Annotated in this window: 55 protein-coding genes and 1 pseudogene (1 of these 56 running past the window's edge); 18 read left to right on the plus strand and 38 right to left on the minus strand. The window is 38.1% G+C overall.

What is annotated here, in order from left to right:
* Positions 1-502 precede the first annotated feature (502 nt).
* Positions 503-1,465, plus strand: coding sequence for a transposase (locus P20480_RS11355; protein WP_008128804.1), 963 nt, complete (start codon positions 503-505; stop codon positions 1,463-1,465).
* Between the two features lie 56 nt (positions 1,466-1,521).
* A complete protein-coding gene (locus P20480_RS11350) occupies positions 1,522-2,268 on the plus strand; it encodes a substrate-binding periplasmic protein (protein ID WP_238530290.1) in 747 nt (248 codons plus the stop codon).
* A gap of 239 nt (positions 2,269-2,507) precedes the next feature.
* Here the strand turns inward: P20480_RS11350 and P20480_RS11345 are convergent, their stop codons facing one another.
* Together P20480_RS11345 and P20480_RS11340 are read right to left on the minus strand one after the other, a co-directional pair.
* Positions 2,508-3,656, minus strand: coding sequence for a hypothetical protein (locus P20480_RS11345; RefSeq protein ID WP_008128806.1), 1,149 nt, complete (start codon positions 3,654-3,656; stop codon positions 2,508-2,510).
* Between the two features lie 348 nt (positions 3,657-4,004).
* On the minus strand, positions 4,005-4,250 hold the full coding sequence (locus tag P20480_RS11340) for a DUF4235 domain-containing protein (protein WP_008128807.1): 246 nt from the start codon (positions 4,248-4,250) through the stop codon (positions 4,005-4,007).
* Between the two features lie 286 nt (positions 4,251-4,536).
* Here P20480_RS11340 and P20480_RS11335 point away from each other — a divergent pair, with 286 nt between their 5' ends.
* The gene (locus tag P20480_RS11335; protein ID WP_008128808.1) at positions 4,537-5,370 is read left to right on the plus strand and encodes a mechanosensitive ion channel family protein; all 834 of its coding nucleotides are present in this window, start codon (positions 4,537-4,539) and stop codon (positions 5,368-5,370) included.
* Positions 5,371-5,533: 163 nt separating this feature from the next.
* On the opposite strand, the gene P20480_RS11330 is transcribed toward P20480_RS11335, so the two are convergent.
* The 4 genes from P20480_RS11330 to P20480_RS11315 form a co-directional block, all read right to left on the minus strand.
* Positions 5,534-5,749 carry a helix-turn-helix domain-containing protein gene (locus tag P20480_RS11330; protein ID WP_008128810.1) on the minus strand — a complete coding sequence of 72 codons (216 nt, stop codon included), beginning with the start codon at positions 5,747-5,749 and terminating at the stop codon, positions 5,534-5,536.
* A complete protein-coding gene (locus P20480_RS11325) occupies positions 5,749-6,288 on the minus strand; it encodes a DUF2975 domain-containing protein (protein WP_008128811.1) in 540 nt (179 codons plus the stop codon). Before P20480_RS11325 ends, P20480_RS11330 begins: the two co-directional genes overlap by 1 nt.
* A 14-nt stretch (positions 6,289-6,302) precedes the next feature.
* A complete protein-coding gene (locus tag P20480_RS11320) occupies positions 6,303-7,154 on the minus strand; it encodes an alpha/beta hydrolase (protein WP_008128812.1) in 852 nt (283 codons plus the stop codon).
* Positions 7,155-7,331: 177 nt separating this feature from the next.
* Positions 7,332-7,808, minus strand: a complete 477-nt coding sequence (locus tag P20480_RS11315) for a YqhA family protein (RefSeq protein ID WP_008128813.1) — start codon at positions 7,806-7,808, stop codon at positions 7,332-7,334.
* Between the two features lie 98 nt (positions 7,809-7,906).
* Here P20480_RS11315 and P20480_RS11310 point away from each other — a divergent pair.
* Positions 7,907-8,495, plus strand: a pseudogene (locus P20480_RS11310) (acyl carrier protein phosphodiesterase).
* 51 nt (positions 8,496-8,546) lie between these two features.
* Here the strand turns inward: P20480_RS11310 and P20480_RS11305 are convergent.
* A complete protein-coding gene (locus tag P20480_RS11305; protein ID WP_008128815.1) occupies positions 8,547-8,855 on the minus strand; it encodes a hypothetical protein in 309 nt (102 codons plus the stop codon).
* 364 nt (positions 8,856-9,219) lie between these two features.
* On the opposite strand from P20480_RS11305, the gene P20480_RS11300 reads away from it, so the two are divergent.
* Both P20480_RS11300 and kynU read left to right on the plus strand, forming a co-directional pair.
* Positions 9,220-10,062, plus strand: coding sequence for an alpha/beta hydrolase family protein (locus P20480_RS11300; protein ID WP_008128819.1), 843 nt, complete (start codon positions 9,220-9,222; stop codon positions 10,060-10,062).
* Positions 10,059-11,294: a kynureninase gene (gene kynU / locus P20480_RS11295; protein ID WP_008128821.1), complete on the plus strand. Its 1,236-nt coding sequence runs from the start codon at positions 10,059-10,061 to the stop codon at positions 11,292-11,294. The genes P20480_RS11300 and kynU overlap by 4 nt, the downstream gene beginning before the upstream one ends.
* Before the next feature lie 74 nt (positions 11,295-11,368).
* Here kynU and P20480_RS11290 read toward each other — a convergent pair whose 3' ends face one another.
* A complete protein-coding gene (locus P20480_RS11290; RefSeq protein WP_008128823.1) occupies positions 11,369-13,105 on the minus strand; it encodes a methyl-accepting chemotaxis protein in 1,737 nt (578 codons plus the stop codon).
* Between the two features lie 29 nt (positions 13,106-13,134).
* The gene (locus P20480_RS19805) at positions 13,135-13,356 is read right to left on the minus strand and encodes a hypothetical protein (RefSeq protein WP_008128824.1); all 222 of its coding nucleotides are present in this window, start codon (positions 13,354-13,356) and stop codon (positions 13,135-13,137) included.
* A gap of 282 nt (positions 13,357-13,638) precedes the next feature.
* Between P20480_RS19805 and P20480_RS11285 the strand changes: the two genes are divergently transcribed.
* Entirely contained in the window at positions 13,639-14,949 is a 1,311-nt protein-coding gene (locus P20480_RS11285; RefSeq protein ID WP_008128827.1) for a hypothetical protein, read from the plus strand.
* Between the two features lie 84 nt (positions 14,950-15,033).
* Here the strand turns inward: P20480_RS11285 and P20480_RS11280 are convergent, their stop codons facing one another.
* From P20480_RS11280 to P20480_RS11260, 7 genes are all read right to left on the minus strand, one after another.
* Positions 15,034-15,570 (minus strand): hypothetical protein, encoded by a 537-nt coding sequence (locus P20480_RS11280; RefSeq protein ID WP_008128829.1) that lies wholly within the window; start codon positions 15,568-15,570, stop codon positions 15,034-15,036.
* Positions 15,567-16,460: a hypothetical protein gene (locus P20480_RS11275; protein ID WP_238530291.1), complete on the minus strand. Its 894-nt coding sequence runs from the start codon at positions 16,458-16,460 to the stop codon at positions 15,567-15,569. The genes P20480_RS11280 and P20480_RS11275 overlap by 4 nt, the downstream gene beginning before the upstream one ends.
* A 79-nt stretch (positions 16,461-16,539) precedes the next feature.
* Positions 16,540-17,070 carry a transglycosylase SLT domain-containing protein gene (locus tag P20480_RS17950; RefSeq protein ID WP_083830879.1) on the minus strand — a complete coding sequence of 177 codons (531 nt, stop codon included), beginning with the start codon at positions 17,068-17,070 and terminating at the stop codon, positions 16,540-16,542.
* Positions 17,054-17,932 (minus strand): hypothetical protein, encoded by an 879-nt coding sequence (locus tag P20480_RS18990; RefSeq protein ID WP_008128836.1) that lies wholly within the window; start codon positions 17,930-17,932, stop codon positions 17,054-17,056. The genes P20480_RS17950 and P20480_RS18990 overlap by 17 nt, the downstream gene beginning before the upstream one ends.
* Before the next feature lie 12 nt (positions 17,933-17,944).
* The gene (locus tag P20480_RS11270) at positions 17,945-18,721 is read right to left on the minus strand and encodes an ETEC_3214 domain-containing protein (protein ID WP_008128838.1); all 777 of its coding nucleotides are present in this window, start codon (positions 18,719-18,721) and stop codon (positions 17,945-17,947) included.
* A 69-nt stretch (positions 18,722-18,790) separates the two neighbouring features.
* The gene (locus tag P20480_RS11265; RefSeq protein ID WP_008128840.1) at positions 18,791-19,366 is read right to left on the minus strand and encodes a hypothetical protein; all 576 of its coding nucleotides are present in this window, start codon (positions 19,364-19,366) and stop codon (positions 18,791-18,793) included.
* 285 nt (positions 19,367-19,651) lie between these two features.
* Complete coding sequence (locus tag P20480_RS11260) at positions 19,652-20,548, minus strand: LysR family transcriptional regulator (RefSeq protein ID WP_033025306.1); 897 nt, start codon at positions 20,546-20,548, stop codon at positions 19,652-19,654.
* A 133-nt stretch (positions 20,549-20,681) separates the two neighbouring features.
* On the opposite strand from P20480_RS11260, the gene P20480_RS19170 reads away from it, so the two are divergent.
* The gene (locus P20480_RS19170) at positions 20,682-20,828 is read left to right on the plus strand and encodes a zinc-binding dehydrogenase (protein ID WP_083830881.1); all 147 of its coding nucleotides are present in this window, start codon (positions 20,682-20,684) and stop codon (positions 20,826-20,828) included.
* Between the two features lie 105 nt (positions 20,829-20,933).
* Here P20480_RS19170 and P20480_RS11255 read toward each other — a convergent pair whose 3' ends face one another.
* The 11 genes from P20480_RS11255 to P20480_RS11210 form a co-directional block, all read right to left on the minus strand.
* Positions 20,934-23,114, minus strand: coding sequence for a GAF domain-containing hybrid sensor histidine kinase/response regulator (locus P20480_RS11255; RefSeq protein ID WP_008128844.1), 2,181 nt, complete (start codon positions 23,112-23,114; stop codon positions 20,934-20,936).
* Between the two features lie 364 nt (positions 23,115-23,478).
* Positions 23,479-24,033: a hypothetical protein gene (locus tag P20480_RS11250; protein WP_008128846.1), complete on the minus strand. Its 555-nt coding sequence runs from the start codon at positions 24,031-24,033 to the stop codon at positions 23,479-23,481.
* A gap of 5 nt (positions 24,034-24,038) precedes the next feature.
* On the minus strand, positions 24,039-24,524 hold the full coding sequence (locus P20480_RS11245) for an RNA polymerase sigma factor (RefSeq protein ID WP_008128847.1): 486 nt from the start codon (positions 24,522-24,524) through the stop codon (positions 24,039-24,041).
* A complete protein-coding gene (locus P20480_RS11240) occupies positions 24,524-25,237 on the minus strand; it encodes a hypothetical protein (protein ID WP_008128850.1) in 714 nt (237 codons plus the stop codon). Before P20480_RS11240 ends, P20480_RS11245 begins: the two co-directional genes overlap by 1 nt.
* A gap of 114 nt (positions 25,238-25,351) precedes the next feature.
* The gene (locus tag P20480_RS11235) at positions 25,352-26,143 is read right to left on the minus strand and encodes a hypothetical protein (RefSeq protein ID WP_008128852.1); all 792 of its coding nucleotides are present in this window, start codon (positions 26,141-26,143) and stop codon (positions 25,352-25,354) included.
* A gap of 163 nt (positions 26,144-26,306) precedes the next feature.
* A complete protein-coding gene (dps, locus tag P20480_RS11230; protein ID WP_006791810.1) occupies positions 26,307-26,822 on the minus strand; it encodes a DNA starvation/stationary phase protection protein Dps in 516 nt (171 codons plus the stop codon).
* A gap of 239 nt (positions 26,823-27,061) precedes the next feature.
* Positions 27,062-27,424, minus strand: a complete 363-nt coding sequence (locus P20480_RS17955) for a DUF2237 family protein (protein ID WP_033025309.1) — start codon at positions 27,422-27,424, stop codon at positions 27,062-27,064.
* Between the two features lie 187 nt (positions 27,425-27,611).
* Positions 27,612-28,391, minus strand: a complete 780-nt coding sequence (locus P20480_RS11225) for a DUF2189 domain-containing protein (RefSeq protein ID WP_006791813.1) — start codon at positions 28,389-28,391, stop codon at positions 27,612-27,614.
* Positions 28,392-28,616: 225 nt separating this feature from the next.
* Positions 28,617-29,378, minus strand: coding sequence for a DUF6515 family protein (locus tag P20480_RS11220; RefSeq protein WP_008128863.1), 762 nt, complete (start codon positions 29,376-29,378; stop codon positions 28,617-28,619).
* Between the two features lie 275 nt (positions 29,379-29,653).
* Positions 29,654-30,733, minus strand: a complete 1,080-nt coding sequence (locus tag P20480_RS11215; protein WP_008128866.1) for a methyl-accepting chemotaxis protein — start codon at positions 30,731-30,733, stop codon at positions 29,654-29,656.
* A gap of 227 nt (positions 30,734-30,960) precedes the next feature.
* A complete protein-coding gene (locus tag P20480_RS11210) occupies positions 30,961-32,844 on the minus strand; it encodes a propionyl-CoA synthetase (protein ID WP_008128868.1) in 1,884 nt (627 codons plus the stop codon).
* Between the two features lie 183 nt (positions 32,845-33,027).
* Between P20480_RS11210 and P20480_RS11205 the strand changes: the two genes are divergently transcribed.
* Positions 33,028-33,432, plus strand: a complete 405-nt coding sequence (locus P20480_RS11205) for a nucleotide triphosphate diphosphatase NUDT15 (protein WP_008128871.1) — start codon at positions 33,028-33,030, stop codon at positions 33,430-33,432.
* Here the strand turns inward: P20480_RS11205 and P20480_RS11200 are convergent.
* The 4 genes from P20480_RS11200 to P20480_RS11185 all read right to left on the minus strand — a co-directional run bounded on the left by P20480_RS11200 (position 33,422) and on the right by P20480_RS11185 (position 37,483).
* A complete protein-coding gene (locus tag P20480_RS11200) occupies positions 33,422-34,510 on the minus strand; it encodes a polysaccharide lyase family 7 protein (protein WP_008128874.1) in 1,089 nt (362 codons plus the stop codon). The two genes, P20480_RS11205 and P20480_RS11200, sit on opposite strands and share 11 nt — an antisense overlap.
* 104 nt (positions 34,511-34,614) lie before the next feature.
* Complete coding sequence (locus P20480_RS11195; RefSeq protein ID WP_033025313.1) at positions 34,615-35,571, minus strand: alpha/beta fold hydrolase; 957 nt, start codon at positions 35,569-35,571, stop codon at positions 34,615-34,617.
* 46 nt (positions 35,572-35,617) lie between these two features.
* Complete coding sequence (locus P20480_RS11190) at positions 35,618-36,412, minus strand: substrate-binding periplasmic protein (RefSeq protein ID WP_008128880.1); 795 nt, start codon at positions 36,410-36,412, stop codon at positions 35,618-35,620.
* Between the two features lie 69 nt (positions 36,413-36,481).
* Positions 36,482-37,483 (minus strand): AraC family transcriptional regulator, encoded by a 1,002-nt coding sequence (locus tag P20480_RS11185; protein ID WP_008128882.1) that lies wholly within the window; start codon positions 37,481-37,483, stop codon positions 36,482-36,484.
* Positions 37,484-37,577: 94 nt separating this feature from the next.
* Here P20480_RS11185 and P20480_RS11180 point away from each other — a divergent pair, with 94 nt between their 5' ends.
* Together P20480_RS11180 and P20480_RS11175 are read left to right on the plus strand one after the other, a co-directional pair.
* Positions 37,578-38,030, plus strand: coding sequence for an SRPBCC family protein (locus P20480_RS11180; protein WP_033025315.1), 453 nt, complete (start codon positions 37,578-37,580; stop codon positions 38,028-38,030).
* Positions 38,020-38,865 (plus strand): sterol desaturase family protein, encoded by an 846-nt coding sequence (locus tag P20480_RS11175; RefSeq protein ID WP_008128886.1) that lies wholly within the window; start codon positions 38,020-38,022, stop codon positions 38,863-38,865. The genes P20480_RS11180 and P20480_RS11175 overlap by 11 nt, the downstream gene beginning before the upstream one ends.
* A 42-nt stretch (positions 38,866-38,907) precedes the next feature.
* Here the strand turns inward: P20480_RS11175 and P20480_RS11170 are convergent, their stop codons facing one another.
* The 3 genes from P20480_RS11170 to P20480_RS11160 all read right to left on the minus strand — a co-directional run bounded on the left by P20480_RS11170 (position 38,908) and on the right by P20480_RS11160 (position 41,971).
* The gene (locus P20480_RS11170) at positions 38,908-41,097 is read right to left on the minus strand and encodes a fasciclin domain-containing protein (RefSeq protein ID WP_008128887.1); all 2,190 of its coding nucleotides are present in this window, start codon (positions 41,095-41,097) and stop codon (positions 38,908-38,910) included.
* 131 nt (positions 41,098-41,228) lie between these two features.
* A complete protein-coding gene (locus P20480_RS11165; RefSeq protein ID WP_008128889.1) occupies positions 41,229-41,606 on the minus strand; it encodes a hypothetical protein in 378 nt (125 codons plus the stop codon).
* Positions 41,597-41,971 carry a hypothetical protein gene (locus P20480_RS11160; RefSeq protein WP_008128891.1) on the minus strand — a complete coding sequence of 125 codons (375 nt, stop codon included), beginning with the start codon at positions 41,969-41,971 and terminating at the stop codon, positions 41,597-41,599. The genes P20480_RS11165 and P20480_RS11160 overlap by 10 nt, the downstream gene beginning before the upstream one ends.
* 195 nt (positions 41,972-42,166) lie before the next feature.
* Here P20480_RS11160 and P20480_RS11155 point away from each other — a divergent pair, with 195 nt between their 5' ends.
* Positions 42,167-42,586, plus strand: coding sequence for a VOC family protein (locus P20480_RS11155; RefSeq protein ID WP_006791832.1), 420 nt, complete (start codon positions 42,167-42,169; stop codon positions 42,584-42,586).
* Between the two features lie 52 nt (positions 42,587-42,638).
* On the opposite strand, the gene P20480_RS11150 is transcribed toward P20480_RS11155, so the two are convergent.
* Together P20480_RS11150 and P20480_RS11145 are read right to left on the minus strand one after the other, a co-directional pair.
* A complete protein-coding gene (locus tag P20480_RS11150) occupies positions 42,639-44,264 on the minus strand; it encodes a sensor domain-containing diguanylate cyclase (RefSeq protein WP_008128895.1) in 1,626 nt (541 codons plus the stop codon).
* A 51-nt stretch (positions 44,265-44,315) separates the two neighbouring features.
* Positions 44,316-45,200 (minus strand): AraC family transcriptional regulator, encoded by an 885-nt coding sequence (locus P20480_RS11145; RefSeq protein WP_008128897.1) that lies wholly within the window; start codon positions 45,198-45,200, stop codon positions 44,316-44,318.
* A 184-nt stretch (positions 45,201-45,384) separates the two neighbouring features.
* Between P20480_RS11145 and P20480_RS11140 the strand changes: the two genes are divergently transcribed.
* Positions 45,385-46,530: an iron-containing alcohol dehydrogenase gene (locus P20480_RS11140; RefSeq protein WP_008128900.1), complete on the plus strand. Its 1,146-nt coding sequence runs from the start codon at positions 45,385-45,387 to the stop codon at positions 46,528-46,530.
* Positions 46,531-46,601: 71 nt separating this feature from the next.
* On the opposite strand, the gene P20480_RS11135 is transcribed toward P20480_RS11140, so the two are convergent.
* A complete protein-coding gene (locus P20480_RS11135) occupies positions 46,602-49,703 on the minus strand; it encodes a beta-galactosidase (RefSeq protein ID WP_008128902.1) in 3,102 nt (1,033 codons plus the stop codon).
* A gap of 112 nt (positions 49,704-49,815) precedes the next feature.
* Between P20480_RS11135 and P20480_RS11130 the strand changes: the two genes are divergently transcribed.
* A complete protein-coding gene (locus P20480_RS11130; RefSeq protein ID WP_008128904.1) occupies positions 49,816-50,643 on the plus strand; it encodes a helix-turn-helix transcriptional regulator in 828 nt (275 codons plus the stop codon).
* 5 nt (positions 50,644-50,648) lie between these two features.
* On the opposite strand, the gene P20480_RS11125 is transcribed toward P20480_RS11130, so the two are convergent.
* Positions 50,649-51,884, minus strand: a complete 1,236-nt coding sequence (locus tag P20480_RS11125; RefSeq protein ID WP_008128906.1) for a TMEM143 family protein — start codon at positions 51,882-51,884, stop codon at positions 50,649-50,651.
* Positions 51,885-52,081: 197 nt separating this feature from the next.
* Between P20480_RS11125 and P20480_RS11120 the strand changes: the two genes are divergently transcribed.
* The 4 genes from P20480_RS11120 to P20480_RS11105 all read left to right on the plus strand — a co-directional run.
* Positions 52,082-52,666, plus strand: a complete 585-nt coding sequence (locus P20480_RS11120) for a YqaA family protein (protein WP_006791843.1) — start codon at positions 52,082-52,084, stop codon at positions 52,664-52,666.
* A 70-nt stretch (positions 52,667-52,736) separates the two neighbouring features.
* Positions 52,737-53,645, plus strand: coding sequence for a GGDEF domain-containing protein (locus P20480_RS11115; protein ID WP_033025318.1), 909 nt, complete (start codon positions 52,737-52,739; stop codon positions 53,643-53,645).
* 147 nt (positions 53,646-53,792) lie between these two features.
* On the plus strand, positions 53,793-55,154 hold the full coding sequence (locus P20480_RS11110; RefSeq protein WP_008128909.1) for a hypothetical protein: 1,362 nt from the start codon (positions 53,793-53,795) through the stop codon (positions 55,152-55,154).
* Positions 55,155-55,271: 117 nt separating this feature from the next.
* A protein-coding gene (locus P20480_RS11105; RefSeq protein WP_008128911.1) for a DUF2339 domain-containing protein crosses the window boundary here: on the plus strand, positions 55,272-57,671 show its 5' portion. Its footprint extends 267 nt past the window's final position; the window shows 2,400 of its 2,667 coding nt (coding positions 1-2,400); it begins with the start codon at positions 55,272-55,274; its stop codon lies beyond the right edge, outside the window.

Here is a 57,671-nt window from a genome sequence, read left to right on the forward strand (position 1 = left end):
AAAAGCCGTTGCAGTAATACAACGGCTTTTTTGTGTGTGTGTTTAGACCCTGTAGACGCACAGCTTACTGGCGTGTTGGGCGCAGCCCAAAAGGTGTTTAATTGTTGTTGGCGCATACTTTGTTTGCTTTTGGCTCATTGAGGGATTAGAAACCTAATTCAAGGTTTTGTCGCGCTGGCGACAGCAGCCAAAGAGGGGCTGCCGCTGGTCCCTCTCTGGACACTCTCAGCGCACCCGAGCATCACGCTATTTCCTTCTAATAATTAATTGATGTGAACCTAAGCGGCGAAGATAGGCCATCCATGGCCTAGTTTCGCCTTATCGCGCATCCATGCGCGATATTACTCATCAATTACTTATTTTCAGGGCGTGATGACGGGGGAGGGTGTTAAACGTGAGGTTGGTGTTTGGTCTTGGCATATAGGAAATCAAAGAGGTCAAGTCTTGACTTTAGACATCAAGAGTCTAGATTTATAGCTTACTGCTTATGGAGTGAATTGCTATGTCTAGGCCGCTGCGAATAGAGTATGAGAATGCGTTTTATCATGTGATGAATCGTGGAAGAGGGCACGAAAATACTTTTTTGAGCGATGACGACTTTAAGTATTTTTTATACTGTATTGAGCAAGCAAGCCTTCGGTTTAATATTGAAGTGCATTCGTATTGTTTGATGACCAATCATTACCATCTGCTAATAAAAACTCCCGATGCTAATTTAGGCAAGGCCATGAAGCATATTAATGGCCTTTACACTCAATACTTTAATCGAACACATAATACAGATGGTGCACTGTTTAGGGGCCGATACAAAGCCGTGTTGGTGGATGCTGATAACTATTTATCGCATGTTAGCCGGTATATTCATCGCAACCCAATTGAAACGAGCACCCCATTGGTAGATGACCTTGCTAAGTACAAATGGTCTAGCTATTCAGCTTTTATTAAAAGTGGTGCGACACCTAAATGGTTGGTTCGAGATTTTATATTTTCGCTGCAAGGTAAAAAGCGTAAGTATGCTGCGTACAAACAGTTTGTTGAATATGAATGTAATGAAGAAGTAAGCGCTTTTTATAGTGCTAAAAAGTTATTGTCGGTGCTAGGCAGTGATGACTTTGTTGAAAGCATTAAAGGCTATATTGCAACATCAAACAATGAAAGCAAGCTTGTTAGTAAAAGGCATTCAGCGAATGATGTAATTACCTACTTGGCTAACCACTTTAATGTTGAGGTAGATGATATAGTAATGGTTAAAAAGGGGCGAAAAGAAAAAAACTTACCCCGATGGTATGCTATTAAATTGTGCCAAGATTTAACGGGATTAAATTTGCAGGCATTAGCAGATGTTTTTAATGTTAAACACTATTCGGCCATATCAAAAGCTGTTGGTAGATTAAATGCATTAATTATTGAGAATAAGCAGGTTGAATTACAGTGGGAAGCGCTTCTAGGTTGTTTGATGTCTTAAGTCAAGATTTGACCCCTTAATGAGATCTTTAATAAGAGGTTACTATGGTTTGTAGGGTGCTTATTTTACTTTGCATTTTTTGCTTTAGCATTGGCTCGTTAAATGCCAGCGAAAAGGTTAAAACCATTACGTTTGCGGTTGGTCACGACCATGACAAAATGCTGATGGAGAATTACCCAATTTATCGTGCTAGTTGGCAATTTTTAAATCAAAGTTTAGCTAAATTAGGATATGAAGTAGACGCCATTATTTTACCATGGGCGAGAGCTAACTATTATACTCAGTTAGGAAAAGCTGATGGTTTATTTTTAGCTGCTAACCTGCCAGGACGAGAGCAATGGGCGGTTTTATCAAACCCAATTGGAATGGGAGTATTTGGTGCTTTTTATCATAAGGATAGAAAAGACGAACATGCTATTATTGCGGGTGTTCGTTTAGGTGTGCATGACAAAATATTAACTGGCTATAATACTTATGAGTTGTTAGAAGTTGCCACAGCTCAACAAGGGTTTAAACTGCTTTTTAACCAAAAAGTTGACCGCTTAATTATGTCAGAAAGTTATGGCAAGTATTTGTTGAGCACTGAGTTAATTGAATTTAAAAACGACATATTATTTGACTCTGATGTAATTGAAAAACGTTCAATTCATGTTGCATTTGCAAAAGACATTGCGAAAAGTTTGAAAGCTATGGCGGTAGTGAATAAAGCGATTGATTTAGGTATAAGCGATGGTACATACCATGACGTTATGACTAAAAATAAAGTACCTGAAAGTATGTTTTTGCCTAACCTTAATAAATAGTAATTATATTTTATATGTTTTTAAGAACGCCCCGTTGTGTCAGTTTTCTGCTGTTTAATGAGTGAAAATGTAATACTTGCCCTTAGTAACTCTATTTAACCCTCCTGCTGATGTAAGAGTTGATTTTGAAGCTAATAATAAATATTTTTCTATTTAACGATTCAAAAGCAATTTTTAACTAGTTATAAAAAGGGCAATAATATTGCCCTTTTTTACGCGCTTAAACTTATTTTGATAACTTATAGCGCGACTAAGCTTTGCTCTAGCATTGCCTTTATTTGGTTTACTATTTTAGCTTCTGTTTCGGGTTCGAATTGTTGTATACGTGGGGTATGAATATGCCCTGTAGGTATACTTGAATTAAGCGCATCACGAAGGCGAATACTTCGGTACGATATTTCGTTAGACAAGTATCCACCGCCGCCGCCATTAACCGCAATACTGTTTTTTAGCTCGCCGTACGAAGGCGCTTTATAGGTTTTTTCAAGCGTGGTGACTTCACGATTGTCGATAACTTTATAGGGGCCTTTGGCTTGTTGCATGTAACTTACAGGCAAGCTAAATTTTACAAACTCATTGCCCGGGAGTGGTCGGCCATTAAGTTTTGGGATTACTGGGCTTGTTTGCGTGCCGCCATACACAATATTGGCATTATCGGGGGCGGTTACACTGCGACGTTTACCCGGAAAGTGCTCTAAATCAAATTCTGTTCTGCCCATACTTACGGTGACTACCATGTCTACATTATTAAGTGCGTAGTAGGGGGCAAGTAGCGACTCTATTATTCCTTGATCGAAGTCTTCGTAGCGTACAGGCACCATAACGGTGTTAATTTCTGCGCTTATGCCGTTGTAATTAATAACTTGCCCGTCGAGTAATAACGCTGCAACACCTGAGGGGTTACTTTGGTTTATGTTTCTATCGAGTAAAAATGGGTCAAAGCCTGTAAGTAATATTTTTTTAGTGCTGCCTGATGAAAAAGCCAGATCGGTACGGCCTCTGCTGCCTTCCTCAAGTAGGGTTAGTAACGTATTGAGTTGAGCCTGCGTAATTGAAAATTTAGGCGGTGTTGTGCGTATTACTTTACTTGAAAGCAGGCGTGCCCAGTAGAGCTCTCGGTCGTCGTAGTTATTGGTATTTATTATGCGTTGCTTGGCGTTTTCCCACAGTTCAAAGCTAAAACGTTGTACTAATGTTTTTGCACTTTTAAAGTTGTTAAGCTCTTTAAATTGTTGCTCAAAACTTGATACTTGTGGGGTAAATGCTTTTAAAACATTGGGCATTGCTAATTGGGCTTTGTTGATACGCTGTTCTTCAACAGTTAAAGGATTACTTAAAGTAGCGAATGAAGAGGCAATTAAGCTGGTCGCTAATAATACTTTGATCATAATATTCCTAATATAAGGCTATTGTTTTATATGTAATTTACTATCCTACGATTGCTAATTTAGAGCAACCCATTAACGTTGAATCGACTGATATTTGCTTTTGTGATTAACTCACTTTGGTTATTGGATTTATAAAGCTAGCATTGAGTCTTTTTTATAAGAAAGTAATTGTGATGGTTACCTTTTACTCAGGTTATATAAATTATCTGGGTAATCGTACACAGTCTATTACAGGAATATAGTGAGCGTTCATACCTATATTGTTCAGGGTAATTATAGGCTGGTGGAGTGAGGGAGAAGTTAAACCTCTTGTAAACACTAACATTACAAGAGGCATTAATTTAAAACTTATTTGGATTGACGTTTGTCGAGAATATAACGAACTGCCATTCTTGCTACGCCGGCTCCAATGCCTGAAACTACCGCCCAAGTTACTGCTTCTTTAATATCTGTATTTTCGCTTGGCTTGTCTTTGGGGGCTGGTTCGTTGGTAACCTTTTCCCACGATTTTTGTAAAGTTTTCCTTGTTAGCATACCTGCAGAAGCTGCTGCCAAACCTATACCTATAGTCGTAATTAGTTGTTTATTACTCATAATGTTCTCCTTTTAATAACTATAAATAGACGTTATTTATGTTTAATTTTTAAAGTATGAACATGCGTAACAGCAATTTACGTTCCGAAAGGCAACATTGCCTATATTAAGTCGTGTTGAATATTGTTTATATAGTAAATACTTTTGCCCTATGAAAACTTGTTTTGTTAAATGTCATGCACCTACAGTCAAAAAATAATAATTTACTATTTTTGGTTAATGAAAAGTTAACAAAGTGGCTTTGTAATGACTGGGATAATTTACATTTCATGACACAGGAATAATAATGAATGATTTAATAAACGATATTGATGTTAATCAGTATCTACCCGCCGCACTTGAATGGTCTACTAATATTTTACTCGCAATTGTAATACTGCTAGTAGGTTTATGGTTTGCAGGAAAGGTTAGAAATTTAATTGTTGGCTTATGCCATAAATATACTCATTTAGATGATACGCTATTTCGCTTTTTAGGCAGTATGGCCCGTTACATTATTTTAGCGTTTGTGTTTATTGCAGTGTTAAATCGTTTTGGTGTACAAACGGCTTCAATTATTGCGTTATTAGGCGCTGCAGGTTTAGCAATTGGTTTAGCACTACAAGGTGCTATGTCTAACTTGGCTGCAGGTGTAATGCTATTAATATTTAGGCCTTATAAGGTAAATGATTTTATTGAAGCCGCAGGTCGTTTTGGTAAAGTAACAGAAGTGGATATGTTTACGACTATTTTGCAAACGTTCGACAATCAACAAGTTATTATTCCAAACAGCCAAATTTGGGGTGCACAAATTATTAACCACTCGCATCACCCTATTCGTGGCGTAGATATGCATTTTGGTGTGGCTTACGATGAAAATACAGATGCAGTGCGTAGAGTTATTGATAGCGTGTTAGACAGCCATCCACATATTTTAAAAGATCCGGCCCCATTTGTTGAAGTTGAAACACTTAACAATAGCTCTGTCGACTTTTTAGTTCACCCTTTTTGTAAAGGTGAGCACTACTTTGAAATTTTATATACTGTGCCAGAGCTAATTAAAAAAGCACTTGATGAAAACAATATTGAGATTCCATTCCCTCATCGTAAAGTTATATTAGTAAACGAAAACAAAGATTAGTTAACCAGTAAGCCAATTTTAAAGTGCTTTTTAAGTGTTGAGCCTGGCTTACATAATAACAGTTGATAAAAAATAAAAGCCACTTTGCTAATAAATTTAAACAAAGCGGCTTTTTTATTACTTATTAATAACAAACTCTAATAGCCACTCAGTTTGTTTAGGGCTATTGCACTTCTTCGTCAGTGAATCTAAGTATATCGCCCGGTTGGCAATTTAAATGCTTACAAATGGCATTTAACGTGGAAAACCTGACTGCTTTTGCTCGTCCTGCTTTGAGCACTGATAGGTTTTGTGCCGTTATGCCAATAGCGTGCGCAAGTTCACTTGATTTCATTTTTCGTTTAGCAAGCATTACATCTAAATCAATAATAATAGGCATTAAATAACTAATTCTTGGTCTTGTTGAAGTTTATGGGCTTGTTTCATTATCCATCCGATAACGTAAATAATTAACCCCGATATAAGGCCTATTATATCGGTATCGCTAATTGAAACTACACGCTTAAGCTCTACGTCATCAATAATATTAATGATACTGAAAATTAAGGCAGGGTATAAGGCGACTATAAAAAACTGTAAAACCATTACTGCGCCTAACCATGAAAAACATTGACTATTCTTAGGGCCAAAAATACTGCCATTTCGATACAAGCTAAAAAGGCGTATTAAAATCGCATTTACCAGCAGTAAGAATGCGACTTGAACAAGTCCCAAAAATATAACAGGGTTGTAATTATTGCTTTTAAGGTATGAGGCTGCCTGTTGCCATGAGCCACTTACTTCTAGACCAATCCACATTTTTGTACCACTTTCGCTGCTATAATTTAATAGCTCTGTATTGCTCATTAATACCATGGCACTGCTGACCAACGTTATTAAAAAACCAAAGGCTAATAAAGTTAAAATAAAATTACTCATATATGTGATCTTTTTCATTGTGGTACGTTATTTTTTGTTATTTGAGATAATAGTACAGCATATTTTGATTTTAATTCAGCCCCTTTTAATGCATTACCGTGATGCATCCCTTTTGCTATATATAACTGTTTTTGACTCGATATAGCCTCTTTGTAGAGCTCCTTGGCTAATGAAATAGGTGTTTGCATGTCATTTTCACCCGTCATTATTAGTAGTGGTGATTTATAATCTTGCACCATTTTTAAATTGTTGATGGTTGTTAACTGTTTTGAAAAGTTAATATTTATAAATGGCTTTGCATACCATGGTATACGTGCGCTGGTCATTTGCTTTACGTTTGTAATACTGCCTTCAAGCACCAGACCATCAACAGGGCGCTGTGTTGCAATGTAGCCTGCAATCATGCTGCCCAGCGAGTGACCATGTAAAACGATTGGTATATTGCTTTGTTGTTTAGCAAAGTCGTAAATATCTAGCGCATCTTGTTTCATATTTTTTATGTTAGGTATGCCACTACTTTGCCCATACCCGCGATAATCTAACATTAAGATATTTACTTGCTGCTCGATTAGAATAGTGGCGGGTCCAGCGCTGTTTCTCTGAATAGTAAATTCGTTACCACCAAAATACACAACAGTAGCTTTTGGGTTTGCAATACTTAAATACGTGCCGCGAAGTGTATTTCCATCATGTGCAGATATTTCGATAGGTGTTATTTGTACTGAATTATTGATGGCTGAAAGTGTGCTTAACGTTATGTTTTTATTTGGTTTAATAAAGTGGGACTCACTAATATTTATTGTTTTACATGCTGTTTGGCTAAGTATTAGTAGTATCAAGATGATTAAATGTAAGGAGTGTTTCATATTTAGATCCATTAAATTAAAACACTAAAATGGCATTTTTATTATTGATAATCAATGTTTAATTATCGTTATTCGATAATTAAATAGTGCAGCTTTTATGATGGGTGGAAATTTTGTTACTTGCCACAGTATTTATACACTTAATATTCTATGAAGCGTTTTTAACATTATTTATAGCTAGTCTTTCATTGAACGCCATGCAAATGTTGAGGCGGCTATAACAATTGCAATGGCTATTCCTAAGTACAGGGTTTCTATTGTGCCGCCAAATTCAACTGCATGTTCTAAAAATAGTATGACAAGAACAACTGAGCTTACTTGTACGAGGGTTATTTTTAGATCGTGAAAGTCTTTAATATTAAAAGCGGCTAAAAACTTACTTTCTTTTGATTTAGCAGGCGATATGAATAAGCGGTATAAGCTAATGGCAATTACTTGTAGGGTAATACCGATTAATAGTAAATCGAGAATTTTAAGTAGTTCAACTATGAGGGCTTTACCTGCTTTTGCAGAATCTGGTAGGTCGAGAATGGTTGAAACCACTATATTAAAAACAATATTAATACACGAAACATAAACAAGAAGCGATGATAATGCTGCGGTAATAACCGCGATGACAACTAAAAAACGACTGGTTTGGAATATATTTTCCATGCTGCTCAACTTTATAATTAGACGTAACTTATACGAAGCATAGTATATGTTAGATCCCTAAGTTACTATTTAAACAGAGTAACTAACGCGAGAATATATTGAATTATTTAGCCCACCTTTATTTTGCAAAGCCAACGGCTGATTCTCACTTTGGAAATTTATTGGGCGATTTTGGTGGCCATAGGCATGTGGCGCAACTGAGTGAGCCTGTAAAAAATGCGCTTAGTAATCACTATTTAGTTGATAAATTTACCGACTCTCACCCAATTGTTAAAGAAGCTAAACAGTATTTTTCACCAATGCGCAGGCGATTTGCAGGCGTTGCAATTGATGTGGTGTTTGACCACTTTTTAATTATGCATTGGCAACGGTTTAGTGATCAGCCCTTGAGTGATTTTAAACGTAACAGTTTTGGGCTTTTAAATCAGCGGTTAGCGCACATGCCGCCGCGTATGCAGCGGGTTGTTACTAGCATAACTAAACACGATTGGTTTAAAGATTACGAAACCATTAATGGTGTGGGGGCTGCGTTGGATAATATTGCTGATCGTATTCGTTTTGCCAACCAATTTACTGGCGCTGCTGAAGATATAAAGCGCCATTACAACCAATTAGATGCCGCTTTTTTTAGCGTTTTTTCCAGAATTAATAGCACATGTAAAAGAGTTTAACACTGAACGCACTTGAGCTTACTGTGCTTTGTTTGTAATTACAGGCAAAGGTTTTTGTTAATGCAGTTTAGTCGTCTGGGCCGTTTAAGGTAAATTTTAGGTGCTTTCGCATATCTTTTAAAATAACGCCTTTTTTAAGCATTGCGCCGCTTAATCGTTTTTGCCATTTTAATATGTCAGGCTCGGCGGCATCAAGGGCTTGCTGGTTTTCAAACTGAAAGCACATAAGTAACGAGCCTGGGAATAAGTGATACTCCACGTCAAACCAACATTGCAGCATACCGGGTAGTTCGGCTCGGCCTTGCTCTTCTATTTTATCGGCAACGTTAAGCACAAGCGCTTGTTGTTTTTCTTGCACTTTAGATAGTTTTTTCATTGTTGTGTTCCACTTGAGGGCATAATAATAGCCAGAGTGAGTCATTATACATAAGCTTTTAATGGCCAACACCTTAAAGCTAAGTTAATAATAATTTAGGTATAAATATAAGCTTAAACGCAGTAACTTTACTCGCTGCTTTTAGCATGGTTAACTTGGCGCTGCTTTTGTAAAGTGGGGTAAATACGCAAACAATGGTCATTAATTACGCCTGTTTTGTGTATAACAATAATAATTGCAGCCACTAAAGTGTTATTAATTAATGATTGAGTGACGTGATAACGCAAGTTAAACGTAACGCTATGGTAGCAGTTTTAATATGTATAAAGGCGTTGTTTTTAAAATTTAAAAAGGAAGTTGTGTTGTGAAAAATATGGTTGTTTTACTTTTAGGTATGTGGTTTTTAAGCGGGTGTACGACTACCAACAACATTGAGTTTCCTATTGTTGGAAACAATGTTGCTTACTCTAAAGTAGCGTCGCTTGGTTTTGTAAATGCTAATGAAAAAGTACCTTACGGGAGTGATGAATCACAATTTGCATTACTGTGGCGCGCCACGCAAGCTGAGCAAAGTACATCAAAGCCGTTAGTTGTATTGCTACATGGTGGCTGTTGGCTAAGTGCATACGATATAAAACACAGCTATGCATTAAGCACAGGCTTAGCACAAGCAGGATTTAATGTGTGGTCGGTGGAATATCGCCGCAGTGGTAAAAGCGGTGGTGGCTGGCCTGTAACTTTTGACGATATTAAAGCCGGTATTTTAGCATCCAGTGTCTACAACAGTGGCGAATTTAAATTGAATAATACAGTGGTTATTGGGCATTCGGCTGGTGGTCATTTAGCGTTACTAGCGGGTGGACAAATGAGTGAATTAAAAGGCGTCATTGGCCTTGCTCCCATTACCGATATTAAAGCCTATGCGGCAGGTACAAATAGCTGCCAAACAGTCACTAAAGATTTTATGCAAGGTATGCCAAGCGATAAACCTAAAGAATACACTCAGGCCAACCCAAGTGAGCAACCATTGCATCAACAAAGCATTATTTTACAAGGTGCGAATGACAGCATTGTTCCTGCGTATAATTTAGAACAGCTTAATCGACCAGTAGATTTACTCGAAGGGGTGGGGCATTTTGATTGGATACACCCAGGTTCTGCTGCTTTTAGCACCTTAGTTAAACATTTAAACGGAATCGATAAATGAATTTTGATGATATTGTAGCGCTTGATAAAGCTGATGTATTGGCAGGCAAGCGTGATGAATTTGATTTACCCGCAAACACTATTTATTTAGATGGTAACTCGCTAGGTGCTTTACCTAAAGCGGTTAAAACCAGAGTGGCGCAAGTAGTGAGCGAGCAGTGGGGGAGCCATTTAATTAGGAGCTGGAATGATCACCAATGGATTGATTTACCTACACAGGTTGGCGAAAAAATAGCGCCCATAATTGGTGCTGAAAAAGGCCAAGTCATTTGTTGTGATTCGATTTCAATAAACTTATTTAAGCTTTTAAGCAGCGCGCTTATGTTAAACACTGGCCGTAGTAAAGTGTTGTCGACACAAGATAATTTTCCGACCGATTTATACATGGTGCAAGGTTTAAGCGATTTATTAGGTACTGACTTATGTCAATTAAAACTAGTTGAAGAGCAATATATTGAACAAAACTTGACTGACGATATAGCGGTATTGTTACTTACCCAAGTTAACTTTAGAACTGGTAAGCTTTTGAATATGCAAAAACTTACTGAGCTTGCCCATAAAAAAGGTATTTTAGTAATATGGGATTTAGCACACAGTGCAGGTGCGTTGCCGGTTGAGCTGGATAAATGCAACGTTGATTTTGCAGTAGGCTGTGGCTACAAATATTTAAATGGTGGCCCTGGCTCACCTGCCTTTTTATACGTTGCCAAGCGCCACCAAAGTGCCGTTAAACAGCCATTGAGTGGTTGGATGGGGCATGCAAAGCCATTCGCGTTTGATGCTCAATACGAGTGTGCAGCAAGTATTAATCAGTATTTATGTGGTACGCCAAGTGTGATTGCTATGAGTGCGTTAGACGCTGCACTTGATGTGTGGGAAAGCGTAAAAATAAGCGATGTGAGGGCTAAGTCGATTGCTTTAGCCGATGTGTTTATTGCTTTAGTGCATTCGCATGCTAGCTTGGCTGACTTGCGCTTAAGCTCTACTGAGGATTCAATCCAACGCGGAAGCCAATTGGCTTTTTCGCATAACCACGCATTTGCTATTTGCCAAGCATTAATAGAAAAAGGTGTTATTGCTGATTTTAGAGCGCCTAATATTTTACGGTTTGGTTTTACGCCTTTGTATACCTCGTTTGAAGATGTGTGGAACGCGGTAAATACGTTAGTTGATGTAGTTACAACAAAGTTATACGCCGAGCCACGGTTTAACTTGGCGGGTAAGGTTACTTAATAAAGTGGGCTAATTGCTTTGGTTTATTTTGCTTAAGCAATTAGCCTCTAGCTGTATTACAAGGTTGCTATTAACTATTGAAACTTAAAGTTTTTCATTGTGTGTTGCAGGGTTTCAGTGTTGAGTCGCATTTCATTAAATATTTCTTCTTGCTTACGTGCTGCTTCAACTTCGTGGTTGGCGTATTCAAATACGCTTGCAGCATCCACTGCTATATTTGACGCAACTGCCGACTGTTGTTCTGCGGCTGATGACACGTTCATGGCTAAGTTTTCGAGTACTTTACTTTGTGCATGCACTTGCTCGGATACCGCTCTTGCTTGATCAAATCGTTCTAATGTGGCTTTTGATAATTTAGTACTTGCCACAATAGAGCTAACTACTTGGTCGCTGATAGATTGTAACTCGCCGAGCAAAGACGAAATTTTTTCTGATGATTCTTTACTGTTTCCGGCAAGGCTTCTTACTTCGTCGGCAACAACGGCAAACCCTCTACCATGCTCACCTGCTCTTGCTGCTTCAATAGCGGCATTGAGCGCTAGTAAATTAGTTTGCTCGGCAATGCTACTAATTGAATCTAAAATGGACGATATACTCGCTACCTGCTGATCCATTTTACTTACCACTTCTTCTACGTCAGACATCCCCGTTGCAAGCTCAGTAATTGAGCTTTGGCTGAGTTTGTTATCTTCTATCAACAGATTGGCTTGTTTGTTTAACTCGTCACTAGAGCTGAGAGTTTCAGAAGCTGAGCCTGCTATTTCGCGGCTTGTTGCGGCCATTTCTTCTATTGCGGTGGCTATATTACTCGCCATAGCCAATGTTTTGTTTGAATCATCAAGGACTGTTTTTGTTGCATTACTCATATCGTCACTGAGTTTTGAGCCCGAATTTATTGAGTGGTCGAGCCCTAATAGCAGGTCTTTAAAAGCGAAAATAGTATTGTGGATAGCATTTGATATTTCGCCGAGTTCATCTTTACTTTTGAGCCTTATATCTATTGTTAGGTCGCCTTTTTCGGCTTTAAGTAAGAGTGACGTTAGTTGGCTTAATTCCTTTTTGAGAGTACTTAATAAATGAAAGTTTAAGTATGCGATGATCACAAGTGTAACCAAAAAGTAGATAATAGTGAGTGTAAGCGTTGTATCGGCCGCTTCTTTTAGTTCAAGGCCATCTTTGTCAACAGTACTCCATTGGCTGTCTAGTACTTTTTTAATTTGAGTTATTTGTTGTGTTGCCATAGGAAACCACACTGAGGCTGCCGGCAAAGCTGTAAAGTTAGGCGATTCTGTATTGAGCAATGTGTTTGTTATTGCATTAATTTCACGTGAGTCAGTGCTTTGTATAATACTGTTAAAGCTTTGTAATTGTTGGCCTTGCAAATTAGCTATTAAATATTGGTTGAGCAAATCTATTTCTGAATTGTATAAGGCAATATTTTGCTGTGTAACACTCGTTAATTGCTTTTTAGCTAAAGTGCCATTTATTTTTCCCCTATTTTGGCCCAAACGTTCTTTGTATTGCGCGAGCAAAAAAGCAATATTTAGATCTTTAGATAATACCGGGTGCTTTATTTGGCTACTCAGGTTAGCCGCTATATCGAGTGCAATTTGATTTAATTTACTGTAAAACGCGAACGCACCAGGGGCTGCTTTATTATCAACTTGAGTGCGTAATGCCGCTTTTTTTGCATTGTGATCAAAAAGAATACTTAAATTTTTAGAGACCTTTGTAGAATTTTTAGTAAGTTGATCACTTACCGACTCTAAATGCTGTATTGAAGCATCTGCTTTTTGGCGTTGCGCGAGCACTTTGTTTTTAGCCTCGGCTGAACCACTTCCTAAAAGCCTGCAGTTAACCCTCGCTCTACAGCATGGTTATGTGCCACTTTTTCCAGTGCATCTAACAAGCTAATTAATGCAATATCTTGCTGCAGTGTCTGCGACTCCTGCCATTTATTCGCTATGTTTTGTATCAGCAATATAAAAATAAAAACCATTAATATGATTGATGTTAACAAAGAGAGTTGAATGATAGATAGTCGGCCAAGTAAGCGATTCATAGGGTTAGTCCTGTTGTGTATTTATCTCGGTATTTTGGCTAAACAAGGGTTAAGCAAATAAATAGCCATTAACTATTTAATACATAAAGCTTAGTGTAGTTTTTAATAAATTCACTTGAACAAGTGACTTAATTTAGTAAATGGTGTTATGTGTGAGGTACTTAATCGCGGCTTGTTTACAAATCATTGCAATTTTGTAAGCGTTTTGGTGGTGGCTATCTTGTTATTGCTTTTGCTAATTAGAGATAATGCTAGGTGAACCAATTTAACGGACTAATTAAAATGAATAAATTTATACTTACCCCGCTTGCTATTACACTTTCTTTAACGCTTAGCGCATGTGGTGGCTCTTCATCAGAAAGTAGCTCTGGCGGCTCGTCAAGCGGTGGCAACACTGCCCAACTTCAAACTATTGCTTTACAAACATTAACTCGCGAATGCGGGGCTGATTCTGCGTATCAAGCAGATGTTGTTTTTCATAATGATGATGGCGGTGCTATCGGTTCTGTTAAAACCGATGCAGAAGGTAAATTTTCAGGTGAGTTACCCTCAGGCACCAAGCATGTATCAGTATTAGGTGATGTGTTTGATGAAGAAGACGGTGGTTATAAGCAAATTATCACTGAGCTTGATATTGAAAATAGAACTAATTTAGGCACCTTTTATTTTAATGACTTCACAGGTGACTGTGGATGTACTGAATATAGTGTTGATACAACAGCGCTAAGTACGATTGCGTCTGATTACATAATATATCAATCACAAGGTAACGAAGTTTCGGGGTCTGTAAATGTTTGCCCGAATGATAATAAGCTTTATTTAACGGCGCTTTCTAGTTACTCAGTTGATGCAAAAGCTGCCGTTATTGATATACCGGTAAATTCATCAGTTATTACCCTAACAGATGAAGATTTTATTCATGACGGTGTTGAAGTTCCTGTTCAATTAGATATTGATGCTGATTATGCTAGTACTCGAGGTTATATAGAAGCTGATAATGCGTATAGGTTTGTTCAATATAGTGGTTCTGAAATATCAAACACGCTTTTTGTATTCCCAACAGTAACTGAGCATAATTTTTATGTGCAACTTGATTTTATGTCAGACCTTATGAATGTAGATGGTGTTGATGTTGAGTTTCAAAGCTATGCCCGAAGCGCAGTAGATACTAATGGTGATTATCAGCTGACCACACTTCCGATCGTTACTGACGATTTAGGGTTTAGTTTACTTCAATTTGCTGAAAACAATGATTCAAGTTTTGACTTTGGTAATGTTGACAATCGGTTTGCTCGCACAATATGGGGTTACAGCTTTTTAGTTGATGATTCTGCTGAAAGTCGATTTGATTGGACAATAAAAGCGGGCATAAGTGGTCAAATTCCAGATTTGTCTTTTGGTAGTGTGTTCCCTGAACCCACTGATGAGGTCATTTTAGAAGAGTTAACGGTATTACTTTATGGCTATGCTGGTAATGAAACCGATGCAAACAGTTATGCAAAACTTTTAGATACTATGTCTGAAGGTGGGCATTTAACTAAGCCAGAGTTTAGTAATTATGTATATACATTTGTAAGTGCTGAAATATATTAGTCATTGCGTTTGGTTTTGTATTAAAAAGGCCACACTTGTGGCCTTTTAAAAATAATGTTTTAGCTTTCGGTCGACGTAAAAAGTTTATTGGGTAAAATCAATATTCTCAATTAGGTGTACCGTAACATCAGCACTGCACGTTACTGTTAAGTTACTTGCTTTAGTTGGTAGTGTTTGGCATTGCAAGTTTTTTACTTGTGCAATTCCAGCTGTTTGTGCGACGGCCTTTTCAGAAAAATCCTGTCTTGAATAGCGTGTGTTACTTTTGTTTGAGTCAACATTAATAACAGTCGTATTAGTCTTCGATGTTGAAGCAATAACAACACCGTTTACTTCCTCTGTAGCTAGTTGAACTATTTCTTTTTTGGCGCGTTCTCTTAAGCTTTTTACAGTTTCCTCATCATTACCCATCACCGTGGTAGATCTGTTTAATGTTTTAACAATGGGGTTATTATTAATATCTTTTTTGTAATGTATTTTAAAGCTACCACTCGATTTTTCGGTTTGCTGAGGTTTTATTTTATTGCTTTCAGCTAAAGGAATAACGATGTCGTATTCATTATTTTTACTGGAAGCACACCCCGCTAAAAAAGTAATTAGGATTAGCGGTAATATTTTCATTTTAGGCCTCTTTGTTTTTTATGCGCATCACTTAATACTTTGTAGTCTTCCACCTCTTTTATTGAATCAAGAATATCAAAGTTTCTAGGATCAATAAGATTCGCTTTTGTCATTAAGTCATAAGCTTCTGTATGTTTGCCCTGCATTAATTTTATTAAACCTTGGTTGTGAAGGGCTATGGCTTGATCTTCAATTGAATTACTATTTTGAGCAACTTGTTCAAAAATACTAAAAGCTTGGCTTAAACGGTCTTTTTTTACATACTCTATACCTAAATCAATATTTTCATCTTCCCCATTTAGGTAATTAAGTTTTACTAAAGAACGATATGGGGAAACTTGTTTAACAACAAAGTCAGCCGCCTTTTCTATTAAAAAGTCAGCAACTTCAGAGTCGGTCCGGAGCTTATCTTTTGCTTTACTTCTATTTTCGCTTGAGCTTTTTTCTTTACTGTAAGTAAATGTTTCAGAAGCACTATTTAGTGTTTGCTGGCCATAAATAACGTAATAAGTTAGGGTTAAAGTTTGTTTAACCGATGCATGATAGCTGTACCACGTTTCTTTTTTTCCTTCATGCTTTTCACTCCATGAATTACGCTCTACTCGAGATGGTGAAATTTCACCAACCAGCTTATAGGGGGAATTGGCATGTACCTTTACATATCCATGACTCATTAATTTAGATTTTATTTTTGCCGAAAGCGCATTTCCCTTAATGTTATATTTATCGCCGTTAAAACCAACTACAGCAATATGATCAAGAGCAAGGCCTGACTTACTAGGCATATTCATTGTTGAATCAACTTCAACTTTTGAAGCGCAGCCAGTAAGTACAGCCAATAAACTAAAAAAGTATAATGAATGTGTGAATGTTTTTTTAATATTTAGCATCGCTTTTTCCATTTCCATGTTTAATGTGAAACTAACGCCTTTTTTGCTGGAAAGGCAATTAATCACCCGATAAGTAGTTTTAAATTTGCTCCATAGATTTATAAATAGGTTGACGCTCTAGCACCTTTTGTAAATACTTTTTTGTTTCTTCGTATGGAAGGTCTCTAATAAGCTTGTTATAGACCTCTTCAGGCGTCATTTTATTTATTATGTTAGAAGCTTTATTGATATTTCTTGAGTTATCGGTGTTAAAGGCTTTAGCTACGTTCCCTGCACCGGTGTTGTAAGCTGCAATCATGCAATAAAACCGACTTTGCTGATTACTTATTTTAGCCAAATAGCGTGTGTTTAAAAGGTGCATATATGCAACACCTGTTTCAATATTATTCTTTGGGTTGAATAAATACTCCTTGCTCATGATGTTCTTTTTCTTATGTAAAAAAAGATTAACATCAGCTCCTGCACTTATAGGCACAATCTGCATTAAACCAAAGGCGGGAATTGGAGATTCTGCTTGAGTATTAAAGTGACTTTCAGTATGGATAATCGAAAAAAGCAAACTCTCGGGCAACCGCCAACGCTTACTATGCTTACTAACGATTATTTTTATAGGGGGCTGCTTTTTTTATAAAACTGCTATGGGCAAGCGGTATGGTGTAGGTGGTAACTCGTTTGTTTTTTAGCTTTTCTCTTTGTTGCATCGCGTTAGCTTCTACTTGCGACGCTTTTAAGCTTTTTATACGCTGTGTTTTTTCTGATTCTATTTTTGCTATTTCTGCAGTCAATTTCTTTTTAGCGAGTAAATTTTCGCTATCTAGCTGAACAGGTGATGATACTTGTAAAGACATATCAAACACTTTTTCAACTTGTTGGCGAGCTTCAATAGTTTGCTTATTTATTTTATTAATTTCTTTTTCTATCAATGCTTCAGGCTGTGTAATCACTTCAACCTGCGTTTCAACGGGAGAGATATTTTCTATATTTTTTTTAAGTATCTTAAATGAAGTGCTATTTATTTTGCTCGCTACCACTTCATTAGCATTTAACGCACTTTTTAGAGCGTTACTGATATCTTTTGTAGAAACATGTTCTTGCTCGTTGTGCAAAATGCTAATACTTATCTGGTCATTCTCATAGTCAATAGTGGTTTTTGCTTTGTTATCAGGGCTATAGTAGGTCGTTTGACTAGAAAGCTGAGGATCTGTTTCACCCCACGTGTTAATGAGCTTGTCGCGTATATCATCAAGTTTTTTAAAATGTTTGCGTCTAAAATCTTGATATTCAGATAAGTAGGTTTCTTTCCAGTCGTTAAACTCTTTTAGTTCTTCTGCACTGCCTTCTTTTTCTAAAGCGGCCATTTCTTGCTCTAGCTGCTCAAATGGGTCATTTGTTTGTTGAGCTGAAACTTCCGTTACATTTAGCATTAAGGTGGTAAATAGTGGTACATATAAATTAAGTTTGAATAAACTCATAAAAAACCTTTATCAACTTTTTGTTAATGTTTGGTACTCAAATCGGGTGAGTAAAGATTCTGCAACAATTTTGCTCTCTAATTCACTGACTGCATAATAGTTGGGCTTTATTTTCGCTCGTAATGATTCAACTTCCTTTTTCAACTCATTAAGGTTATCTGAATAGGTAGCCAAAGAATCCATCGTGTTAATACTTGTTTTTATTGTTGCTAAATACTTCTCTGGTACTTTTACGGAGCCAGGAACTGCGGCGTAGCCAATAAACCCTTTGGATAAAGAAAGAAACATTTTTTCTTTACCAAGATTTTGAGATTCTAGATAATAAGTCAAGTTACGATTGTCAAAGCTGTATTCAAATTCACTTGAATTTTTCTCTAAAATTGTTGATTCGCCCAGTGGGCCCGAGAAAGGTATGACAGGAGAAAAATCTGAAATACGTGACACTACGGAGTAACCATTAATACGCTTGTCAGAGGTGATGACAGTAAAGATAAACTTTTTTCTAATGTAATAGTAAAACTCAACATCAATATCTATTCGTGACCTTTTTACTGCGTTAGGCTCCCCTAGAAATGTTTTGATGTAAGCGATGCTATTACCTATGTTAACTTTATCTATCTGCTTATACTGAACTTTATGTGTAAAGTTCTCTACGAACGCAGAGTAAGCACTTTTAAGAACATCTTTTGTATCACCCCACTGTCCAATAGAAATCAATATAGCGGCTATCATTAAGATAGAGCTTTGTACTTTTTTCCAGGTTGATGTTTGATTATTATTTTCTGTCATATTTTTACTTATAATAGAAAACTTCACGCATAGTAATTTGGTGAAGTTTTTTGACCGACAACTATGCAATTAATTGGTTAGTTTTTTTATTTCTTGATCTAGGTCGTTTTCGGCTTTTTTGGCTTTGAATTCTTGATACAAAAACTTTTCGTCAGCGGGGTTTATGGTTCGTTGACTTTGTTTAAGAATGTCATTGAATAAGGATTTTGTTTGATTTGGTTCAAGGGCTGTAAGTACACAAAAATGATCTTTTCCAGATATATTAACAATATCCGATTTTATTAGCCTAGAGCCCTGCAATTTTTGCTTGGTTAGTTGCTTTGAAACAGAGCTAAAGCTTGTACCAACAGTGGTATCATCATTTGCATCTGTACGATTGCTATATGTTTTTTCAAGCCCTTCAATACGTGTTTCTATTTGTTGTGCTAGCGCTAGACGACTGTTTGCTGTTGCGAGTTTTTTATCAATAGATAAGTTGCCTGAGAACTTCACACAATCTGTCGCGGCAATGCCTTCACTTACATGAGGGTTTAAAACCCAGTCAGGCAGATTTGAAACAGGTGTACTTGCGCTTTTTTCTGCAACTGTATTACAGCCAGCAATAACAACAACAACAGATGTTAATAATGTGCGGGATATTTTCATATAGTCACTAACCTTGTAGTTAATTTAGGTGGAAATTTAAGCAGACACTAATTGTATGTTTGTAGAATAGTTTTATTTGTGTAAAGGAGGGAATGAAAAACTGCATTATTTGATTGCCTCCATGCTTAAATCACTAGTTTTAAAGAATAAACCAAATTATTAATAATTAATATAGATTAGTGTTTTTAAATAATTTTTAATACGCACAGGTATTTAAATTCTTTAACAGAAACAACTTTATGTTTTTAAGTACTATACCTAGTTGAAAGTTTAAGAGCGTGCCACTTACGCCGTTTCCCAATATGGGATTTCGCCATAATACTTTATAAAAAAGTCGATAAATGCACGTACTTTTGGCGCGAGCAACCGGGAGCTTGGGTATACAGCCCAAATAGCGGCATTTGAATCCATGGGGTAATCTTTTAGTATTTGAACTAGGGTGCCTTCTTTTAATGCGTTGTGGGCGCACCAAATAGACGAAATAGTAATACCTGCATCATTAATACACGCATCCCTTATCGACTCTCCATTATCAATACGAATACTGCCTTTTACCTTAACTCTTTCAATGCCATTTGGCGTTTTAAAGCTCCAGTAGTCAATCCCAATTAATTTAATACAATTATGGTTGAGAAGATCCTGTGGTGTTTTTGGTTCTCCGTGTTCTGCTATGTAGCCTGGTGAGGCGCATATAATTCTATGGTCGCGAGCTAACTTTCTGGCTACGAGGGTTGAATCGTTAAGCTCGGCATTTCTGATAGCGATATCAAAACCACCTTCGACCATGTCTACAATACTATCGCTTTGTCTTAAATCCACTTTAAGCTCAGGGTGCTGATCAATAAAAGCTTTAAGTGCGGGCACTATATGCATACGACCAAATGAGGAAGGGGCTGCAACACGAATCGTGCCTTGGGGGGTAAAAGAGCCTGCGCCTACAGCTGCTTTTGCACTATTTATAGCATTTAATATTTCTTCAGCGTGAGGTAAAAACTCTCGGCCTTCTTCAGTTAAAGATACTCGCCTTGTTGTACGGTGAATTAGTTTTACACCAAGCGATTCCTCAAGCTTAATAATATGCATGCTAGCTACCGGCGGCGAAAGGCCAAGTTCCGCGCCTGCTGAACTAATATTGTGTGTAGAGGCGACTCGAACGAATAACTTTAGGTGTTCATTGTTCATTATTAAAGCCTATTATTAATTAAATTTTAAAACTAGCTGTTCATTTGAGTGTATTATCATGGGTATCTCTTGTAAATATACCGGCTGTTTAAACTAAACAAGGGGGGACCATAAATGTCAGCAGCATGGCGAAATACTAGCTAACCCTGCAACAATTATTGATGAAGGGCGCATATTGCCTGTGTTAGACAACATTGAATTTAATCTTGAGGATGCAGGTAAAACGCATGATGGCCTTGCTAGTGGTGAAGGTATGGGGAAAGTGGTTATTTCACTATAAATTGTCGTGTCGGCTTAAGCCGAGCACTTATTAAATGTGCCCGGCTTTTTTATTATTTATAGGCAAAATTACTCTATAAAGATTTACGGTTAAATAGTCATAAATTCAATTGAGATCTATTTGTTTTGATAAAAATAACGTAGTTAAGTCTGTTATTTTTATCAGGGCTTCTTTATCTGCGTGGGTCCATGATATTTTCGCTCCAATACTTTCGCAGCAAATCACGCCTAGTGCTTTATTATCTTTAAAATAAATGTAGTCAAGTAGTGAGTAAATATCGTATGGCTCAAAATAGCTTTTGGTAAAGCCTTTTGTAACTTCGTGATTTCTTGCATCGGGGGCATCAAGTATTTGGTGGCTTAGTATATAGTTAAAGTAATCTGGGTAGTCTTTTGCTGTTAATACTGAGTCAAGAATGACTTCATCGTTCTCATCAAGGCACATTAAGCAATTTATCTCAGAGTATTCTTCATTAAACAGCCATAAGCTGACTCTGTTGGCCGCAGGTATTAATCTTTTTAGTTCTCGGCATGTTTGTTTAAGTTTATGTTCTCTTTTAATGCTCGGATCACTAATTTTTATTGCTAAGTCTTTGAGGTTTTCGTTGTTTGGATTGTAAACATTAAGCAAGCTGTTCAAGCTATCTTTATTAAATGGCTTAGTTAAATAACCGTCCATGCCAATATTTAGGTAATGCTCAATATCTTGTTTCATTGTGTTGGCAGTCATGGCAATGATAGGTATTGATTTACCGTTTTTCCGTGCTCTTATGGCCTTAGTTGCTTCAACTCCATCCATTACTGGCATTTGAATATCCATAAAGATTAAATCAACGTGGTTGTTAACAAAGTAATCAACACACTCTTTACCGTTTTCAGCAAAAATCACTTGAGTGTTGTGCGCTTTTAACATTTTATTGACGACGATTTGATTTATTTTATTATCTTCCGCAACTAAAATTGCACAGCCTTGTAAATCAGTTACTTCTTTGTTTTTCTTTAGCAAACTATCTAAAATCGATGCTTCAAAGCTTTGTTGATAAATAAATGTAGAGCCTTCATTTTCTTGGCTGGTAAAACTGATTTTCCCACCCATTAAATGACTTAACTTATTACAAATGGAAAGGCCTAACCCTGTACCACCAAATTTACGAGAGGTAGATGAATCAGCTTGATGAAATTCTTTAAATAAGTTTGCTTGTGCTGCTTTATTTATCCCTATACCTGTATCTATGACCTTAAATGTTATGTTCTGTGTATTTAAAGAGTGACCTTTTAAGTTAATTATTAAATCAACGTGCCCAGCTTGAGTAAATTTAATTGCATTTGAGCATAGGTTATTTAATATTTGCGATATTCTTAGTGGGTCACCTTTTAATGTTTCAGCCACTTTTTTATCTATTGATACATTAAACTTTATACCTTTATCAGAGGCTTGTTTTTTTAGTGGCTCAATTACACCATTAACAACGTCTTTAAGGTTAAAGTCGATATGTTCAATATCTAATTTTCCAGCTTCTATTTTTGAAAAATCTAAAATATCATTCACTATATTGGATAAAATATTGGCTGAGTTTAGAATACTTTTTAGCGCAATATCTTTTTCACTATTACTGCTGTCAGATAAGCCAAATTCGGCCAAGTTTAAGATACCGTGAAGTGGTGTTCTTAGCTCATGCGACATATTAGCTAAAAATTTACCTTTTAAATTATTGGATGTATCTGCTTCAGCTTTTAGTTTTTCAAGCTCTTGAATATGAGTTTTTTGCTGTTCTAATGCTTTACTTAGTTCTCTGTTTTTTAGCCTTAACTCTAATTGGGCTATGACTTCTTTGCCTAAAATAGTTAACGCACTAATTTGTTTTTTAGTTAATTTTTTAGGTTTATCACTAATTACACATAAAGTACCAATTGTACTGCCTTGCGGTGTGATAAGGGGGGCACCTGCATAAAAGCGAATGTTAGGGTCGTTGGTTACTAATGGATTGTCATGAAAGCGCTCATCAAGCAATGCATTTTGTATTTCAAATACTTGGTCTTGCAAAATAGCATGGGAGCAAAACGCAATATCACGCTCTGTTTCAGTCGCTTCAATACCGTATTTTGATTTAAACCATTGTCTTTGCGGATCGACTAAACTTATAAGTGATATGGGGGTATCACATATATCTGAGGCAAGTTGAGTTAAGTCATCAAATACTTTTTCTGCTTCTGTATCTAATATTTCGTACTCATATAATGCTTTTAATCGAGATTGTTCATCCGCTGGAATTCGCGCTTTCTGCATAGTAATACCTAATGTTTATATTGCGTTACTATAGAAGTAAAGTGAACTGAATGACAACTTTTAACTACAAGTTACAATAAAGAGACAAATATTCGTTAGCTTTATTATAGACAGCCCGCCATTTACAAAAAGTTATTGATTTACATTAAGCTCAATAAAAATAAGTTGGAAGGTTAATTAATCAATTATAAAAATTTAACGGACCTTTATTGGGTATAGTAGCGGTAATCACTGTACCTTTGAAATTAAACCAACCAAACAATTATATATTGTTTATTTTAATGGATTTTAAATATCATTAGATATTTAATTTAGTTTACAGTTTTGGTGTAAACACCTTATTGAGTAGCTTAAGCTGGAAAATCTACTTTAAACTTTCAATTAGCTTTAGCTTACTTTCAAAATTTAGCTTTACATGAATGAAGCGAGCTAGTGTGGCAATTAGTACCAAAGTGCCAATACCTACTTGTGTGAGCCATATTGTTGTGTGGTTATACATTAAAATGCTCACGGCCGCAGTGATGCAAAGCGCAGCCCACAAAATAGAACAGCCTATAAGGTTTAAGCGCCAATAGTTTATTTGATTAATGAGCTGCTGCTTTTTAAAAAGTAGTAAACCATTAACATCTAGGGTGTATGTTTTTATTAGCTTTTTGCGCTGAATAAATGCCCATATTGAAAACCCAATTGGAAGCGGAGTTAAAATTGCATACAACACTTGCTCAGGAGTACTAGTTGCTTCAAAAATTAATGCATAGATACAAAATAAGCTAACAAATGCGCCTGCAACTAAGTCTAACCATGCTTTAATTGATTGTTTTTTTCTTGCCGATGTAATTTGGCTCAGTAGTGCGGCAGTATCCAGTTTTGGAGTCGCACTTTTATAGTCTTTTTGCCATTGTTCTAATAGTGGATCCATAATTATTATTGCTCCATTAGCTTTTGAAGTTGCACACGTGCGCGGCTAGCACGCTTGGCGACGTTCGCTTCGTTTATACCTAGCGTATGTGCTATTTCGGCTTGGTTAAAACCTTCTAATTGAAGAGAAATAACTAGCCTAAATTTTAATGGTAGTCGTCTCATTGCTGTCATTAAATCATACGTGTTATCGCTGTGTTGGTGAGAATTAGTACTAACCAAGTCAAGTAAAGGGTCGCTTAAATTATGACGATCTTGGCGACGTGTTTCTTTTAAAACATGATCGACAGCACGGTTGTGTGCGACCCTAGCAATAAAGGTCTTCATACTTGAATCGCCTCTAAAGTTTTCTACTGCATGCCAAACAGCTAACGATATATCTTGCAGTAGGTCCTCTCTAAGTGCTTGGTCTGCTTCATGTGTTGCAGCAATACGCGCCATTAAAGGTGCGTATTGCAATAGTATCTCATGAATATGATCCCTTTTTTCCACTAGTCTTCCTTGTTTTTGATAAATACACTTCTGTAAGCAATATAGCTTATACACGTGAGTATAGGACCCGTAATAATCGCACTTAATAAAAAAGTATAAGGAGCTAACAATAGACTTAAGAAAGAAATTAGCGCGATTAAACACATTGGTTTAAACGCATAGAAAAAAGCATTTAGGCTACTTTTTAATGCTTGAAGTACGTTTTTTTCACCAAGTAAAACACAATAGCTTGCAAAACTGACAGGCAGTGTAACAGGAATAATCGAGGCAAAAATAATACCTAGTTGCCATTGGGTAACTTCAGTAGGCTGCGAAAATAAAAATAAAAGTAAATTTATGCCATCATTTCCTAGTAAAAGCTTTGCTACAAATAACTGAATAAAAAAAGCAGATGCTAAAATTGCTGAAAGCGGAATCATGCTTAGCCAGTTTTTAGCTTTAAAAATCGACTTTAATGAAAATACTTTATGAGTGGCCAGATGGTGAATGACGATAACAGCGCTACTGCCTACAAAAGTGGCAGCCCATTTGGAGGCTAGCATGCCATAAGGGGCGGGTAGTATTTGAAAAATACCTTCAATAATTAAAGGAAGCAGTAAAAATAAAAAAAGTTTTACAGGTGCTTGCTTAAAAAGTGAAAAACCGTCTTGAAGCCATTGATTAGCTTTATTAGCGGGTAAACTATGTAGTGGGGTTACTGTTAATGTATTCATAATTACTCTCCTTTTGATTGTTATGTTATTAGTCGATAACAATGAGAATAATCTGACATTTTATTTTTAATTAAAGTAAAAAATTTAAAACACAAAAATAGATTTATAATTAGATTAGCTTACACCACAAGCAGGATATAAATTAAGCACTTCGGTAACTACTTGACCAAATAGAGCTTGTTCTTGCTTTGACAAATTAATAGTTGGGTCAAATTTCATGATATCGGCGGGTCGTGAAGTAATTATTTCTGAAAAAGTCATTGCTGTTAATACATTGCCTGCATAAGAGGCATGGTTGCCATCATCCATATGTAGTTTTGCATTTGGCATTAACACTAAAAGCCTGTTCCAAACAAGGCCAATAGGAGCTACGCAGCTAGGTTGTTTAGCGCTTATTGATAAATGTAAGTCGTATACACGCTGGCCTTCTTCAGGGTTGCCTCTTTGTGGGTGTTCAGGAAATAAAATAGGTGTGATATTTTGTGCCTTAGCTGATGAAATTAAATGCTCAGCGGCATCAGTAGGGTAAGTTGTTAAACCAGACTGAGAGTATTTTTGGCCTTGAAAAATGGCATGGCTTAGATTTTTGTTTTTAAGTTTGTCTACGTTTGCCCTATTACTCACAATATTATCTAAAAAAGGTCCCGACACTGTGGTTGTTTGAACTGGCTTATCTGGGTATTGGTTTTCGATTATATGCTCAATGATCCGCCCTAACTGACTGCTGTGACTATTGCCATAAATAATAATGTTGTAATTATCTTCGATATTGTTTTGTGTAATTGGAGTCGGACTTTCACTTGTATTTGATTGCGGAACTTTGGTATTACTGCTGCCTGAACCGCAGGCTGATAAAAAGATTAAAGAAAAAAGCCAAAATTGTTTAGGGGTATTAAAACTTATCATACTAATTTGTACCAATATTGAAAACTACTTACTGATACTAGTAGGTTAATTCTTATGCCACAAGTTCTTGCACGGCTCAAATACCTTAGTGATATTTTGTTTTATGATTTAAACAAAAAGCCCAGCAAAAATGCTGGGCTAAGGTACTTAGGTAATAAAGGTATTATTGCGTTAATTCACCAGTAGCTGACTCTATGTGTGCTCTTACAAACCACTGAAATTGCTCAAGATCGGCAAGTTGGCTTATTAACATATCTTCAGATACTGGATCTAAATCTGATACCGCTTCGATGGCTTTACGGTGATCGGCATTAATGCCGTTGTACACCTTATCTAACGCGCCTAAATGCTCGGTAACAAGTCCTTTACCTAATGAATATTCGTTCCATGTACGGCGGTCAACAATTGACTTAGGTGTCCCTACTGGTATGCCGCCTAAAGTGGCAATACGCTCGGCTATTGTATCTGTCATTTCGCGCACAGCCTCAACCTGAGGGTCTAGCATTTCATGCACACCTATAAAATTAGGACCAACAACATTCCAATGAATATGTTTTAGTGTTAATTGAAGATCTATAAGTGCAACCATGCGGTTATCTAAGGCTGCGATAGTTTTTTCAGCTGATTCGTTGCTCATACCTGGTGCAGTAAATTTAGCTTGCTTATTTGTATTGCTCATAACTTCTCCTACTTAACTATTTAATATTTTCACGTAGTCCTTTACGTAATAAATACGTGATAATTGTATGAAGCAATCAATATGCCGAAAGTTAAACTAAATAAAATTGTTTTAAATCAGTCGCTTGTGTTTTTGCTTTTGTTTGGTTTTTTATTAATATGAGGTGGTTATGAAAAGTCTGCATCTTTTTGTAAAATTTGCAGACCAAACAGATTTGCTGAAACTAAACTAGAATATTTTTAACGGGTGTATTCATGTGCCTTTAGTAATTCAAGCGGTATTACTTCAAGCGATTTTTTATTAGTGGCCTGCAAGATTACTGGCGGCGCAACGTTTGCTTGTTGCGCATGAAGCCATCTTATTGCGCATAAACACCATTTGTCGCCAGCTTTTAAGCCTTTAAAATCGTAAAGTGGATTGGGCGTTATGAGATCATTACCTTGTGACTTCGAAAACTGTAAAAATTCTTCGGTCATAATTGCACACACACTATGATTACCGCGATCAGAGTTTGGTACATAGCAAAAACCCTCGCGAGTATACCCGCCATTCCCACAGCATAATTGTAACCGGGTATCCAGAACGTTAAATTGATTTGCCATAAGGTGCCTTAAGTCATTATGTTTAATACAGTAAAATTACTTTATCAGGCGCTAAAAAGTATAGCTACTAAAGTGAGGATGTTTGATTATGACTTTTTAAAAAAATCGGGGCATTTAAATGAAGGGAGGAGGGGAAAAGTATTATTTGTGCCACAAACAAGTTTCACCAGATCGTGGCACAAGTTAACTATTCGTATTTTCTGGCTTTTTTAGTTTTGATTACTGCAATGTATGCGTGCCAGCTTGCATAGCTAAGTAGTGGCATAATCACAATAAACCCAACAGCCCCAGTTACAAAACCAAGCGCAACCATTAGGAAAATGCATATTGACCAAACAACCATTGGCGCAAAATTATTTTTAACGGCATTAATAGATGAGACGATAGCTGTCATTATGTCTACGCGTCTTTCCATCATAATTTGTGGTGTAAATGCAGACACTGAAAAAACAGACACGAGTAAAACGCCGCCTGCAATTGTACCAAGCGTTAAAAATGCTGACAGTTCTTCAAATGTTGGGTTAGCGTAGTTAGGGTATAAAGCATGAACAAGGGCGGCAATGCGCATCCACGCAATCATTATTACGAGTAATAATATTGCAAACCCCCACTCTCCAACTGGGTTTCTAAACATCGACTTTAGCGAATGCCTAAAAGTGGGTTTGTGGCCTTTTTCGAGTTCCCATGCTACGTCGTATAGGCCGGCTGCGAAAGCGGGTCCAATTAAAACAAACGCAACAGTGGCGGGTAAAATTACAAATACGCTTTGTGCAAAAAATGCAGAGTAGATAATAGCTGCAGGAATAATACTAAACACTAGGCCATAAATTACAGTAAGTAACGGGGCTCGGGTCATATCTTTAAACGCAAGTGCTAACCAGTGAAAAGCAGCGAACGTATCTACTTTGTTACACTCTATACAGCGAGCAAATTCGGTATTTTTTTCAATTGTTTTTGTTGTAGGCATAAGTGGAGCTCCTCTATAAAGCCTCTATTTAGGTTTAGGTCATAAACGCTTTATTTACAAATATTAAACAGACATACGGAGCTAAAATTAAAATTGTTCACTAAATAAACGTTTTATGTTTTTAGAAGGGGGGATTACAAAAGAAAATTTTATAGGAGGATTGCTGAAATCAATATTAATAAAGTACTACTTAACCTGTAGGCAGGTTAAGTAGTTAAATAATGCTCAGCCTAAGCTGATTGCTAGGTATTGTATCTCGTCACCATTTATTTGTGGCAAAAAGTAAATATCGTTGTATTTAAAATATTGCTGAGAGTTTATGGTAACTGGCTCAGCTGACGATGGTAGTTCATCGTAAACTTGCCCTAAGCTATAGTCGAAGACGTTGCCAATTTTAATAGCTTTGTTGCGCTGAATTATTGGCGCATCTACCACTTTATAGCCGCCGTTATCAGCAATATAAAAAACGTTCTGATAAGCATAATATGTGGTGTTTCGATGTTTCATACGCGAATAATGTCTAGGAAGTTTTTTAATGCGCAGTCCGCGAGGTGGCATCACAGCGTGATAGCCTTTTTTAGCTTTTCGGTAGTAAATGCCGTCATTAAAGCTAAATGAAATTCCATTAAACCAAATAGAGGTACTTCTTCTTGGCAAGTGCCTTATGTATCTATTTTCTTTGTAATAACGCGGCTTATACCTATTAGTTAGGTAGTTATATTTATGATTGTCGAAACGTAGTTGTTTACGCTTTTCTTGCTGCTTTTTTTGCTTGTTCTTTTCTTTTTTACGGTCTTGGCGCTTTTCTTTTTTATGCTCTATGCGTAGTTTTTTTTCATGGCGACGTTCATCGCGCTTATACTCAATGCGTTTAGGGTTTTCGTGCTTATAATTTTTATGAGCTTCTCGCTCGTTGGGCGCTGCAATTGCGGCGCTTGAAAGCGCGCTAATGGCAATTATACCCGATAGTAAAAATGTAAGTTTCATAGTGTGCCTCGTTTATGTTGTTACATAACTAGGCTTAGTATTAACCTCTGAAACTGAACATTAACTGACCTATTTAATGTTTGGACGTTCCTTTACATTGCTTTACGTAAGCTAAACAGTTTCTTACTTATTATTACAGTTTTAAACAGGGCGCTTTAAACAATCTATACATGTGATAAAAAAAGAGTGCAGGTTAAAATTAAAGACTAACTTATAAGCCAAGCTATTAAAATTTAAATCATTTTAATAGCTTGTTCATTAGTACTTAGCTGGGGCTAACAAATCTCATCGAGTAGATGCATCACACGCTCGCTGGCTGCTTCCATTTTATGAATATGCTTAATTGCAGATTCTTTATCGCCATTTTGAATTGAGTGCAGAGCCGCAACACCATTTTTATGCACTTCACTATGCGGGTTTTCTAATTGTTTAAATGCATTGGTGTGTTTAAATTCAGCAGACTGCTCTGAACTATACCACTGGCCTAATCGGCACATTGTATGGTCGCTAAAGTCATTAACTGACTTGTTGCTTTGGCCATTTGCTACTGCATAAATGTCACCTTTCCATACAACATGATCTAGTTTAACGGTTTGAATAAACGACAACGTAGCAGCCTGAGAAATCGTATTTTTCATGTTGTTACAAAAATCGATAATTGAAGTGTAATCGGTATTCAGTGCATCAAAATTATCACTTAGGTGCGAACTATTTTCTTTAATACCTTCTACTGATACCACTGTTTCATCTGTTTTGTTAATAATTTCTTTTACTAGGTCGGCCACTTCTTGCGCTGACTTATTCGTGTTTGTTGCTAGCACCCTTACTTCATCTGCTACAACACTAAAGCCTCGGCCAGCTTCACCCGCACGGGCAGCTTCAATAGCAGCGTTAAGTGCTAATAAATTTGTTTGATCTGATATTTTACTAATTGTTGAAACAAACGTACTGATTTTACCGGCCATGCTAGCTAGGCCTGAAATGTTTTCAGTCATGCTTCCCATTTTACTGGTCATTAAATCCATTTCTTTGACAATATGATTTAGCGAGCTATTTGATTTTTCGAGCAGGGTGTTTATCTTATCGCTTACTTTGTTTTCTTCATCAATTTTAGAGTAAGAGCCCAATACGGTTTGTCTTATATCTTCGATTTGAGCAACACCATTTATAGAGCTGGAAAGTAATGAGTGAGTGAAACTATGATCTTCATTATTATTTGGGTTATTTAACTCTTCAATTAGAGAAGTATTTTCATTGATAAGCGTTGTATTTTTATTACGTAAACTCTCAATTTCTTTTTTTAGTTGGTCATTTTCGTTTTTCAATATCGAGTAGGTTGAACTTAAAACAAACATATTTAGACCTTGATTTTTAAAAAATAATTTACATTTAGTTATCATTATAGAGGTAAAATTTTATTGAGCCTATATTTATAATCACTGTTTGTTATTAAAAAGTGACTAAGCGTTTACCTACATTCTCTTATTTGTTTCAGTTAACTCCTTTTTAACTCTCTATATACCCATGTCCTAATAAACAAAGCCACTTTTTATTAATTATAAAGTGGCTTTGTTTGGTTGGACTAACGCATAGTAAGTTGTTGGTTTATTTCTTCAAAAATACTCGCGTCGTCTATGGTTGAAGGTATTTGTAGTTCGTCGCCATCAATAAGTTGGCGTAAATTTTTACGTAGTATTTTTCCGGAACGAGTTTTAGGTAAGCGCTCTACGCTAACTATATTTTTTAAACACGCTATGGCGCCAATTTGATTGCGCACTGAGGCAACAAGTGCTTTTTCGACTTCTTCGCTTGACCCTGTAAAGTCATTTTTAAGTACAATCATGCCCATTGGGAGCTGGCCTTTTAGTGGGTCGTTAACACCAAATACAGCGCATTCGGCAACCGCAGGATGAGCCGCTACAATTTCTTCCATTTCGCCGGTAGAAAGTCTGTGGCCTGCAACATTTATAACGTCATCAGTGCGGCCCATTATGAACAAGTAGCCGTCTTCATCTATATATCCGCCATCGCCAGAGAGGTAGTAGCCCTCGTATTCACTTAAATAACTGGCTTTAAATCGGGCTGTGTCTTGCCAAATAGAGGGTAAGCATCCGGGTGGTAAAGGTAGTTTTATAACTACGGCCCCTTGTTCGTTAGCTGCGCATTCATTACCGTCCATGTCGAGTATACGAACATCAAACCCCGGTGTAGGTACGGTTGAACTGCCAGGTTTGGTTGTTAATGTTTCTATTCCTACTGGATTACACGCAATGGCCCAGCCTGTTTCGGTTTGCCACCAATGATCGAGTACCGGAAGTTGAGTTTTCTCTTTTAGCCAATTGTATGTGGGCGGATCGAGGCGTTCGCCTGCTAAAAATAATCGTTTTAAACTAGAGGTATTATATTTTTTAAAGCCTTCAGCATTAGGATCTTCTTTTTTGATTGCTCTAAATGCTGTGGGGGCACTAAATAAGGCGCTTACTTTATATTCTTCCACTACTCGCCAAAAAGCAGTGGCGTCGGGAGTGCGCACAGGTTTGCCCTCATATAATACGGTTGCACATCGGTACATTAATGGTGCATACACAATATAAGAGTGCCCAACTACCCAGCCAATATCTGAGGCGGCCCAAAATACCTCGCCTGGCTCCATACCGTAAACAGTTTTCATACTGTAGTTCATCGCTACGGCGTGCCCGCCATTTTCACGTACAACACCCTTTGGGGCGCCTGTTGTACCTGAAGTATATAAAATATAAAGTGGATCGTTGCCATTTAAAGGTGTTGGATCTGCCGCCTGTGCGGTTTGCATTGCGTGTGTCCAATCTATATCGCGTTCGTTGACCATATTGGCAGTAACTTGGTCGCGCTGATAAATAATACAGTGATCTATTTTATGATTGGCAAGCTCTATGGCGTCATCAATAAGTGGCTTGTATTCAATGATGCTATCGACCTCTACACCGCAAGAAGCGCTCAGTATGAGTTTAGGTTTTGCATCGTCTATACGAACGGCAAGTTCATGCGCTGCAAACCCACCAAATACCACGGAGTGTATAGCGCCTAAGCGAGCACAAGCTAACATACCAATAACAGCTTGTGGGATCATGGGCATGTAAATCACTACACGATCGCCTTTTTGTACACCAAGTGCTTTTATTACGCCTGCAAATTTAGCGACTTCTTTTTGTAGTTGATTGTAAGTATAAGTTTGCTTTGTATTGGTAACAGGCGAGTCGTAAATCAGCGCAGTTTGGTCACCAAAGCCTGCAATTACGTGTTGGTCGAGCGCTAGAAAGCTGGTATTTAATTGTCCATCACTAAACCAATGATAAAGGCCGTTTTTATCCTGCGTATATGCTTGGTTTGGTGTTTTGTACCAGGGGATGTTTTTACTTTGTTCTAGCCAAAACTGGGCTGGGTTTTGTTTAAAGCTCGTGTATTGCTGTTTATACAGGCCTGACATAATAGGCTCCTAAAACTAAATATGTATGAGAGACCTTACAAAAGGTAGGCTTTTTTATGTGCCTAGGCTATTCGACCTTGGTCGGCTAAAAGTTAATCACATGGTTAATACGCAGCAGCAGTGAGTTTGACAAATTAAGGCGCGCGGCTCAGCATGGCCTAATATTTGTAAGGAATTAATTGTATGAGTAACGACGTTAGAGTGGGTGTTGCCGTTATTATTATGCGACAAAACACTATTTTATTAGGTGAGCGAATTGGTGCGCATGGTGCAAATACATGGGCAACGCCGGGTGGACATTTAGAATTTGGCGAAAGCGTTGAGCAGTGTGCAATACGCGAGGTATTTGAGGAAACAGGGCTAAATATTAGTCAAATAACTAAGCTTGATTTTACTAACGATATTTTTAGTGCTGAAAAAAAACACTACATTACTTTGTACGTAAAAGCTGATTACGAAGGTGGTGAGCCTGTGCTAAACGAGCCAAATAAATGTATACAGTGGCGCTGGTGCGATATTAATAACTTACCTTCACCACTGTTTACATCACTTAAAAACTACTTAACTACAGCAACACTTACGGCTTAGTGGATGGGCTTAATATTAACTTTTTAAAGCTCACTTGTGCGTAGTCACCGTTTTGTTTGTCGAGTGCCCACTCGCCTGTGCCTAAACAGCCAGGGTACCAAATACCTTTAGACGATTTAGTACTACATTGGTTGTAAGCACCGGCCTTGAAATAATGCCAATCGGCAGCATAACCATGCGGGTGATCTTTGTCGTCCACTTTGCCGTAGGCATCAACATTGTTTCCTAAGTTAATTGAGTAGTTAACATCCTCTTTGCCTTTTGCGCTAAAGGTAAGGTGCATTACATTACCATGTACGTTTACGGTATAGCTAAAATCTTCACCAAGCGCTATACCTTCAACACCCGGATCATTAGGGTTTTCCCACGTGTTTCCCCACACTGGGTATGTAATATCAGTTCGGTTAGGATCTGTTTTTGGTAAGTTACGTTCGTAGTTCCAAAATACGGAGCCCATTTTATGGCCGGGCCATTTTTTGTAATAAATTTTAAGTGGTTCGTTACCCCAGCCAAAACCCAGTTTTGTATCTATTAGGGCTTGATCTTTACCTGCGTGAATTTGCCCTACCACCACAGAATAAGCGGCTTTTTTATTAGGATCGTTAGCGCGAAGCGCGACATGATCCACCTTTAGCGTGGCTTCCATTTTTCCGCCTACCGAGCCAAAGCGCTCCGATAGAGGGTGTACAGCTAGGGCAAAGTTATTCTTTGAATTTTTAGTTTTTATTTTGGTATTGGTGCCGCGGATCATTTGTCTTAGTTCACTGCGGGTATTAGTAGAATTGGCGCTGGTAAGCGCTTTATTTGGCGAGGTAAATACCATATAACCTTGATCATCAAGGTAGAAAAAATCAGGGTGCGCGTAAGTTTGAATTTCTTCAACATCAATTGTGTCTATTTTACCGTCGTTGTTTAAATCAACAGGTACGTTTATTTTCCATTGTGATAAATCAAACTTTGATGCAGGAACAGGTGTATTGCTATCAATAGGTGTGCTTGTATTTGCGCAGCCCATAAACAGCAACGGAGTAACAGCAGCCAGTGCTGTGAGTTTAAAAGTAGATGTTAGGTTTTTCATTGTTGTCTCTGTGTGATGATGTTAATGAAGGACAATATCGACCTTGATTAACGTTAATCTAACATACCAATTTAAAATATCAACATTACCAATTGCTGTGTTTTTTATTTTTTACTTTTATATTTGGTTATACCAATGTGGTTTTTAAGCTTTTTTTTAATGTATTTACGTTGTGCCTTTTTAATATGCTTTGTGAGCCATTTTGTCATTTTTGGCATGAGCTCTGGTGCAAAATTATGACCCATACCAGGCACTATTTTTAGTTTTGCCTTTTTTATTAGCATGGCCGTTTTTTTACCTTCATCCACACTAATGACTACATCATGACTACCATGAATGACCAATGTAGGTGTTTTAATTTTTCGAATTAAATGTTGCCTATCTTTACTGGCAGCCATTGCAATGAGCTGGCGTTTGTAGCCATTAGGGTTGTTTGAACGCTCAACTATTTGTGTTGCATGAAGCCGAAGGGCGGCTTCTGTTTGTGGGTAAGCTGGGCTGCCAATTAGTTGGTTTAGTTTAATGTTGTAATTAATTGCTTCATCACGGCTTGGTGTTTTTGGTTTTAATTTGGCAAGCTTAATAAATACGCCAATGCTTTTGGCACTCAGCCTTGGCAAGCTTGAACTTGACATAATAGCGGTTAAGCTCAGTACCTTTTTTTTATGTTGCGCCGCAATTAGCTGGGCAATCATTCCACCCATGGATGCGCCAACAAAATGGGCTTTTTTAATTTTAAGGGCGCTCATAAGCGCCAATACATCGTTTGCCATATCGTCGAGCAAATAAGGAGTTCGGCTTTGTATGGGAAGGCGCTTACTCAGCCAAGATTTCATTAAACTAGGAGAGGGGTAATGATCCAAATGAGTCGACAGTCCGCTATCACGGTTATCAAAACGGATAACTCTAAAGCCATTGTTAACCAAACCATAGTATAGTGAATCTGGCCATACGGTCATCTGAGCACCCAAACCCATTATTAGAATAACGGTAGGAGAGTGTTTATTGCCTTCATCTTGATAGTTAAGCGTTATACCGTGCGGTGTTTTAATTGTTCGCATAGCCAAGTTAGGTTATCAGCTTTACTAAAATTGTAGTGCGTATTTATTACAGTTTATTGGCAGTGGTAGGAAGCGGAAGTTTCCATTTGTTTAAAATTGCTTCGTACTCACCGTTTTGCTTAATTATTACAAGTGCTTGCGATATGGCGTTGGCTGTACTTTCTTCAAGCATTTTATTACTGGCAAAATAAAGCATTGAAGGAAAGTCATCTAAGTGAATGCGCTTGGTGATAAGGTTTGGATCTAAGCCCGACATTTTTAACTCGTTTTCTAATGTGAGTGTATTCATTAAGGCAAAGTCGATACGTTTTTTGTAAAGCATTTGCCAAAGTTGCTGGTAGTAGCTCACCAATACTAAATTTTTGTCTTCTTTAAAGCCCATTTGCTTTAAATACTTAGCACTTGAGTACCCGCGAATAGTGCCTATTTTATAAAACTTAGTGTGGTTTAAGTGTGTGGCTTGTGCTTTATTGCTTTTTAAGCTAACCACGTAAGCGTCGGTAAAATAAACACTGCCTAACCATTTAAAGTTATTTGTGCGCGTAGGAGTTTTTAATAAAGAAAGTAAAATAGTGTTTGGATTACTTTCAAGCTCGTGAAATGCGCGCGCCATGGGCATTATTTCAAATTTAGCGTTTAATGGTGTGATTTTTAAAACGGCTTTGGCTATATCAACAAGTGCGCCATCGGCTTGGCCATTCTCGTTTTTAAAGTGATAAGGGTGCAAATCTTCGGCAATAAAGTTTACTGTACTCATTGCATTTACCGCAGTACAAAACATAAATACAAAGGCGCTAATTACAACACGCAGGTACATAAAAAAGTCTTTTTTAGCCAACATTGGTTGAGTTTAAATAATATTGTCTGAAATATAAACTTAAATGTTTAATAAAAGTAAATCAAAGTAAAATTACCCCTTCTTCGTTTTAAAGTATTCTAGTGGGCTGCACGAATACCAGCGTTTAAAAGCACGATTAAAAGAGCTTTGATCTTTAAATCCGAGTAGCAATGCTAGCTGTGCTAAATTAGGTTTATTAGGCAGTTCGTTAATACGTCGCTTTCGCTCGTTTTCAAGCATGAGGGCAAACGTTGTACCGTGCAATTTTAAGTGCCGTTGCAAGGTGCGTGGTGTCATACTTAGGGCATTTGCAGTGCGTATTAACGTACAGTTTTGTAAATCGAGCTTTGCCATTAAAATTTGGCTGACATTTTCAGTTATATTTTGCTGGTTAGTAAAATGACTTAATTGCTGATCAGATACTTGCTTTAGTGCTAAATAAATAGCAGCGTTATCAGTTTTAAAGTTCAGGTTTAAATAGCTACTCGGAAAACAAATTTCGTTGTGTTTTGCATTGGTTAAAATTGGGCAATTAAACCATGTTGCTAGCGTATTTATTTGCGCTTGAGTAAAGTGATATTGAAAGCTAACTTGTGTCGGTGATAATTTGTTATTGAGTAATTGGCGTACAACACTCACCCAAGCTGTCATATTTCTTAATACTACTTGTTCATTACATTTAGCATGGGGAAACCAGCGGATAGTTGCCTGGCTTTTTTGTTGCTCAAATTGTGCTTGACCTATATTGGCCACTAAGCGGTCGTAATTTAAAAGCGCTTGTATAGCGTTGCCTAATCCGTTACTTGACTCGACTAAATATCCCAAAACGCCATAGTCAGCCGTACGAATATGCTGACCTAGTCTAAAGCCAAATAAAGGATCTTTAAGTGTATTTTGAGCATAATTAAGCAAGGCGTTATAGCTTTTTAGGCTTATGCGTGGTGATAGTTGTTGTTTTGTGCGATTACTAAATTCAGTAAAATTAATTGCCTTTAGAGCATCTTGATTATTTAAACCTTGGCTTTGTAAATAATCAAGAATACTAGAAAAGTAATGATCGGCAATGGTTTGCATTTGTCGCCTAAAGCTAAAAAATGATCGCGTATGAGCAAGTTTGCCACGTTAAATTTTATTATGCTAGAGGCCTTATTTTAAGTATTGGTCACTTATGGTTTCTATAAATTTAAAATGCACTTTATTTGCTCCGCCTGAGAAGGTGGCGGCTGTATTGCTGGAACATGCCTATTTAGGGCGTTTTTTTAATGCTCAATTTTCACAATTAAAACCCCACAATAAAGGTGAAATGAAAGGTGGGGCAGGTGCCATAAGGCAAGTTAAAACGCCGCTTGTTGCTTTTAATGAACAAATTATACACGCCAGCAGTAATCATATTTGTTACCGCATAATGGGTGATAAGCCGGTGGAGAATCATCAAGGAGACATATATTTAACTCCCATTGAGTATGAAGGTAATACAGCTACAGCGCTTAGGTATTGTATCGCCTTTAGGCCACCATGGTGGATGCCGGATAGCTTAATAAAGTTACTTGTTAAACATGATATATCGCAAGCACTTAAAAGATTACAGCATTATTTTAAGAGGGCACAATATGACCATTGAAGTAATTTTACTTGCACTTAGTCCCATTTTTTTAGTATTTGTTAGTGTTGAATTTATTAAATACAGGCGTTTTTACGATATAAAAGACAGCATGGCGAATACGGCCTTGGCGTTATTGCACCAAGGTGCTGATGCGGTTTCTTTAATATTACTGATGCCATTATTTAATTGGTTATATGAATACCGCGTGTTCGATATAGAGCTCTCGGTATTTACTGTTTTGTTTGCCTTTATATTTCAAGACTTTTTGTATTATTGGTTTCATAGGGCGTCGCATAACATTCATTGGTTATGGGCTGCACATGTTGTGCATCATAGCTCTACAAAAATGAATTTTACAACGGCATTTAGGCAAAGCTTAATGTATCCCTTAGCAGGTATGTGGGTATTTTGGTTACCTATGATTTTAGTCGGCTTTGATCCTATAACGGTACTTACAGTTGTTGCGTTAAACTTGGCATATCAGTTTTTTGTGCATACACAAATAGTTAAAAAACTTGGGTGGTTTGAAAGCGTATTCAATACGCCGTCGCATCATCGTGTTCATCACGCTATAAACCGAGAATACTTGGATAAAAATTTTGCAGGCGTACTTATAATCTGGGATAAGTTGTTTGGTACATTTGTTGAAGAAGACTCTAATAAGCCATGTAAGTATGGCATTGTGGGGCAGTTAAATAGTAATAATCCAGTCACAATTACATTTCATCAATGGTGGCATTTAATTAAACAAACTTATACAGCAAAAGGGTTTAAAGCTAAGCTAAGTATTTTATTTGGCTACCCAACTAGTTCGCAGAAAAACAATGATAATGACGTGAGTTATAAAAGTTAAGAGTGGTTATCCACTCTTAACTTTGTTGTCTCAGGAAAGAAACTATTGTGCAGTAGTAATGACTGTATCAATCAAGTGAACCACGCCATTGCTAGTGTATATGTCGGTAGTTGTTACGTTACTACCTGCAACTTGCAATGAAGTTGCAGGTAAGCTTACTTGCCACCAAACATTGCCTACACCTTGGCCATTTTCATCGCCAGGAGCAGTATCGCCTGAGTAGGTGTATAATGGACGACCTAGATATGCAACCTGCATAGTGCTATCTGCACGAGCAATAAGTGATAAACCCGGTATGTTTTCAATAGAGTCCGCTGTGCCCAGCACTGGTGGCCACGTTGTAGCACATGTATCTTCACATACGCTCATTGACTCACCTAAGTCGTTGTCAAAAACGTAAAGCGTTTTACCGGCAGTGCTATCAGCCATGCCTGTTACTAAGCGTGCGTTGTCTGCATCGTATGCAACACTGTCTGTTGCAGCATTGGTGGTACTAGTAAAGTCGACAATGTTTACACTTATCATGTTTTCAGCAAGCGTAGTGACCATTTTACCGTTTGTTGCAAACGCATCTGTACTACCTACTTGAGCACCTAAAACGTGCTGCGTTAATACGCCGGTTAATGCATCTGTATCAGCGAGTAGCGCGTTTAAGGTATCCGTTGGGATTTTATTAAATGCGGCGTTTGTTGGAGCAAATACGGTGAACGATTTTGTCGTATCATTAAACGTATCAACTAAGTTAGCAGCTTGTAAGGCTGTCACTAATGTTGAAAGTGCGTCTGTTTCTGTTGCAACAGTAGCAATTGTTTTGGTAGGTGTGCCTACTTCGGCTGGTGGCATAATAACCTTATTGAGTACATGAATTACACCATTATCGGCTGTTACATTTGCCGTAGTGACGGCAGAGTCGTTGATAAACAGTGCGCTGTCTACGTATGATAGGGCGGCCATATCGCCATTTGCCATTTCCACTTTATTATTTTCGCTATTTGCAATGGTGACTGCTGCGTCAGATAAAACGCTTGCATCAGCAACTACATGGTAAAGTAAAATATCACGAAGTGTATCAGTGTCTGCAAGTAGTGCATCAATAGTGTCTTGGCCAAGCGCTGCAAAAGCGTCATCGGTAGGAGCAAATACTGTAAATGTATTGGTAGGATCAGCAACTAAAGTGTCTAACCCTGTAGCACCTAGTGCGGCAATCAGTGTTGTAAAGTTACCATTATCGCTGGCAACATCAGCAATTGTACCAAAGCTTTCTGGCAGTGTTACATCAGCCACAATAACTGAATCGATTACATGAATCACCCCGTTAGTTGTAGCAATGTCTTTAACCACAATATTGGCACCGCCAAACATTAGCATGTCTGTTTCGGCATTAATTGTAATTGGAAGAGCGTTGCCTAGCAGCGTTTCTGCAGATTGACCATTTAATGACATAGCAGTTACCGAATCAACCGCGCCAGTCAAAACATGTTGCTTTAAAATGTCGCCAAGTACATCTGGGTTTGCTAAAAGCGTATTGATCATTTTGCTACCAACGGCTTCAAAGGCCGCGTCGGTGGGTGCAAAAACAGTGAACTGTGCTGATTCGTCGCTTAATGCTGCTGTTAAACCCGCAGCGTCTAATGCAGCAAGTAACGTGGTGAATCCACCTGCCTGTTGTGCTGTTTCGACGATATTGGTAGTTGGTGCTGCTTCAGCAGTGGCGATAGGCATAAGTACTGCATCAATTACATGAATGATGCCATTGTCAGTTGCAATGTCAGTCATGGTTACTGTGCTTGTGTTTATTAACAAGCTATCGCCATTTAACGATAAAGCGACTTTGCCGCCGTTTACAGTGTCAACCGTTGTACCAGCAAGACCAATTGCTGCTTCAGCGTTAACGCTACCTGAAACTACGTGATAAGTAAGTATTGAACTAAGTGTATCTGTATCTGCTAGCAATCCGTTTATTGTGTCTTCGCCAAGTAGCGAAAAGGCATCATCGGTAGGAGCGAAAACAGTAAATTCTTGGCTAGTGTCGGCAAGAGTATCGTCTAAACCTGTTGCCTCTAATGCTGCAACTAAAGTGGTAAAGTTACCCGCGTCTCTTGCTACATCAACAATGGTTGAAGATGATTCGGGCTCAACTTGTACAGGGGTGTTATCGTCATCATCGTCATTACACCCTTGTGCTAGCAACAAGGGAAATGTAATGAGGCATACCTTCAGTAATTTGTTCATGACCTGATCCTTCTGTGTGAGATGTAATTAACAATCTCGTAACGTTACGGGCGTTTTTTTACAATGGATCAGGTTTTTTTGGGTGTTTTTTGAACGTTTGCATCTGTGGAGTTTGTTAGGGATTAAACTATTTATCGCTTTTTACTACGTGGCGCCCCAAATAAAATAAATATATGACAAGCACATACAGATAAAAAAGCACTAATACCCAGTGCTCCGCCATAATTATTAATTTTAGGAACTAAATATTCAAAGAAGATCGCAAAAATCATTGCTGCACTGGTTATTGTATACACACCAAAACGCTTTGGCGCACTCATACCAATAAATGTACCACCAAAAAAAATGGCACTATAAAGCTCGGGTTGTAAGTTAAAATAATAAAAAAAATAGTAAGCAATTATAGATAAGCTGGAAGAGGCGCTAACAGGGCTAAAAGGCTTATGTTTGGCAAATAAAAATGTTAGTAAAGCGCCGCAAAATGCAATGGCAGGGTATTCTATTGCCATAAAAAAGAACCTTTAGCTAGAGCAAATACAGCAACGCTTACAAATGCAATACTTCCTAATTTCCCCCCAAAGCCAGAAAATAAATTTAAAGTAAGTACATACAAAAATGCGCCTATAAGTGAAATAAACCCCAGTTCCCAGTAGCTGCTAATTAAACTCGATGAGCACATGCCTGCAAAACTCCCTGCATAGATAGCAGCGCTCGGGTGGTTTTTAAATAACTGAGAAAAAGGAATAAATGAGCCCGCAAGCCCTACTGAGGATGCAGCAATAACTGCAGGTATATTAAATACAGAGTGCAATACAAAGCACAGTAAGCAGCCAATAAAAAAAGCGATGAATTTTACGAGGAAGAATTTAAGCATAGGGCAATTAGTTTAAAGTAACTCGGGAATGTTTAAAAGCAGTGCTTACTATTGCGAGTGAATAGTTAAAAAAATCAAATAAAGCTACCGTAAGGTTTAAATATGCTCAAAAAAAGTGTTTTGTGTAATGTAAATTACAATTTATGTATAATATAGAAAACTTATTAAAGATTAAGAAATAACCAAAGGTAATTTATGTCTAATTGTTTGCATTTGGCAATTCCGGCCGGCGACTTAGAAGTAGCTAAAACATTTTATTGTGACGTACTCGGTTGTAAAACCGGTAATAGTGAAGAGGGTCGTTGGGTCGACATCGACTTTTGGGGTAACGAACTTACATTACACCAAAGCGTTGAACGATTACCTACTGTTCGCCATGATGTAGATATGGGGGCGGTGGCGGTTCCTCATTTTGGCATTCACTTATCTGAAGATGAATTTAACAATTTAAAAAAACGTATAGAAGATGCTGGCTTAGAATACCTAGATAAGCCATATCGTCGATTCATTGGCGATGAATTTGAGCAAGAAACATTTTTTATCGAAGATACTAATGGCAATGTGCTCGAAATGAAAACCATGGTTAACCCCGAGGTTTTATTTAAAAAAGTATAACTTTTATAAAAGCCACTTTTAGTGGTTTTTTTATGTGAAAAATTTGACGATTTTATAAATCGACTAACGTAAGCGGTGTTGCTTTTCTTTTTAGCTTTTCATGGTACATAGCAGCATCGCCAGCTTTTAAAAGGTCATCAATATTTCTAGGTGGGTCACTAAATACAGCACTACCAACACTCGCTTTTATGGCTAATTGTTCAGTATTATGATCAATAAAGAGTTTGGCTAATTCAGTTTTTAAAAAATGAACTTTTGGACTTACCTGAGCCTTAGTATAAAAGTGCGCTAGTACTACAAATTCATCACCTCCTAAACGCCCTATGGCATCGTTACTGCGCACAATAGCTTTTAAGTGGTGAGCAACTTTACACAGTGCTTGGTCTCCAACGGCGTGACCGTGATTGTCATTTATTTGTTTAAAGTCATCTAAATCTATATAAATTAAACAGAGCACACCGCCACTTTTTATATGATGCTCTATTAAATCTGCCGATTTTTTACACCACCCCCTACGGTTTAAAATACCGCAAAGGTGATCATAATCGGCTTCGGTTTCGGCGCGTTTTTTTGCAATCCTCATCCGACTAATACGCCTTGAAACCGCCACAGCGAGTAAAAACGACTCTACAGCAAAAGCTATAATTAACCCGTAGCGACGCATAAATGGACTTTCGTCTATTAATAATATTCTAAAAACCATACTGACAAATACAAAGCTTAGAGCAATAAACACCAGTGTTGCTTCACGAATGCCTTTGCGTGCTTGCAAAGCAGAAAGCACAAAAAAACACCCTACAATACAAAGCGTTACATAGCCTGTAGCTTTACTTAAAAGAGCCCATACTTGAGGGGTTTTAAACAGTATTTGTAAAACGCTAAATAACATGACAACTGCAGCAAAACACTTTAAGGCAGTATCTACTTTTGGCCAGCTTGTTTTGATTTGTAAAAGAGCGCAAATAAACCATGTCGCGCTTAGAACACATAGGCCAATAAATAAAAGGTATATGTTAAATAAACTGCTACTGTGCTGCGAGGTTAAAAATAAATACAGCTGCCCTTCTTGCATAAGAATAAAGCCACCAATACAAAAAATGTATAAGCTGTAGAGCTTAAATGTATCGTCGTTAAGGCGGCTCCCCATAATTAATACATACAATATAAGGGTGATACACAAGCCGTAAAACAGCCCTAAAATTAGGTTTTGTTGTTGGCTTTTTTGTATAAATACAGGCATTGGTTGCCACTTAAATACCGGGCGAAACTCGACTGGAGAATACAAAGTTAATAGGGCGGTTGTTGCACCTGAGTCGATAAAATAAGCTGGTTTGTTGTATCTAATTGGGTTGTGTATTTCATCGTTTTGACGCCACTCAAAGCGCTCAAGGGTAGAGCGGTTAAAGCTAAGAACACCAGCTTGCTGTAACTGGCAATTTACAGCGTATTGAACTCTGCCAGATTGAATTTTTAGTCTTAAAGGCGTTTGTTTATTTAATGTGTTTACTGAAGTGATTTGTGGACTAATTTGGTTAATTTCACAATGTTGATTTGCAAATGCAGACTTATTAAATAAAAGATTAGAAAAAACAAAAATAAGACCTAACAGCAAATACCTTTTTAGTTGCGTTTTAAGAGTGTTAGGTAGAAAAAGTGCATTAAACTTTTTGTAAGCCATAGGCGCAAGATAAAAATACTACATAATTTTATATTAGCAGAGCCCACTCATTTAGCTATTTAATTGAGGTACGACCTCGCTTGGCGTTTTATTAAAGTGGCGCTTAAACTCACGGCTAAACTGCGAGGGGCTGGTGTAACCTACCTTTAATGCGGCCTCATTTGCTTTACTACCGTTGTTTGTAATGAGTTCTTTTGCTTTTGCTAAACGTACCTTTTTTAAGTATTGCAATGGCGATTCAAAGGTCACTTGTTTAAAGGCACGATGAAACGACGACACACTCATATTTACCTCTTCAGCCAAGCCTTCAACCGTAATTTGATCTGCATAGCTTTTATGCATAGTAGAAAGCGTTCGTGCTATTCGGGCGTAGTGCCCATCGTGCATAGCAAGGCCAATTAAGGTATGACCCTGAGGGCCACAAAGTACACGGTATACCAGCTCTTTTATTATGTCTTGCCCAAAAATTTCGGCCTCTAAAGGGTTATTAAGTGCGCTTAATAAACGATGAGTTACTTGCTCCATAGCACCATCTATTTTTGCTGATTGTACACCGCTCATTTGCCCAGAAGTAAACGGGGTATATTCGCCCATTTGGTTTACTAACTTATGCAATGTTACTGGGTTTATATCTATTACTACGCCCATTACCGGTAGGCCATTATCAGTAAAGGCTTCGCACTCAAGGGGGACGGGGACACCCAAAACAAGGTAGTCGCCTGCACCATATTTTATTTGATGATCAGGAAAATGAATAATTTTATGCCCTTGACCAACTAAAATAATACCAGAGTTATAAATGAGTGGCTGACGAGGTGAGCTTTTACTCGCACGATGAAAATAAACACCGGGAATAATCGTTTTCGTTACGCCTTCAAAGTTGAGCAAATCATTTTGTTCGGCGTATTGCTGCAACATACTGGCTATAGTGGGCATTAAAAAACCTTGTGTCGTACAAATTTTGCGTAAAATAACAACATTGGCAGTATTAGGCAAGCTTTAGGCATTTATTAGGCTTTTTTAATGTTTGTTTTGCCACTAATATGCACTCATTGAAATTTAGTTTAGTGAGTAACTAAGTACTCTACTTAGTATTTAACCGTCACCTAGGAGCAAAATAATGAAATTTAGCTACGTAAATCCAACACTTATTCAGTTCGGCCAACAGCAAATTGCATCACTAACTGATTTGATCGCAAAAGATCAAAAAGTATTAGTCGTTTACGGCGGTGGTTCTATTAAAAAAAATGGCGTGTACGACCAAGTTGTTGCCGCACTTGAAGGTTTTGATTGGGTCGAGTTTTCGGGCGTTGGTGCAAATCCAACTGTTGAGGTACTAGATCAAGCCGTAAACATTTGTAAAGAACAAGATATCGACTTTGTATTAGGTGTAGGCGGCGGCTCTGTAATTGATGGCGTTAAATATGTTGCAGCGGCCGCATTATACGACGGTGAAGGCTGGGATATATTAACGGGTAAATACAAAATCACAAAAGCTCTACCTCTGGGGGCTGTACTTACGTTACCTGCAACGGGCTCTGAATCAAATCAGAACTCGGTTGTTAGTAAAGAAGCGACACAACAAAAACTACCGTTTGCATCACCTGAAGTACTGCCTAAATTTGCGATTATGGACCCAGATGTAATGAAAACATTACCGCAGCGCCAACTTGTAAACGGGTTAGTTGATGCGTGGGTACATACCTGTGAACAATACTTAACTTTCCCACAAAATGCGTTAGTACAAGAAGGTTATGCAGAGGCACTTTTAAGAACGCTTAAAACGCTGGGCGATAACTTTGAAAACCAAGACGATGCATGGCGTGCAAACTTAATGTGGGCTGCAAACCAAGCACTTAATGGTTTAATTGGTTCAGGCGTTTCACAAGATTGGGCAACACACATGATTGGGCACGAGCTTACAGCCGCTTACGGTGTTGACCATGCACGTTCACTTGCTATTGTTCAGCCTTCTTTGCTACGTAACCAGTTTGACGTTAAGAAAGCGAAGCTAGAGCAAATGGGTAAAAACGTATTTGGCCTAGCGCAATCTGATGATTTAGCAGAGCAAACAATTCAAGCAATTGAGGCGTTTTACCACAGCTTAGATGTAGCCACTGTGCTTACTGAACATGGCGATGACAAAGCCGCCGCTATTGACAATATTATTGGTAAACTTGAAGCGCATGGCATGCTAGCACTTGGTGAAAACCAAGCAATTACGCTAAAAGAAAGCCGCGAAATTTTAGAGCAAGCAGTTGCTTAAGCACTTATAAGTATTATAAAACTAAAAGCCGCTAACTTTTATGTTAGCGGCTTTTTTTATACTAAAAATCTTTAGTCTTTAGCAGAAAAGGTAAGTGAATAACTGTACTGTTTTTGCTCTAGTAAATACTCTTTATGGGTACTTGGGCTCCACGAGTCATCGCCGCCAACCCCCATATGTTGATGGTCAATATGTACATGTAAGCAATCATCAGCTACTAGCTCATTGGTGTGCTTTGCTTGTGTAAGCATGCTTTGAGAGTATTCACTGGCGGCAAATAAAAATGTACCGGTTACGGTTAAATTATTAACGCTAAGTAATTGGCAATCACTACGCACGCCGTTATCGGTTGGAAATATATACGGTGTATGCAGCTCATTAAGTTGCGCGCTGTAATAACCTAAACGCGCAGCCGCTTTGCGATCTGGGTAGTTTTCAAATGGGCCTAAACCAAGCCAATTTATTTGTGTATCGCTTTGTTTATTAAGCGTTGTACTTAACCCTATGCGTGGCATAGGTGGCAAAGTATCGTTGAGTTGTACATCAACATTTAAGCTAATTTCACCGGTATTATTAAGTGTATATAGCCAAGTTGTTTTTGCTTGTACTGCGTCATTAAATTCATAACTAAATACACATTTAATACGTGTATCTACTTTTGATTGCACTACTTCAAACGAGCGACATGTACGCTGCCACTGCCCAATACCCGCTCTTAGCCAGCGCGCTTCCCATGCATTAGGGTCTAGGTTATCTACTTCGCTTACGCCTATGTCGTTATCAAGCGGGGCGCGGTAAAAATTATCAAGCAATGGGCTTTTAATAACTTGGGTTTGATTGTGTAGCCATTGCTCAATAAGGCCTGATTGGCTATTAAACACAAGTTTAAAGGTGCCGCCTTCAATACTAAGCTGTGTGTCGGTTTCACTAATATTTACAGTGCCATGTGCTGAGGCGTTTGCTAAAGCAGGTGAAAATGCATCAGCGCTTAAACTTTGGCAATTTATAAGCTTAAATTGCTCGGTGTTTAATACATGCTCGGCAGTTGCAAAGCTTGAGTCGTTAATTAGTGCTACATCTAAATTAAGGTGATATTGCGCACCTGCTTTAAACACCGTTTTTGTATTAATAGTTAGCGTTTGCGTGCTTTGCGGAGCAATATTAATAACTTGCTCGCCTTGCTCTACACATTGGCCATTTTCTATTAACTGCCAAACCAGTTTTTCGTTATCGGTTGCCCTAAATACATAATCGCTAAATACATCAACGGTGTATTGGTTTTTAGTTTGCTCACGCAGTGTAAATTGTAAATGTTGCTGGCTGTATTTAGCTTCAAACAGGCTTGGATGCGGTGTGCGATCTGGAAATAATAAGCCGTTTATACAAAATTGGCGGTCGTTTAGTTCATCATCAAAATCGCCACCGTAAGCCCAGTAGTGCTTACCGTTTTCATCAGTTTTAGATAAACCTTGGTCTACCCAATCCCAAATAAAGCCGCCTTGCAGGCGAGGGTATTCTCTAAATGCTTGCCAGTAATCATCAAAGCTACCTAGGCTGTTACCCATTGCATGGGCGTATTCACATAAAATAAGTGGACGCGTTTCGCCTGGTAGGCTTAACCATTTTTTAATAGAATATTTAGGTACAGCATCGTCTTTCAAGTCGCTATCGACACGGGCATACATTGGGCAAATAATGTCGGTAGCGGTAGTATTTGCGCCGCCACCTTCGTATTGCACTGGGCGCGATGGATCAAAGCTTTTTGACCAACCGTACATCGCATCGTGGTTGGCACCGTGCCCGCATTCGTTACCCAATGACCAAATAATAATAGAGGCGTGGTTTTTATCGCGCTCAACCATTTGCGTATAGCGCGACATAAATGCGCCAGCCCACTGCGGATCGCTTGCAAGCCTACCCATTGGGAACATGCCGTGAGTTTCTATATTGGCTTCGTCTACTACGTATAAACCTAGCTCGTCACACAGCTCGTAAAAACGAGGGTGGTTAGGGTAGTGAGCGGTACGTACTGCATTAAAGTTATTTTGCTTCATTAGCTTAATATCTTCAATCATGTCGGCGGTGCTTACTGTGTGGCCATTTTCAGGGTGGTGTTCGTGGCGGTTAACACCGCGAATAAGCAGCGGTTTGCCGTTTAAGCAAAGCTGCCCGTTGAGCATTTCTACTTTTCTAAAGCCAATGTTGTAGGCTTCTACGTCTACTGAAATGCCTTGCTCATCTAGCAGGCTTACAACACAGCGGTATAAGGTTGGGGTTTCGGCGGTCCATTTTTTAGGGCTTTGTATATCAATTGTTTGAAAAACAACATCGCTCCAGCCGCCTTTTTCATCAACGCGTTTATTGTTAGTGCTTTGTATTTGTGGCTCACACAGTGCCTGTTCACCATCAAAAACCTGTACTGCTACTTGGTAGTTATTTGGCGCATCTATTGCGGTTTTTATATGCAAAGTGGCATCGCGGTAGCAGGCGTCTAAATCTGGGGTTATAAATACATCGCGTATTTGGTGTTGCGGTTTAGTAAGTAAATTAACATCGCGGAATATACCGCTTAGCCACCACATGTCTTGATCTTCTAAGTAACTGCCATCGCTCCAGCGAATAACCATAACCGCAATGCGGTTGGTGCCAGCCACTAACAGCTCGCTTAAATCAAATTCGCTGGGTAAGCGGCTATCTTGCGAGTAGCCCACCCATTGTCCGTTACACCAAAGGTGAAACGCCGAGTTTACGCCTTCAAAAATAATATGGTTTCGCTGAGCTAATTGCTCCGCCGTAATAGTAAACTCTGTGCGGTAGCAACCTGTTGGGTTATCGCTTGGTACAAATGGCGGGTTTACGGCAAATGGGTATTTAACGTTGCAGTAAATAGGTTTATCAAAGCCGTGTAGTTGCCAGTTAGAAGGCACAGGAATACTTTGCCAGTCGCTGGCGAGTGCCTCACTTAGTAATGACTCATCAACCGCTTCGGGTTTATCAAATAATTTAAAATCCCACAGGCCGTTTAAACTTTGTTTTTGTGATTGCGTGTTTGTACGGGCATGGTCAACGCTTTTAAAACCATTAAGTGGGCTGTGTGCTTTTACTTGATTAACTTGCATCGAAATAGGGTTTTCCCAATCGCGGCGGTTAATTATGTGCTGTAGTGAGTTCATTAGTGTCCTATTGCATGTGTGGCAATTATAGTGGCTTAAATATAGCTAAAATAATGTGTTTCGGTTATGCTTAAAGCTCTCTTTTATTTATCCAAAACTATCATTTTAAATTATGCGCAACACCATTTTAGATGTACTCGATATTGGCCCTACTTGTATAGAGCGGTTTATTGACGTAGCGGCTTTAGCACAAGCCTCAGATTTGGAACTTACGCTAGCTGGGTGCTCTAACTTATCTGGGCGATATTGTGTTGCGCGCTCATCGCCTTTGGAGCACACACTGTTTTATACGTTATCAGGTCAAGGAAAGTTGGTTACAGAACATAACCAATATACATTGACAGCGAATACGCTCATTGTGTTACCTGCCAAGCAAGGCTTTGAAGTTAAAATTGATGCTGCGCATTGGGATGTTATTTGGTTAAACCTTGCAAATACTAATCGTTGGAAACACTTAAACTTAGTTGAGGCGCTGGTACTTTATGATCAAAAATTACAGCCGCTGCACTTTGCAATGGAGTTTTTATACAGCGAAAGTAACGCTACTTTACGTGAAGGCGTTATGCCTATTTTAAGTCACTACTTAAACACTACGTTGCAAAGCGAGCCGCAAATAGGCGGGCACAACCGGTTAACTAGTTTGTTTTTAGAGGTAGAAGAGCGCCTGCAGTTTGATTGGACAATCGACGCCATGTGCGAACAAGTACATTACTCAGCACCGCATTTACATAGGTTATGCCAAGCGCAATTTGGTAAAAGTCCTATGCAGCAGCTGATTTATTTACGAATTAAACGGGCTAAAAACTTGTTACTAAATACTCGCTGGCCTGTTGCCCATATTGCCGCTTATGTGGGATACCCTAATATATTTAATTTTTCAAAACGGTTTAAAAAATCAGTGGGTGTATCACCTACTGATTTTAGAAATAAGTCGTTTTAAATATTTTAATTATATTGAAACAGGTTATCCCAGCGCTCATCCAAAATGGTTTTGGCATGATCTAAATTTATTGCGCTATACACATTGTTAGTGCAGGTTACTAAACGCATTCGAGTGAGCTTTTCAAGCGCATCGCTAATTTCAAAGTCGAGTTCGCATTTATACTTTGATTTAAACCATACCTCTATTTGCTCATCAAGCATTTGTGCGCTTAGGCCACTTTTTGATTTTAGTAAAAATGTATAGGCCAGCAGGGCTTCTTTTATTTCTTCTTCTTCGGCGGCGTCGATAAGAGTATGAAAAACACCGGCGTTGTTATCGAGGTTTTTAAAGTAAAGGTTATCGCTTAGGGCTTTCATAAATTTAATTTTACGGTTTTTAAATTTACTCCACTCTTTAAAAATAAAGCTGCCAAATACTCCCATGCCAATAGCAAAGGTAATAAAGTGTTGCTGGGTCATTTCTACGGCTTCACTTCTAAAGCCACCCCAAAAAGCAAACAAAGCAAATAATAATAAAATTGATGCGCCAAGCTTTGTAATTAAAACAACAGCACCGCCAATTAAAGCCGATGAGCCAATAATCACTTTATCAATAGGGCGCATGCGTACTTCGCTATTAGGAAATAGCATTTCAAGATCGGCTTTGGGTACATTTTGAAATAGCTTAACTATGGTCGAGCTTGGCTCAAACCCTAAAGGCGCTTTATTCTTAGCCTCAAAGTAGGCTTTATCTTTAAAACGAATAAACACCGCAACGCGGTCGTAATTGGTAAAGTGCAGCGGCTTTTTACGTAGGCCCCAAAAGCTGGTTATTGTTTCAGTAAGTTGTGATTCGCCACGGCGATAAAAAACAACTTCTTCAAAGTCGTCAAACTCTACCTCAAGACGTACTTTAAATAATGACTCCTCATTTAAAGCATCTTGTAAATCTTCGTTGGTAATGACTTCAAAATTAGCGGCATTTAAAACCTTAGCAAAGTCTTTGGCAAATGCGCGTTGGCACTGCGCTTTTTGATCGCTCGATACAGGCGCTAAAGAGCGTGTATCGCTATTAGGATCAAAGGGCGCATAGTTATTTTTTAGCGACTCAAGCGTTTCGTGATAATCATAATGAATAAGGCTAGCAAGTAGGTCACAAAACTGTTTAAACGAGGTTTTTTGTGTATTACTCTCAAGTTCATTGCTACACATTTCAATAATATCTTGCTTACGAAAGGGGATAAAACGCGCATTTTGCATAAATTTTTAACTGCTTTGGTAGGTATTTAACTGCATGGGCACATAATAAAATATTCTTATAAATATTGCTATTTTGTTAACGCTATTGCTAAGTGATTGTTTATTGCTTTTTAAAGCGTGTTTCAGGTTGTATTAACTTAACTATGTCAATATAAGTACGTAAATACAGGGCAATGGGTAATAAGCAGGAGCGACTTATGGCTTTACAAAAAAAGCTAAAGCAAAAAACACGTAATTTTATAGAGTCAAAGCATATGCTCAGCGGCATTACGATTGCGTCGTTTTTAGAGTCGACTATTGTTCCCATTCCACTTGAGGCTGTAATGGTGCCACTTATGCAGGCACAGCGAGAAAAGCTGTGGCTGATTGCACTAATGGCAACGCTGGGTTGTGTTGTGGGGGCATTATTTGGCTATGCCCTTGGTTATTATTTATTTGATGCTGTTGGCGATTGGGTGATCAGCGCTTTTTCAAGCCCAGAACAGTTCGAAAATGTTAAACAAAAAATGCACAACCAAGGTTTTTGGTTTGTTATTACTTTAGGAATAGTACCCATCCCATTTCAAATAGCGATGCTTGCTGCGGGCGCTACCAAGTACTCTCTTGGGTTATTTTTATTGGCCAGCGCAATTGCGCGTTCAATTCGTTACTTTGGGCTTGCTATTGTTGTGTATTACGCAGGAAACCAAGCTGAACGTATAATAAGTAAACATAAAGTTAAAGCCATGATTAGTTTAACTATTTTAGTTTTACTGGGGTGGGGTATTAGTACCTTACTTTAAGGCTAAATTTCTATCTTGTGTTATAATTCTTAAAGATGATTTATTAGCTCAAGTGTAATCTATTTATATGATGAATGTTGAAACTGTCAGCCTTAAGTTGACCCGCTTTACTCGTATAACGCGGTTGAACAAATTACTTATGTTTGCGCTGCTAGTGTTTATAGTGGTTTTCACTATTTACAACTTCACCTATTTCCCACTGGTAGGTGCTAAAAAAAGCATACCTGGTTTTGCTAGTGAGTTCATAAATCTTATTGTCATAATGACGGTTTTTTGGGTTGTGCAGTGTTCTAAATTAGCTAAAAAAGCATACCAGTATGTCACCATTGGATTAATGCTATGGATAGTTGGAATGACTGCCGATGTGCTTGACGAGCTTGTTGTTCAACCACAATGGGTCACGTTGTACATAAAAGACTTATGTATTTCTGTAGGGGTTGTTATTACTGCTTATGGCTTATTTAAAACTATGTTATTTATGCAAAAAATGCACAATAGACTAGCCCAAGAATTTATAGTTGACGATCTTACCCAAGTTTACAATCGCCGATGTTTTTACGAATACGTTGAAAACGAGACAGACGAATCGTATGCAGTAATCATTATCGATATTGATCATTTTAAATCTATTAACGATACCTTCGGCCACGACAAGGGCGACAAGGTGCTTAAAGCTTTTGCTAGTAAAATAGACGCTCTGTTTGAAGACGGCAATATTTTTGCGCGTATTGGTGGTGAGGAGTTTGCAGGCTACCTACCAAACTGCACTTTAGAACAAATGCAGGCGTTTGCTGAGTCGGTGTTAGCGAGTGCTCGCACTATTGAGGTTACCGACGAGCTTTATACTAGTGCCAGTATAGGGGTAGCTAAACGTTTTAAAAATGAATCATTTGACAGCGTAATGAAACGCGCAGACCAAGCTTTATACAAAGCTAAAAATAGTGGTCGCAACCGATTCGTAATCGCAACAAAGCCGTAAATAGCAGGTCCTTATTGTTTGCACATTTACTACACTTTTTTACGTTTTCGTAAGTAAGTGTCAGCTTAGGTAATACTTTGTAAAGCATGAAATTAAATTAAAATGTAAAGGTCGTAGAGGGGATATTAATAATAAGGAATCCCTTTGATGACCAACCCTCTTTTAAAAGTTGCTTTACCTCTTACTTTACTTGGTGTTTTATCTGGCTGTGGCTCTGATGATAGCGCAAGCTCTACAGGTTATATTCAAATGTATAATGGCTCATACAACAGCCCTTATACGCGCTTGTTTGTTGAAGAAACAGAGCGCTCAGGCGCCGACTTTGCAGAAGTCACCACCCGCCATAATTACAGCACTGGCACATTTGATGTTAGCTTTGAATATTTAGACGCTAACGATAGCTACATTACTATTAGCGACCAAGAAATTTCAATTAAAGGTGATAAAACGCAATTAGTTGTCATGAGTGGTGATTTTGCTGAACCCACCTTTACAGAGTTAACGGTGCCTATTAGTAGCGATACGGGTGAGTTTAATCTTGGCTTTTTTAATATTACGGGTGAAGACACCAGCTACGATATTTATCTTGCAACAGACGATGGCGTATTTGAAAGCGCGACATTGTTTGCATCTGCGCAGTACTTAAGTGAATTAGACTTACAAAGTGTAGATGAAGGATATTACACTATTTTTATTACCCCCGCGGGCAGTAGTGATGTAGTTTACGAGTCGTCATCGGTTTATTTGTATGATGAGGCAAGCTACGTAGCGATTATCCGCCCAAGTTATGCCACAGAGCTAAGCGGCATTACGCTTGATGTAGTAACCGACAATAACTATGTTACTGAACTTAAACACCAATCTGCATTAGGGCAATTACGTTTTATTAATACCCTTGATGACTATTCACCAGTTAGCTTCAGTGTAACGCGTGGTACTACAGAAACCCCAACAAATACGGTATCAAGCGATGCGTATACAGATTACATAGAGCTTTCGCCAAACAGTTACAGCGTGGCGATGTTTGATGAGCAAGGTAATAAACTAGCCGATAACTTTTTAATGACGCTTGAACGTGAACAAAGCGCGGTTGGCATTTTTTATAACGATATCGACAATGGCCTACGAATGATGAGTGTAGAAGAGCATTTAACACCAAGCAGTTATAGCCATACCGTATCGGTTGTTAACCTTATTGAGAGTTACGCAGGGCAGTCGGTGACCGACATTGATGTGTACTTTACCCTTGATGGAGAAACGGTCGACGACACCAGCAATGTAGTTGATGGCATAGACCGCTACGATCAAGAAGAGCAAGTAGTTGATAACGAAATTTATACAGTTTACGCAGTTTATGAAGATAACGGACAGCAAATTGTACTTATTCAACAAAGTGATATGGATTTTACTCAAGAGGGAAATTACATATTAATTTTAGAGCATGACGAAACCACAGCAACGGGTTATAAAATGTCTTTAGAGCGCACAATTACAGACAGTGTTGAATAATAAAATGAGAGTTAAAAGCCTAAATACAGAGTGTATTTAGGCTTTTTATTGAACAAAATTTAACGGCTTAGTAATAATTAGGTACACTCATGACATAATAAATAATAAGAGTGTGCCATGGATGATTTTATTGGGTTAATAGTGATAGTCATGCTGATTATTGCAACCGGTGCTTTGTGTGGATTAATTGCATTAATACAAGTAAACGGCCTAAAGCAAGAAATCGCGATTTTAAGGGCTAAAGTAGTCAAGCTGCAGGCAAGCCCAAGTGCTGATCATTCTGATACAAAAATTTTTTCATCCTCAAAACACGTTGCGCCTTTAAGTGCACAATCTACTGCTTATGAAGTAGAGCCCAGCTCAGTACCAAAAAGTAATTCAGCGCAAAATGAGCCAGTAAATACGGTTGTAACGCCTAACGTTAAATCAATAAAAGCGAACCCCGCTATCCCTTTATTTATTGCCTCCGTGTTTGAAAAACTACGCACCGGGTTTGAACAAAATTGGATGACCTGGATTGGCGCAATAGCGCTTGCTTTTGGCGGCATATTTTTAGCTAAATACAGCTTAGAAGCAGGGCTTTTATCACCCATAATGAGGCTCAGCTTAGGTGGTTTATTTGGGGTAGGTTTGATCATAGCTGCAAGCTATTTACACTATAAACGTATTATTTTTGAAGGCTTTAATAACTACATACCTGCAGCACTTGCCAGTGGCGGGTTTATAACTTGTTTTGCATTAACGCTTTTAGCTTACAGTAGCTATGAAATGCTTAGCCCTACAACTGCTTTTATTGTGCTAGCTATTATTGCCATAAGTGCGAGCATAATGGCAATAACACTTGGGCCATTGCTAGCGGTGTTAGGAATTATTGGTGCTTACAGCGTGCCTATTTGGGTTAATACCGGCAGTAGCAACGTATTTGCATTATTTATGTATGTTGGCTTTGTTAGTTTATCGGCATCCTTGGTTGCACACAAAGTGCAGCGAGCTTGGCTTTGGTATTTAATGTGGGCAGGGCATATTGGTTGGTATTTAGTTGGTTTTATAATAATGCAGCTAAAAAGTAATACACCTTGGTTACTTGCAACCTTTGCATTACTGAGTATTGTTGGCCTGATTGCTTTGCCGCGTTTGGGTTTTAAATTAAAAAGTATTGAACATCGTCCGCACTCTTTAAAGCGCCTTATAAAAGTATTCCCCGATCACCTTTTACTCCTTGCCTTTATAGTTCCGCTAATTTTTACCATGTCGATAAGCTATTACAATTTAGAATGGCAAACTATCGGTGTATTAAGTATTGGATTGTTATTATTTTTAGCACTTAAAAATAGTCGCTGGGATCTATGGCAAGGGCTATCACTCGTTATTGCTACGCTAATGATTATAAGCGCAGAGCAAATGAATTCTTTATCCGCTTTTTTTGATGATGGATTATTTATATTTAAAAGCGAATACGGCTTAGGGTTATTGCTTGGTTTTGGCTTTATGGCGTACGGACTTTATTTTGGTAAAAAACAGGTAAAACGATTAGCGTTTCATATTACTGCGGCATTTAGCGTTTTTGTCATGATAAGTACCTTGTATGTACTCATTCCAAACAATGCATTAAGCATCGCTTATCCACTTTGGGCTTTTGTATTATGTGTGGTTGCGGCTATTTTAATTAAGTGTGCGCAGCATAATACAACGTTGTTTCAGCGTTTTACTTACTGGGTAGGCGCAAATGCGAATATTACTTTAGCTATAACAATGCTTCTAAGCGACAGCGGTTTAACCATTGCATTAGCTATTCAAGTACTGTTAATTAGTGTGCTCATAAAGCGTTATAATGTGCCTATGCCGCATTGGCCTATTAAAGCGCTAGTGGCTGCTTTATTACTTCGGTTAACGCTTGCGCCTTGGACACCAAGTTACGACGCTCTTACATTATTTGGCTTGCACTGGAGTATTATTGTATATCCGCTGTGTACCGCATTATTTTTTGCCACAGCTAAATGCTATAAAACATCGCAATTAAAAGTGTGGTTAGAAGGGGCCGCGCTTCATTGCTTTGCGTTGTTCATTACAACCGAAACCAGTTACCAGCTCGTTGGGCACTCCCCACAATTTGACGCGCTTAGTTTTTATGAGCAAGTTTTGCTTACCTGTAATTGGCTTGCGCTGGGCTGCGTTTATTTGCATCGTGCACGTATTGCGGGGAGCTTAGCTAAGCTTTATCAAATTGCAGGGAGTTTATTAGCAGGCGGCGCTGGCTTTATGTCACTTAAAACACTACTCGACGATAACCCGTTATTAACCTCTATTTATATTGGTGAGCTCCCAGTACTTAACTGGCTGTTTTTACTTTGGTTAGTACCAGCCGGCTTAACGGTTTGGTTATACTCACTTATTAAACCTATAAAGGCTAAGATAGCGCCGTTTGTACTTGGTGTTGCAGGTTTACTTGGCTTAATTGCCATTAACAGTTTTATTCGTCAATACTGGCAAGGGGCTTATATTTATCTATCAAAAGGG

The sequence above is a fragment of the Pseudoalteromonas sp. BSi20480 genome (assembly GCF_000241365.1).
GTDB lineage: Bacteria > Pseudomonadota > Gammaproteobacteria > Enterobacterales > Alteromonadaceae > Pseudoalteromonas > Pseudoalteromonas marina.

Excerpts from the sequence above, each read along its gene's own strand:
- P20480_RS11150 (WP_008128895.1), bottom strand. The coding sequence starts at position 44,264 with ATGGCTTACAAAAAGTTTAATGCACTTTTTCTACCTAACACTCTTAAA.
- P20480_RS11265 (WP_008128840.1), bottom strand. The coding sequence starts at position 19,366 with ATGAAAATATCCCGCACATTATTAACATCTGTTGTTGTTGTTATTGCT.
- P20480_RS11170 (WP_008128887.1), bottom strand. The coding sequence starts at position 41,097 with ATGAACAAATTACTGAAGGTATGCCTCATTACATTTCCCTTGTTGCTA.
- P20480_RS11235 (WP_008128852.1), bottom strand. The coding sequence starts at position 26,143 with ATGATAAGTTTTAATACCCCTAAACAATTTTGGCTTTTTTCTTTAATC.
- P20480_RS11315 (WP_008128813.1), bottom strand. The coding sequence starts at position 7,808 with ATGGAAAATATATTCCAAACCAGTCGTTTTTTAGTTGTCATCGCGGTT.
- P20480_RS11125 (WP_008128906.1), bottom strand. The coding sequence starts at position 51,884 with ATGCAAAATGCGCGTTTTATCCCCTTTCGTAAGCAAGATATTATTGAA.
- P20480_RS17955 (WP_033025309.1), bottom strand. The coding sequence starts at position 27,424 with ATGGCAAATCAATTTAACGTTCTGGATACCCGGTTACAATTATGCTGT.
- P20480_RS11320 (WP_008128812.1), bottom strand. The coding sequence starts at position 7,154 with ATGAAACACTCCTTACATTTAATCATCTTGATACTACTAATACTTAGC.
- P20480_RS11250 (WP_008128846.1), bottom strand. The coding sequence starts at position 24,033 with ATGGATCCACTATTAGAACAATGGCAAAAAGACTATAAAAGTGCGACT.
- P20480_RS11225 (WP_006791813.1), bottom strand. The coding sequence starts at position 28,391 with ATGCCTACAACAAAAACAATTGAAAAAAATACCGAATTTGCTCGCTGT.
- P20480_RS11120 (WP_006791843.1), top strand. The coding sequence starts at position 52,082 with ATGGCTTTACAAAAAAAGCTAAAGCAAAAAACACGTAATTTTATAGAG.
- P20480_RS11145 (WP_008128897.1), bottom strand. The coding sequence starts at position 45,200 with ATGCCCACTATAGCCAGTATGTTGCAGCAATACGCCGAACAAAATGAT.
- P20480_RS19805 (WP_008128824.1), bottom strand. The coding sequence starts at position 13,356 with ATGAATCGCTTACTTGGCCGACTATCTATCATTCAACTCTCTTTGTTA.
- P20480_RS11325 (WP_008128811.1), bottom strand. The coding sequence starts at position 6,288 with ATGAGTAATTTTATTTTAACTTTATTAGCCTTTGGTTTTTTAATAACG.
- P20480_RS11240 (WP_008128850.1), bottom strand. The coding sequence starts at position 25,237 with ATGAATACATTAACAGTAACCCCACTACATAGTTTACCCGCTAATAAA.
- P20480_RS11160 (WP_008128891.1), bottom strand. The coding sequence starts at position 41,971 with ATGCTTAAATTCTTCCTCGTAAAATTCATCGCTTTTTTTATTGGCTGC.
- P20480_RS11200 (WP_008128874.1), bottom strand. The coding sequence starts at position 34,510 with ATGAAAAACCTAACATCTACTTTTAAACTCACAGCACTGGCTGCTGTT.
- P20480_RS11305 (WP_008128815.1), bottom strand. The coding sequence starts at position 8,855 with ATGAAAAAACTATCTAAAGTGCAAGAAAAACAACAAGCGCTTGTGCTT.
- P20480_RS11180 (WP_033025315.1), top strand. The coding sequence starts at position 37,578 with ATGGTTTCTATAAATTTAAAATGCACTTTATTTGCTCCGCCTGAGAAG.
- dps (WP_006791810.1), bottom strand. The coding sequence starts at position 26,822 with ATGAGCAATACAAATAAGCAAGCTAAATTTACTGCACCAGGTATGAGC.
- P20480_RS11255 (WP_008128844.1), bottom strand. The coding sequence starts at position 23,114 with ATGCAGAAAGCGCGAATTCCAGCGGATGAACAATCTCGATTAAAAGCA.
- P20480_RS11210 (WP_008128868.1), bottom strand. The coding sequence starts at position 32,844 with ATGTCAGGCCTGTATAAACAGCAATACACGAGCTTTAAACAAAACCCA.
- P20480_RS11345 (WP_008128806.1), bottom strand. The coding sequence starts at position 3,656 with ATGATCAAAGTATTATTAGCGACCAGCTTAATTGCCTCTTCATTCGCT.
- P20480_RS11135 (WP_008128902.1), bottom strand. The coding sequence starts at position 49,703 with ATGAACTCACTACAGCACATAATTAACCGCCGCGATTGGGAAAACCCT.
- P20480_RS11330 (WP_008128810.1), bottom strand. The coding sequence starts at position 5,749 with ATGCCTATTATTATTGATTTAGATGTAATGCTTGCTAAACGAAAAATG.
- P20480_RS11260 (WP_033025306.1), bottom strand. The coding sequence starts at position 20,548 with ATGAACAATGAACACCTAAAGTTATTCGTTCGAGTCGCCTCTACACAC.
- kynU (WP_008128821.1), top strand. The coding sequence starts at position 10,059 with ATGAATTTTGATGATATTGTAGCGCTTGATAAAGCTGATGTATTGGCA.
- P20480_RS11340 (WP_008128807.1), bottom strand. The coding sequence starts at position 4,250 with ATGAGTAATAAACAACTAATTACGACTATAGGTATAGGTTTGGCAGCA.
- P20480_RS11110 (WP_008128909.1), top strand. The coding sequence starts at position 53,793 with ATGACCAACCCTCTTTTAAAAGTTGCTTTACCTCTTACTTTACTTGGT.
- P20480_RS11115 (WP_033025318.1), top strand. The coding sequence starts at position 52,737 with ATGAATGTTGAAACTGTCAGCCTTAAGTTGACCCGCTTTACTCGTATA.
- P20480_RS11220 (WP_008128863.1), bottom strand. The coding sequence starts at position 29,378 with ATGAAACTTACATTTTTACTATCGGGTATAATTGCCATTAGCGCGCTT.
- P20480_RS11190 (WP_008128880.1), bottom strand. The coding sequence starts at position 36,412 with ATGTTGGCTAAAAAAGACTTTTTTATGTACCTGCGTGTTGTAATTAGC.
- P20480_RS11270 (WP_008128838.1), bottom strand. The coding sequence starts at position 18,721 with ATGACAGAAAATAATAATCAAACATCAACCTGGAAAAAAGTACAAAGC.
- P20480_RS11275 (WP_238530291.1), bottom strand. The coding sequence starts at position 16,460 with ATGCTAAATATTAAAAAAACATTCACACATTCATTATACTTTTTTAGT.
- P20480_RS11355 (WP_008128804.1), top strand. The coding sequence starts at position 503 with ATGTCTAGGCCGCTGCGAATAGAGTATGAGAATGCGTTTTATCATGTG.
- P20480_RS11175 (WP_008128886.1), top strand. The coding sequence starts at position 38,020 with ATGACCATTGAAGTAATTTTACTTGCACTTAGTCCCATTTTTTTAGTA.
- P20480_RS11215 (WP_008128866.1), bottom strand. The coding sequence starts at position 30,733 with ATGTTTGTTTTAAGTTCAACCTACTCGATATTGAAAAACGAAAATGAC.
- P20480_RS11280 (WP_008128829.1), bottom strand. The coding sequence starts at position 15,570 with ATGAAAATATTACCGCTAATCCTAATTACTTTTTTAGCGGGGTGTGCT.
- P20480_RS11185 (WP_008128882.1), bottom strand. The coding sequence starts at position 37,483 with ATGCAAACCATTGCCGATCATTACTTTTCTAGTATTCTTGATTATTTA.
- P20480_RS11140 (WP_008128900.1), top strand. The coding sequence starts at position 45,385 with ATGAAATTTAGCTACGTAAATCCAACACTTATTCAGTTCGGCCAACAG.
- P20480_RS11165 (WP_008128889.1), bottom strand. The coding sequence starts at position 41,606 with ATGGCAATAGAATACCCTGCCATTGCATTTTGCGGCGCTTTACTAACA.
- P20480_RS11195 (WP_033025313.1), bottom strand. The coding sequence starts at position 35,571 with ATGCGAACAATTAAAACACCGCACGGTATAACGCTTAACTATCAAGAT.
- P20480_RS18990 (WP_008128836.1), bottom strand. The coding sequence starts at position 17,932 with ATGAGTTTATTCAAACTTAATTTATATGTACCACTATTTACCACCTTA.
- P20480_RS11205 (WP_008128871.1), top strand. The coding sequence starts at position 33,028 with ATGAGTAACGACGTTAGAGTGGGTGTTGCCGTTATTATTATGCGACAA.
- P20480_RS11335 (WP_008128808.1), top strand. The coding sequence starts at position 4,537 with ATGAATGATTTAATAAACGATATTGATGTTAATCAGTATCTACCCGCC.
- P20480_RS11130 (WP_008128904.1), top strand. The coding sequence starts at position 49,816 with ATGCGCAACACCATTTTAGATGTACTCGATATTGGCCCTACTTGTATA.
- P20480_RS11155 (WP_006791832.1), top strand. The coding sequence starts at position 42,167 with ATGTCTAATTGTTTGCATTTGGCAATTCCGGCCGGCGACTTAGAAGTA.
- P20480_RS11285 (WP_008128827.1), top strand. The coding sequence starts at position 13,639 with ATGAATAAATTTATACTTACCCCGCTTGCTATTACACTTTCTTTAACG.